Genomic DNA, 51,694 nt, shown 5'->3' with positions numbered 1-51,694 from the left:
CTCTTACTATAACTCAATTCGCATTCAAACAAAACTAAACAACCAGTCACCGGTTGAATTCCGACGACTGGCTGCTTAAACTTGTAAGGTGTTTTGATCCCTGTCCTACAAACGGGGGTCAGTCCCACGAGTGGGTGAGAGGTTTTATTTATGTTGTACGTAAGGCATTGCATTATGTGTATGGGACAAAAACAAATAACGTAGGGCTTACTTGACTTTTTGTACAGCAAAAATACATCTGTTCAAAGTATCCTTTTGCACGGTACGGTAGAGTACGCTATACTTCTCTCCCTACGCTCATGCCCTCCCAAATGGCTCGTTTCGCATCCAATTCCCCAGCTTCCCTCGCTCCACCAATCAGATGAACCTTCATTTCTGCTGGCAAAGAGTCCACAAGTACGCGATTCGGTGTGCTTCCAGCTGCTATTATCACCGTATCTGCCGGAATGATTGCTTCTTGTCCTTTCTCTATAATACGAACGCCATCTGGTAAAATTTCTTTATACTCAATTTCCGTTTTCATCACTACTCCGTGTCTCTTTAACAACGCTAGAACGGCCCAGCGAGTGGTTTTGCCTAATCCCGTACCAACATGTTTGCCTCGACGCAAAAGCGTGATAGAACGCTTGTTATATTGCATGCTACCATATGATTTCGCTGACACGATCCCATACTCCGCTAAATATTGACCTGCTTCTGCTGAAAGTGTGGTGTTCGTTACCAGTAGATGTGATAAATCGCAGGCAATTCCCCCTGCCCCAATGATCACGACCTGCTGACCCACGGGTACCTTTCCTGTAAAGACATCGGCATAGCTTACGACATGCGGCAGCTCCTTCCCCGGAAGCTCAGGTGATCGTGGTATTACCCCGGTAGCAAGGACGACTTCACTTACCCCTTCAGCGACAAGCTTATCGCTGGTGGCCTCCTCCCCCAGATGTACCTTTACCCCTAGTCTACGTAGCTCATTCTCGTAGTAACGGAGTGTTTCCTTAAATTCGCTCTTCCCAGGAACCTGACTGGCAAAATTAAGCTGTCCCCCTAACCGATTATTCCTCTCCCACAATGACACGTCATGCCCACGCAATGCTAGCACACGCGCTGCCTCCAGCCCAGCCGGACCTGCTCCGATAACTGCCACCTTCTTAGTCTTTTCCGCTGGTGTAATGCTAATGTCCCATTCACGACCTGCTAATGGATTAACTAAACAAGAAGCTGTTTTTCCTTCAAAAATGTGGTCGAGACAAGCCTGATTACAGGCAATGCATGTATTAACCTCAGCAAAACGCCCGGCTCTGCTCTTGGCTACAATATACGGGTCTGCCAAAAAAGGCCGAGCCATGGAAACAAGATCACTATGTCCCTCTGCGACGATTTGATTTGCCAAACGAACATCGTTTATGCGATTACTAGCAATAACCGGAATACCCACTGCCGCTTTGATTTCCTTTGCTACCCAAACATACGAAGCACGAGGAACCATCATAGAAATGGTGGGCACTTGCGACTCGTGCCAGCCAATACCAATATTTAAGGCATCAATACCTAGCTCCTCCAGCCATACTGCAAATTGAACCGTTTCTTCTAATGTCGTACTGTTTGGCATAACATCAAGTCCAGACATTCGAAAAATGACAGGATACTCTGGACCAACCGCTTTCTTAACCTGCCTCGCTATCTCCAATCCAAATCGCGCACGTCGTTTTAAATCTCCTCCCCATCCATCTGAACGCTGATTGGTCACAGGTGACAAAAATTGATTAACTAAGTACCCCTCTGAGCCCATGATTTCAACTGCATCAAAGCCTGCTTCCTTCGCTCGGCGAGCTGCATCTGCAAAAGCTTGAATGGTATGTAAAATTAATTCCTCATCCATTTCAATAGGGGCAGTTCGATTAATAGGTGCTTGTAATGGAGAAGGAGCTACAGGGTCGAGACCTGTCATTTCCTTGTAAGCATAACGTCCGGCATGAAAAAGCTGTAGCGCAATCCTTCCACCAGCTTCATGGACAGCACGAGTCATATTATATAGTGGTGGAATATGCTCATCTGCATAAATGTTCGTAAAGCCTGCTCCGCCACCTCCCTCTGGCAACACTGCGGCTCCTCCCGTAACAATTAAGCCTGCTTCTCCCTTTGCTCGTTCTACATAAAAAGCAGTAAGGCGCTCATATCCATGATCTAATGCTTCCAAGCCCACATGCATGGACCCCATAATCACACGGTTAGGCAACTGTAGTGTTGCAATTTGAATTGGTTGAAAAATATGTGATAGCATCCGATATCCCCACTTTCTATTTTTGAATGAATGTTCACTCATTTCTCTACGCACTTCAAAAATTCCTTTTTTTCTGACGATGATTGTTTTGCCCTGTTATAATAATGAGTAAGCATGACCTATAAAAAATTGGAGGAGATTCTACTGGATACAATTGGATTTATTGGACTAGGTACGATGGGACTGCCTATGGTACAAAATTTACTTAAAGCTGGATTTCCTGTACATGTTGTTTCGAGAAGTCGCGGCCCTATAGACAAAGCTGTTTCTCTCGGTGCCGTTGAAGCTAAAAACCCTGCCGATCTGGTGGAAAAGGTAGATATTTTACTTACCTGCTTACCTCTTCCTTCTACAATTGAAGAAGTTTATTTTGGCGAAAATGGAATTCTAAGTGCTGATCTGACAGGAACATTGGTGATTGATCACTCCACGATAAGCCCGTTATTAAATCAACGCGTGTATGACGCTATCACAGCAAAGGGAGGATCTTACATGGATGCTCCGATCAGCGGCGGTCCGATGGGAGCTACTGCCGGTACCCTAGCTATCATGTGTGGCGGATTAGAAAACGATTACGAGCGAGCTAAACCAGTATTTGAAGCACTCGGAACAAATTTGTTTTACTTAGGAAAAATCGGTAATGGTAGTATTGCTAAGCTGATGAATAACTATTTGATTGGTGTACATACGGCTGCTTTAGCAGAAACCTTCATATTGGCTACCAAAGCAGGGGTTGATACAACTCAGTTGTATGAGGTGCTGTCAGCAAGTACGGGAGATAGCAAAATGCTGCATCGAATCGTTCCATTGGTACACCAACGTGACTTTGATGCACGCTTTAGCAATCAATTGTTATACAAAGACATGAGGATTGCTGGAGAATTAGCAAAAGCCTACGAGCTGGACATGCCAATTAATAAGCTGGCTGAACAAATGTATCAGCAAGCTAGCGAAAAATATCCAATGGAGGATATGGCCGCTTTATTTAAAATTTATGAAGAAAAGACCGGAATTATGGTAAAAGAAAAGGCTCTCGATTGAGAGCCTTTTCCTTTACAGGTTAATAAACAATACGCACCAATTTTCCTACATGTGCTGCCATATTTGTAAGCACTGGCTTCCATTCATCCTGCTCATCCATTGGATTGAGCGGAAGCATAAAATGAAAATCAGCAACCCATTCCATCTGCGAGTCCTGCTCTGGCGATAGCATGCGCTTTTTGCTTGTAAAAGCGATCTCTGGCACAATGGCTTTAGCTGCTTGCCATAAAGCGTTGGTATCTCGTCCATCTACAAGATAAGTAACCTCTACTTCAATTTCGCACATTTTTGCTTCTTCTAGCGGAAATAAGTGAATAACGGCTACTGGTGTACCTTCCCTTGCTTCATCCTCCATGAACCGCATCTCAACCTCGTGGTATTCTTCTCCTTCTAAAATCGAGCGTTCTGTTTTTAGTAATACCTCTGTGGTTACACCGTAGGCTGAAAGCTCTTCGTCTACTTTTGCTACCAATATATCTAACATCGTTTTCTTCCTCCTCATGATGCACTTCATCCATCATACTGAAATCAGAGGAAGCCGTAAAGTAAAGAAACCGCTTTCATAAAGCAGTAGCCTTTTACTTTCTCATTCATGGTGTTGGATGGCAGTCCTTATTATTTAGAAATTCCGACAGCCATATCCGCCTGACATCTTTATTTGGACAGTATCCCAGCAAATAGCTATCTCCTAGCATATACTTTTCTTTTAGCCACTCCTTATGCTTACGGAAGAAGGCATTCTGAAATTCAATTGGCATTTGTTGATATTCTTCCAACGCAGAAGGGTGTTCGAGGAAATAATCTTCATCATACAGGATTTCATCATCGTTCTGACGACTAATAAAATACAAGAATAAAAGAACAAGGCCCGTATTCACCAAAAAAAGTGTCATACCTATCTCCCCTTTCCCTTACAGCCAATGTCATTCGTCCAAAACATACAGCCCTAAAAATATTCTGATTGTTTCTTTTATTTTATCATGATTTTGCTCTTTGGTAACTACCTCATATCCCTTTGAAATAATTTATTTTGGAAATGATTGATTCATTCAAAGCATCAGGGCCTGCCATCAGTAAATCAACCTTTTATAAACTTTCCCGGGACAGGAACATTTTTTATCACAGGCACCTCAGCTAAAAAAATGATTCTGGCATAGATTTGTACACCGTTATATATCCTTATCAGCAAAAAAAACCAGCTGAAGTTCTCCAGCTGGCATGCTACTATATTATTTGTTGCTACGAGTATTCTAAAACCTCTCTTTCCCACTGGCTACCCGTCTTTTAGGACACTTGGCTCTCGGGAAGTGTTGCCCTTCCAACAGAAGGTGAGCTCGCACCTGATGGTGGCGTAATATTTACCGGTGGAGGCGTCATTTCGTGATTAGAAGCTGGGGTATTTTGCTGGAAATTAGGAGCGTCAATAATATCGGCTGGCGGTGAATTACTCTCCGACTGTCCTGAGCTTCCATTATTGTTATCCAATCCATTATTTCCGGAATCATTTGCACCATTTTGTCCATTACCATTTAATAGGTCTTGTTCGTTACCTTGCTGCTCATTTCCATTTTTGGTTGTATCGGAGTCTTTCGCTTCCGATTGAACTTTGTTACTTGATTGCTTAGATTTCGTCGATTGCTGCTTCTTTTTCGATTTGGAATTATTTACATATTCTACTACCTGATTATCAAACGGAGAGTCGTTGTAATCAATTTTAGCCATCTCGTTGCTGTCTAGCCTCATAGCAGCTTGTAAGGTTTGGCGAATCTCATCTTTTTTGCTTGTTGGTAGCAATGTGTAGCTTGTACTTGAGCTCCAGAAGGCTCCACTGTCTACTACGACGAAATTATCCATGTTAAAGCTTTTAAAGTCATTGGCAATGCCTAGTATTTGTTCCTTGCTAAAATCAGTGTGGATATGATCACCAGTGGTTTCAATCACTTTAGGCAATTTAGCAAAGCCTTCGATCGACAGCATTTTATTCATAATCGCCTTAATTACTTCCTGCTGACGTTGGTTTCGATCAAAGTCATTGGAATAATACTTGGTACCGCGATTATCGTGACGGTGTCGCACATAATCAAGTGTATTCTTACCATTCAGCACCTGGCGCCCCGGATTAAGGTTAATATGGGTGTTATCAGTAGGATCGTCATATACAAGTCGACGATCTATGTTGACTTCCACTCCACCTACCGCATCCACGACCGCTTTGAATCCATTAAAATCAACCTCAACATAGTGGTTAACCGGAATGCCTAGCACCTGCTCAAGCGTTTTTTTCGTTAGGGTGATCCCATTTTCGGTAGGTGTTTCCCCTTTTGCTTTCGCCTGACGGCGTTCAGCCTCTCCGTTGGCAAATACAGCATTCACCTTATGATATCCGCGGTAGCCTGGAATTTTGACTCGGGTATCTCGGGGAATGGAGATCATTGTCACCTTTTTCGTATCAGGATCAATAACCCCAACAATCATTACATCGGTATTAGCCGAGCCTGTCTCTGGCCTCGAATCTCGTCCTAACAGTACAACAGAGATAGGTTTGTTTGAGCTATAGCTCGTATCAACAGGCAGTACATTGTTTACATCTTGATAAGGGTCTTCCGTTGCCTTCTCTATAGCTTTATCGAATGTCTGGTACACATAATAGGCATAGGCCCCACCACCCAAAATGAATAAGGCTAACAGGGTGAGAAGAATTATGCGTAGCTTTGTCTTCTTTTTCTTAGGTTTCTTCGGTTTGGAAGCGGTGCGCTTACTCGTGTTCGCAACCGTTTCTTGCATATGTAATCAGTCTCCTTATGTGACAAATAATCTTGCCACTCGCAATCTATGTTCCTTTGTTAAGACAGCCAACACCTTAGAAAGGTTACACTTACCATTACAACCCAAGCCTCTTGTCTCACAATTCCCATCATTATAAATTGAGATTTCAGGAAGTGAAATAGAGCTTTTCACCTATTTTTGCTAAAAACTACATCCTCTATCATATCACAAGCAAGTGGTATTTTGTAGAAAAATGTCTATGAAATCAGAAACCCCTTTCGCTAATAAGAAACGAAAGGGGTTCGGAAAAGTGAAGATAGCGAGATATGATTTAGAGTTAACAGATGAACTATTGCATCCCGTGAGGTGCTTGGCTAAAGCCTTTTACCGGCTTGCTCTCATTCTCATGCTTTGCATTTTGCCCCGTATGGTGCGCATCTCCGCCATGACGAATATGGTACTTATCGCTTTTGCCTTTGATTTGCTTTGCCATCTGTTCTCCTCCTTTTATCTTGCTCTCTTTATTGTGTGAGTATCCTTGCTTCTCCATTCATAGGCGCCCAATAAGCAAAACATCCCGCCTCACTCAGCTAGTAAGACGGGATGAATATGAATTACGCTTTTTGTTTAGTAGCAGCTATCACCAATTCAGTAATAGCGGGTGGATAAATCTCTGGGGCACCATAGAGACGGAGTGTACCATCCTCTACAAGCCCAGCGATTGCAAATATGCTCCAGCCCTCGCTCATCACTATTTCTTGTTCTGTTACAAATGATAGTTGTTCACCATTTTGACGCATCAAGGCATGCTCAGGTTGTTTTTTCCCAGCATAAGCTAACATTTCTTCTAGCACCACCTGCGGTTGCAGAGAGGATTGGTGTAGAGAATGATTCGCTTCCTTGGTTAACAACGTGCGCATACGATATGCCTCAGGCAGATCCTCTTTAAGCTGACTAATTACGTTCAGCATATCAGCAGTTAATAAGGTCTGGTGCTTTTTATCTAACCATTTGAAGAACGCTGTTAGAACAGAAAGCAGATTGTTCGCTAACGTTTTGGACGGCGTATCAACACGTTCCAGCACATCATGCGCTAAGAAATAAGCAACATGCTGAATACGTAATTCGTTCCAATCAAAAGTAGGACCAAAAGCATTACGAATAAATGTGCGGAACAGGTTCATCGTCTCATCGTATTTTTTCATTGTTAGCTCAGATTTTCCTGCTGTCATTTCCTCTACGAAAGAAGCTATGTCAGCCAGCACTTCTGGGCGAACCGTAAAAATGCTCTCCGGTAAACCTTCGATTAACGGACGATCCAACAGATTAGCAATATGATGCAAATGATTCGGCATGGACAGTTTGGTCTTTAGCACTTCAATATTCATAAAGCGCGCAATGCCTTGTCCCATCGCTTCCTCATGCTCTAGCTTGTCTAAGATTTGAGTAAGGGCACTTTTTAACTCTTGTTTATCAGAAGCGGCTACCAGCAATGGCGGTACATCCTGTAGCTCCATCTGAGACGTCTGCAACCACTTCTCTGTAAAGTAACTCTGAACTGCCCATTGTAATACTTTAGGCGGTAATGTAGGCGCACTTGTAATGAATAATGTACCCTTCGCCAGCTTTGTTCCTGTCGAGGTTAATCCATTAATTGCTATCTCTTCAGTTGGGGTACCTAGTTTAAGCGCATCACTTGCCTGTTCAACTCCTGGTTTATAGCCTTCAATCGTTAGTCGATTTTGTTCTAAAATCAATTCTGCTGCAATTTCATGAAGTTCCAACAAGGCACTGTCTAAAGAGCGAATCAGGAATTCATCCTTTTGCGAAGCATATACCCAAGTCTCCTGAGAAGGCTCTTGCTTTTTGGATTCAAAGGACCCGTGTGTTTTTAATAAGCGTCTGATTTCAGGAGCATGCACGCCTTCATAAACAAAGCGAACCATACTCTCTTCCTCAGGCTCCTGCTCATAGCTTACACCCTGCTCATTTAAACGCTTGTAAAGAGCTAGTGACACAGCTTCTCTACCGGAACTTTCCATATTTTTCACTATCGTTAGCAATTCATTTTTAAGCGTAGCGCTTACCATGAGACTGCCTGAGAAGATAGAATCACGATAGCCTAGCGGAATTAATCTAGCAAGCAGGAGTTGGCCTGGCTTTAGCGCAACAGATTGGGAAGAGATTAGATTGTGCTCCTGATTGGTGTACAAATCAGTAACAACAGTCATATCTTCTGTAACAGATGTAATCTCATATAGACCCAATTGAAGATGTAATAAACCTTCTTTTATATCTTGATCCATTCGTTTACCGTATTGACCGATGAAATGTTCAAGGACAGAAACACCCTCGCTTTTCACATCGAACACATACCAATTCATAAAATGGTCCATCCAGCGTGGTTGGAACAGCTCTTTTAGGGTAAGGCCCGTTTCTTGTGCAAAACGGTCTCTAGCCCTGCTTATTTCTATATCATTGACATGCTGCACCACATATTTCGTTAGACGTTCTGTCCAAGTAGCAAACTCTTTGCGGAGCTTTTGCTCGCGAGCCATGCGTACCTGAGCAATGTCCGTCACAACACCACAGCACTTTTTATATTTCTTACCGCTGCCACATGGACACAGTTCATTTCTACCGACTGACATGGGGGGTTGTTTCTCCTTTCGACCCAGCTAACCTTCAGCTAGGAATTGCCACAATCCTTCTAGTTATATCGCATTTCCCGAATTGATTGCAAGTTATTCTACCCGAATGCCTAGTAATCAATACTCATATCTGTGTATGCTTCCCATTTTTCAACAAAATGTTGTAGCTTTTTAATAAGCTTCTCAATTCTCTCACGTTCAGCAACACATTCAGATATGGCCTCTAATTGATTGGTGGAAAAAAATTGAACCACCATCTTTTCCATATGCTTTAAGCGAGCCTCATACTGCAAAATGATCTCACGGATCACATAAAATCTCTTTTCCATGCAAATGGACTCTTCTGCCTTCATTATTCTTGATCAAGTGTAGTCACAATATTTTTAATGTCGGTAACTACCTGTTCGTTTTTATGTTTTTCCTTCATCAAAATTTCAATGGCATCCATGTTACTCTCTTGGAAATGAGAAATTACCTCTTGGGACATTTCGACATTACGTTGGTCCAAAAGGGAAACTGCCTTATTTAATAGCTGTTCTACCTCTGCTAAAACGTTTTTTGTTTGGGTTGTAATCATGATTTTTTCCTCCTGTACGGCCTCTAAATTTTTTGCTTGTGGCTCGGTATGGTCAAGTGCTAGCTGATCGTTTTCGATCACAGTCTCTGCCGTAGCTACTTGTGCCTGTGCAGTTTGCATTTCATGTACAGCTTTTGCTTTATCGTCTTGGCAATTTACGTAAATGTTTTCGCCACTAACTGTAAAGCGGCCGTCCAATTCCGGTACAAACATGCTTTCTTTGATAGACAGCTTCAGCTCATTTTCCACCATGTGAAACAAAAGGCGGATAGATAGTCTGTCGATTTCCTTGCTAACCAAAAATTCATAAATGGAGTCATTAGCCAGTTTCCATTCAGCAAGATACCAGCGTTCATCTCCAACGTATTGAACAAAACGCGGGTCTTTATCCAGTATCAGCAATTTGGTGATCTGATTCCAGGAAAAATGGGTATGTTGACGCAATTCACGCATCATTTGGTCTAAATTTTTGGGAGAATGAGATTTTCTCACAAAACGATATGCCTGATCAAATAATTGATGTGGTTGGTATGTAAGCTCTAAGATCGCTTCGGTTCTGCCAACCTTTATGGGCGAATCAGTAAGCTGCATGGCTTCGGAGAGGATTTCTTCCGCGCTTTTTCCATTTGGCATAAAGTGTAATTGCTCTTCTAAGCGCGCAATGATATCAGTTCTTGGAAGTGAACGCTCCCCTGGCCGAAAAACCTTCTTGATGTAACTAGTGATGGTATATGTTGGCCTATTCATGAAACATTCTCCTTCTGCATTGCAAAGACTTTCCACAAGACGGAATAGTAACCTATATTCTACATCAAAGCAGAAAATCCTACATTTACTATTGTTTTTTTATGACTGAATGTGATTTTGTAACAGCCCAGCCATCATTGTAATCGCATACATGCTTATTCTATCTAGGTTTCAAACATTTTTTATAGCAACTTGCTTGCCTCGTAACCTTTTTCTTCCCTTAAACGTAATGGTAAATAGCCTACCCGAAAGGATTCTTCTGCTTGTGACCTTAGATAGAGATTAATTTAGTAAGGATTGGTGGTGGATTTACTACCTTTACGGTATATAATGGGGGAAGGATTTTTGTCAGAGTTTATGAACTGGAGGAAATAACCTTGGATTCTACTGTTGTACAAGCCCTCAGCTCCTTTGCTGCTTCCTATTCAGTTGTCGGCTGGATTAGCATTTTTCTAGCTAAATATGCAGAATACCTCTTTTACCTGAGCATCCCCGTTTATTGGTTTTTTGGAAATCGTAAAAACAAACGAATGATTATCCAAACAATCATTGTCTGTTGTATTTCCATGGGAATAAGCTGGGTGTTAGGACATCTCATCAATCGTGATCGACCGTTCGTTACGCTGCCATTGACACCATTGGTACCGCATGATGCGGATGCTTCTTTTCCAAGCGACCATGCGACAGCGGCACTAGCTATCGCAGCTACCTACTGGTATTATATCAAACCAAAGGGGAAACGCTTCTGGATGGTTCTTGCGGTTGGTGTATCCCTTTCCCGCGTGTTCATTGGTGTGCATTATCCAACAGACGTTTTGTCCGGTATGGTGCTTGGGATGAGTTGTGCTTATGCTATTCATAGCTTACTTCCAAGATTCCCTCGTGTAGTAGGCTTAATTGATGAGGGTATTCTTTTGTATGAAAAAATCGAGAGTGCCATCATACCGCCTAAAAAATCAGCTTCACGCAAAAGACATCACACGATTGAATAATGACCGAATAAAAAGCCCTTTTCATCACTTGAAACTTCAGCAAGTTTCCTGATAAGAAGGGCTTTTTGTTTTCCTATTTACTCTTCTGCCACAATGCTCCTAGTTTCAAGGACATTGCCACATTGCGCGCTGTCCGCTCCATATTTTGGGTTCCTTCTTGCAAAATCTCTTCCAAGGGAGCTAAATGAGGAATAATCGGGAATAAAAGATCAATTCCATGCTCGTGTACAATCTTACTCTCCTCAGTCACACAACCCGCAATGCCGATTACTGGAACATTGTAGAGCTTAGCCGTCTTGGCTACACCAATCGGAGTTTTTCCATGAATGGTCTGGAAATCTACGCGCCCTTCCCCTGTGATCACAAAGTCAGCATCCTGTACATGTTTACTTAACTCAGTTGCCTCTATTACAATTTGAATCCCGCGTTTTAATTCACATTGAAAGAAAGCTAGCACACCTGCTCCTAGACCACCTGCAGCCCCAGCTCCCTCAATTTTATCAACATCCTTATCGAGGTATTCTTTTAATTTCTTCGCATAATGGGCTAAATTTTGATCGAGCAGAGCTACTTGCTCAGTCGTCGCTCCTTTTTGCGGTCCAAATACAGCAGAAGCTCCTTTTGGTCCTGTCAAAGGATTATCGACGTCACAAGCCACCTCAAAGGTTACCTGCTGGATGCGTGGGTCCAGTGAGCTAATGTCGATTTCAACAAGCTTATGAAGCTCTCCGCCACCATCGCCAAGCTCCTCGCCATTCTGATCTAGCAGCCTTACACCGAGCGCCTGCGCTACACCAGCACCACCATCATTCGTTGCGCTTCCCCCTAGACCTAATATGATATGTGTGACACCTGAGTCCAAGGCATGGAGAATTAATTCCCCAGTACCTCGCGTAGTTGTAATAAGCGGATTTCTCTCTTCGCGCGGTACCAGATGCAGGCCTGAAGCTGCTGCCATTTCAATAACCGCCGTTTTTTTATCGCCTAATAATCCATAGAATGCTTCTACAGGCTGTCCAATTGGGCCCGTAACTTGGCAAGTAACGATCTCTCCACCCGTAGCATCCACCAGCGATTGAACCGTTCCTTCACCACCATCTGCCATCGGTATCAAAACACATTCAGCGCTAGGGAAGACTTCTTTTATTCCTTTTTCAATTGCCTCTGCTGCCTGCATAGCCGTTACACTTTCTTTAAAAGAATCCGGTGCAATCACGAATTTCATCGTTGTCTCTCCTCTCGCGTGCTGTACTAGCTATTTTCATACCATAATTTGAAAAATACCGAATAACAGAGTAGAAATGATAGCAAGTACAAAGCCAATCACTGTCTCATAAGGAATTAAGCGTAGCCGTTCTTTCATTGCCATGTTAATGCTACCACCCGTAGCGTGGAAAAAGCTTCCGTGCGGCATATGATCAAACACAGTCGCACCCGCATGTATCATTGCCGCCGCCGCTAGTGAGCTTACACCAAGTTCAACGATTGTACTACCAAATACAGAGCTTGCTACCACCGTACCAGCTGTTGTAGAGGCTGTAGCCAATGACATTAACGCACCGCTAATCGGGGCCAACAGGTACGCTGGAAGACCAGAAGCAGTCAAGGCAGAAATAATGACACCTTTTAGTTCTGAATTGGCGATAATTCCGGCAAGTGTTCCCGTTCCAATCAGCATAATAGCTACACCTGACATCTTACCTAACCCATATATGGCATACTGATTCACTTTTTTTACGCGTCCCATAGCAATTGCTCCTACAAGCCCCCCCAAAGGCAAAGCAATTAACGGATCAATATTGATATCAAATAGAGGTCGCAAAGCCAGTAAAACAATGGCTGTAAGCGGTGCTAACATTGCCGTTCCAAAGCTTGGAAGCTTACTTCTATCAATTTCACTACTTTCGTTCGCCGCTACTTTGCTTCCTTTTTGCGACAGTCTTTTGGCAATCATGTAGGTTACAGCCACTCCAATGAGAGCAGGAATAATTCCTGCTGCCATCACAGAAGTCAATGGTACGTGGAATGTGTCGGCCGCCGCGATAGTATTGGGGTTCGGCGACATGATATTACCAGCTTTTCCCCCTCCAATCATCGCAAGCAAAATACCCATCTTCGATATATCAGCTCGCTGCGCGATCGCCAACGCAATCGGAGCTACGGTAATTACTGCTACGTCAATAAAGACACCCACCGCTGTCAGAATCATCGTTGCAATGGCAAGGGCTAGCAACGCTCTTGTTTCGCCTACTTTTTTTACAATAGTCTCAGCGATTGTGGATGCTGCTCCCGATTCAATTAGTACCCCAGCCAAAACACCTGCTGCGAGGATACGTAAGACAGCCGGTATAACACCCTTGGTTCCCTCAATCATAAGGGTAACGGTATCCGGTAAATTAACTCCGCCGATGACACCACCAATCAAGGCACCAGCAATCATTCCATAAGCAGGCGGCACTTTACGCAAAATAAGAACGATGGCTACAATCAACGCCGCTAATGCCCCAAAAACGCTTACGGTTACATCCATGTGTGACTCCTCCTTCTGACTTCAGCTCTATTTGTATGCTTTCTATATCTCGTCTATATCATAGCGCTTTCATGTAAGCGGATTCATCAGCCACAAAAACAAAACTCCCGCCTGACGGACAGGGAGTTTTTGTTCATTTGCACAATAGGCTCCTTTCGATTGGTAGAATTGGAATTTGTTCCTTTTTTATGTTTGTTTATTTTTAAGCTTATAGAGCCACATAGCAAATTGTAATGATAGGAAGTCACTGATTCTTTTGGGGTCCTTTCCTGTGATGTCATAAATGCGTTGCAGTCGGTATCTAAGCGTATTACGGTGAATGACAAGCCGTTTTGCAATCCGATGCAGTTCTCCCTCTTCCTCCATATAAACGTGAAGAGTTTGCTGAAGCTCTCCACTTTTATCCTGTGTGATGAGATTTTTATACACCTTGATCAACTCTTCTGATTTCCAAGATTCCTGTACGGAGACCATCAGCGTTTCATTTAAAAAATCATCATAGTAATAAACGGTTAATTCTGGAGCCATCGCTTTACCAGCTACTAATGTATCCCGAGCAGACTCATAGCAATAGCGTAGCCCCTCTACACCTGAAAAAGCTTTTCCAACTGATATTTTAATAGGCGTAATGAGTTGATTTTTTAGCAATTGTAATATTTGCTCAACACCTTCACAAATCGCTTCCTTATCCCGATAATGGCGTGATTCCTTTACTAAAACAATCTGTTTTGAATTCTTAATGGCCATCATTTCAATGGTATCACGCAGCTCCAATAAGCCAACCATTTGACGTAAAGTCGTGTAGGCACTATCGTCAGAAATCCCGGTATCCACTAATTCAATGACAACCGCCACTCTCTTAATGGATAGATCGATTTGCAGCCGCCTTGCCTGTTCCTTCCATAAAAAACGATCCTGATGGTCTGAATGTATGATGGACAACAAAAAATCTTCCCGTAATCGTTTATCCAGCTTGGCCTGCTCTAGTAAGTAGGATTGCTCCAGAAACATCTCTGCTGTCATTTTGACAAGCTCTCCATACTTCGTCACCTCACGTGGATCACCGGTAATACCAATCACGCCCACTATTTCATTTTGGAATTGGATAACTAAATTAGTTCCAGCCTGAACACCAACCAGACGCCTTACATCTTCCGGATACACCTCAAAGCGGCCTCGTCGCTCTATAGCAATAACCGCGCCTTCATGTTTTTGATGTAATCTATTTTTATCTCCAGAGGCAATAATGTAACCTCGCTCATCCATTACATTTACGTTATAACCAATGACCTTCATCATCCGAGTAACAATATCCTGCGCGAGTTCTTGTGTGACTTGCAACACTCTGGCCACTTCCTTACCTGATCGATGTTTTTTTGCTCCATTATTATCTTATAAAAGCAGACTAGTAGCAAAAAACCACCGGCTAAGGCTCTCGCCTCTTTCGATGGTTTTTTAAACATATCTACATAATATTAAGCAAAGAAGAAATAACGTAGATACACATATATGTGAGATATGATCAACGTAATAATCGTGATCGGGAAAGCAACCTTGAAAAACATCCCAAAGCTAATTGGGTATTTCTCTTTCGAAGCCATTCCTACAACAATGACGTTAGCACTAGCTCCGATGATCGTACCGTTCCCCCCTAAGCAAGCGCCAAGGGCCAGACTCCACCATAGCGGCTCCAAATTCGTAATTCCAAGGCTTCCCATCTCTTTAATCATAGGGATCATTGTCGCTACGAATGGAATGTTATCAACAAAGGCAGATGCAATTCCACTCATCCACAGTATGATAATAGATGTTTTCAATGTATCGCCCTGTGTAAATTCGATTGCTTTTTCAGCTAGGGAAGCTATAACACCTGTGTTTACCAGACCAGATACCAATATGAACAATCCGGCAAAGAAGAAGATTGTATTCCATTCTACTTTCAGCAAAGCTTCCTCTAGATAATGCTCTCCTGTTAAAAGGAGTAATAAGAACGCGCCCACTAATGCAATCGTGGCAGATTCTAGATGAAATACACCATGCAAGCCAAAGCCAATAATCGTTAAGGCAAGCACTGTTAATGATTTTTTTAATAAAGTAGGATTCGTTAGCTCCTGTTTTTCATCTAGTAGCATCAGTTTTTGCTGTAATTCTGGAGTTGTTTGTAATCCTTTTCGATAAACGAGTAACAAATAAATAATGACAACGACTAAAATAATAGCGATGACTGGAGCCATGTGTATGAGGAAAGCCATAAAGGTCAATTCCGGTACAGCGCTCCCAATCATGATATTTGGCGGATCACCAATCAGTGTCGCGGCTCCCCCTACATTCGAGCAAATGATCTCACTAATCAGATAAGGAATCGGGTTTACATTCAACTGACGTGCAATACTAAATGTGATAGGCACCATGAGTAGAACGGTTGTTACGTTATCCAGCAAAGCTGATGCCAGAGCTGTAATTAAGCTTAATGCAATCAGGATTTTAACCGGATCGCCCTTTACCGCTTTAGCGGCTTTAATGGCTACGAAGGTGAATACACCAGTTTGTGCTGTTATGCTCACGATGATCATCATTCCGATTAATAAGCCTAATGTATTAAAATCAATATGATGAATTCCTTCCTCCTGGGTAACGATACCCGTGAGGATCATGAGCAATCCCCCTGCCATCGCAACAATTGTACGGTGCAGTTTTTCACTGATAATAAAAGCGTAGGTAATGAGAAAAATCGCAATTGCTAATAATGCTTGATTATCCACTTGATAACCTCTCTTTCTTTCCCCTGAAGTTTATTTTGTTATATTATCCAAAAGTTGGATGTAAAAAACGACAAAAAGAGCCCATCAAATGACAGGCTCCTCCATAACACATTCGTATCAAGTTATATCCTATAGAATAACGGGATTTTGATCATTTGTAAAGTAATTTATCACCAAGAATGAATAGGCCCCTTCAGCTTGATCTGACCCGTGAGCGTTACATCATAGCCCCCGATAGCCTGTAGTTCTTGTTTAAAAGCTTCACTTTGTAGCAATTTCAGGAGACTGTTTATCCAATAATGATTTTGTTCCGTAACCAGCATAACTAGATCATAGTGCTCTTGAATTAAAGGAATAAACTCCACGTCTACAATTCTTGCAGCTTTTTCAATGCCAATCCCTACATCTGCGGCTCCCCTCGCGACTGCCGTTGCGACTGCTAAATGACTATGCTCTACATGATTAAAATACCCAGATAGTCTGGCTGGATCAATCTGATGAAGACGCAGTTGCTCATCTAATAAAACCCTTGTTCCAGAACCAACCTCTCGATTGACTATTCTGACTCCTGACTTTTGTAAATCAGACCACGCCCGTAGCTGTAAGGGATTACCCTTTGCTACATATAGACCTGCTTGGCGAGCCATCATATGAACAATCAGATATGGTCGACCTGTTAATACGCGCTGTACATAAGGCAAATTGTAGGTCCCGCTGTCACCGTCAAAAAGATGTGTACTTACAATCTGCGCTTCTCCTCGATAAAGAGAGACCAAGCTATTTAAGCTTCCTTGGTAGGAACGAAGCGCTCTTATACTGCCTGTTTGCTTTTCTAGCTGAGAGGCTAACAAATCTAGTGCCATGTCCTGTCCACTAATAATAATGGATTGAATCCCACCAGACGATGGTTTATCTGCTGCGATAGGTTTTCCTACTTGTGAAAAGGAGGTGGTGTTAGCAGCTTTTTTCGATTTTGTTTTTAGCTTGTAGGATTCCAGATCGCTTGCATCTACTCGCATCTGTCTACCAACACGATAAGCAGACAGCTCTCCCTTTTTTATGAGGTCATATACTGTCAGCTTGGATACTCGCAAAATATTAGCAACCTCTTCAGTCGTATAGGAGATGTTTTGCGTCATTGATAGCCTCCTTTTCAAGTATTAAATCTTTACTAGTAAAAATATCTTATCATAACTAGGAATCCAAGCTATAATGTTCTTAATTAGTTATATCTAAATATAACTAATTATAACTACTTATATCGAAGGAGAGTCTTTCATGTTAACATCACGCAAGAAAAAACGCTTCCTGAGCAGTTTGGTCAGCTTCTCCTTATTACTTGCTACTGTAGGCTGTTCTACTCCGGCTCCATCAGCCACTCAACCTACTGGTGATTCGAAATCCCCGCAAACCAAAACAGAAATCTTTGTGTCTGCTGCAGCAAGCATGACCGATGTGCTACAAGATGTAAAAAAAGAGTATGAAACCAAGCATCCTGAAATTACATTGACTTATAACTTCGGTGGTTCAGGTAAACTTGCCAAGCAAATTGAACAGGGAGCCCCAAGCGATCTCTTCATCTCCGCTAGTTCCAAGGATATGAAGACGTTAAAGGATAAAAGCCTGATCATCGAGGATTCCCAAACTGAATTAGTTACGAATGAAATGGTATTAATTGCTCCTAAAGAAAGTACCATCTCCATTGATTCATTTGAGAAAATAACACCCGAAACAGGTAAGCAGTTTGCGATTGGTGAACCAAGCTCTGTCCCAGTCGGTCGTTACACAGAGGAAGCCTTGACAAAATTAGGTCTGTGGGAAAAAATGAAGCCGAACATGGTGTATGCAAAAGATGTTCGTCAAGTTCTAACCTACGTTGAGTCAGGTAATGCTGAGTTGGGTGTCGTATATAAAAGCGATGCACTTACATCTGATAAGATCAAAATCCTAGCAACTGCCAAGCAAGATTGGCATAGCCCTATTGTCTACCCGGCCTCCTTGGTAAAAGCTACACAGCATCAAAAGGAAGCTCAAGAATTTTTAACATTCCTAACCACTGATTTTTCGAAGGCTGCCTTTGAGAAATACGGTTTTCATCCTGTAAAATAAGCGATTTTCAAGCTTACATATGGGCAAAGCAAATTAAAGTGAGGGTACTTTTTTATGCCTGACATCTCTTATTCCCCGCTCTACCTGTCATTGAAGGTAGCGGGGATTTCGACTATTGTTGTATTTATCAGTGGATTATTTATCGCCTATTGGTTCTCGCGTCGTCAATTTTTTGGCAAAAGCATTCTCGAAGCATTGTTTCTATTGCCTCTCGTGCTTCCTCCCACTGTCGTAGGCTTTGGTCTGCTTCTACTGTTTGGTAAAAACGGGTTAATCGGAAAATTTTTATTGGAGGCTTTTCAATTTCAAATTGTATTTACTTGGGTAGGAGCGGTGATCGCTTCTGCTGTTGTCTCGTTTCCCCTGATGTATCAGGCCGCCCATGCCGCCTTTCAAAATATGAATCGGCGCTATGAGCAAGCCGCTATTATGCTTGGTGCTTCTACTTGGAGGGTCTTTTGGACTGTCACGTTTCCGTTATGCTGGCCCGGGCTTTTGGCTGGACTTGTCCTTTCCTTTGCCAGAGCGCTTGGTGAATTCGGAGCAACACTCATGCTAGCTGGTAATATTCCTGGGAAAACAGAAACACTTCCGATCGCCATCTATTTTGCCGTGGAGGGTGGACGTATGGAGATCGCGGCCTTTTGGGTCGCTATTATCGTTGCCATAGGCTTTAGTACCATACTCTGGCTTAACTGGTGGAGTAAACATACATTAAATCGTCATACGCAGTTTAAAGATTAAAAAAGTCACTTTACGTAGATGAGGTATTTCCATGCTACAGGTTCAGATCATGAAACAACGTACGCATTTCGCATTAGAAGTATCATTTACTGTTCATAACGAAATTGTTGTCCTGTTTGGCCCATCTGGTTCAGGTAAAACCAGCATTCTGGAATGTATCGCTGGATTGCTCACACCGGATGCGGCTCTAATTTCATTACATGGACAAGAACTATGCACTCCGGTAAGTAGCGTTCCTCCCCAGAAACGAAATATCGGCTATGTCTTTCAAGACTATGCCTTGTTTCCTCACATGACTGTTGAAAAAAATATTTTATACGGGATTGATTCAAAAAAACAGGCTGTAGACAAAGCCTTCCTAGAGCAAATCTGCGAAACGCTCGGGATTCGTCATCTGCGGAAAAGCTTTCCTACTAATATCTCAGGCGGAGAAAAGCAACGGGTAGCATTGGCCCGCGCTCTAGCAGTCAAACCAGATTTATTGCTTTTAGATGAGCCTCTCTCAGCCCTAGATCCTGCAACAAGAGCAGAGTGTCAGGACGAATTGCTTCGCCTGCATCAGCTCTGGAATATTCCCGTCTTATTAGTCACACATGATGAGGCAGAAGCGTACAAGCTGGGAAATAGAATCTTACGCTTACGTTCAGGAAGGATAGAAGAGGAGGTATTGCTTCAACCTCCCGTATCCGCTACTCGTCAAAAAAGCTGAGGTAGGAACCCGCCTACATCAGCTTTTTTAATAAACAGACACATTTAATTGGAGAATTGCTTAAAAGCCTCTCCACACCTTCCGTTTTAACACAGGTGCATAATGCCATTCTTCCTCTTCTGACATCTCCTGTAGGGTATTGCCTAGCGCGTTCATTTTACTGTCAATTTGATCAAGATAGTGGAAAATAACAGCAGTAGGTGTCTTACCTGACACAGCGCTTCCCCATCCCATTTCCAAATCGCCATGATGACTTAAAATGCAATGCTTCAGATGCAATACTTCACTATCATCTAATGGAATAGCTAAGTCTATACATGCTTTCGTCACCATTTCTACTCCCATGACCAAATGACCAATCAACTGTCCTGGAGTGGTATATTCTGGGGCTACCGGATCAGATAACTCATACAGCTTGCCAATATCGTGCAAGATGCAGGTGGTCAGCAGCACATCACGGTCTACCTGTGGATATAGCGGCAGCAAGCGTTTACCCAAATCTAATAAAGAGACTACATGTTCTAATAAGCCTGAATAATAATGATGATGCATTCGAACGCCCGCAGGAAAAGAGCGCATCCGTTCATACACATCTTCCTTCCCGATCAGATGTGAGATAATCGCTCTCAATGTAGGGCTTTGAATATCTGATATATGACTCTCCAGCCGTCCCCATAATTCATCTACAGCATATTTGGAGGTAGGGACTAGCGATTCCATTACAACCTCGTCCGCAGGAGTAGCGTGACGTACACGTTGAATGACTAATTGCTTTTTACCGCGATACATTTGTACCTGTGCATCAATTTTAATAATCGATTTTACTTGAAGATTTTCTTTAAGCTCATCGGTAACATCCCAAATCTTTGCAGGCAAGCTACCAGATCTGTCACCAATCTCTAGATTCATATATTCGCTCTGGTTACTAGCAACGCCAATCTCTCTACTTTTAACGAGACAAAAGGCGATTACGCGTTCTCCCTCCACATAATCAGCCAAAAATTTCATACCTAATTCCCCTTTGTTTTGTGGAATAGTAGGGCATCAATCCTCTTCAGGATATGAGTCCCTACTAATTCATCCGCTTTCGAAATAACATCCGTAATCACCTGTAGCAGGTTTTCTTTCCCGTTCCAATGCTCCTGGACGATGACCTGCTCCGTGTTGCTAAGAATCTTGTGTAAGGCATATACCGCTAGCACTATATCATCTAAATAACCAATAGGGCCTATCAAAGCCTCAGGAATTAAGTCTACAGGCGAAATAAAGTAAGCAACGGCAAGCGCTGCTATAGCCTTCGCTCCCGTAGCCACTCGCTTGTCCACCAGCAATCTGGCCAAAAGCACAAATAGATCAGGAGCAAGTAAAAGATATGGAGTAGAACCCTCCGGCATACCTTTGCTACGAATGAACTTCTCCACTTTTTCTCTTAGCTTATCATAAAATCGCTGATGATTTTTTGGTATCAGTATAATTTGCTCCTCATTCATTTGGTTTTCCTCCTGCTCTTTTTTTCCGAACGCGTTGATACACATATGCCCCAAGAACCACTGCGATAAAGATAAGGAGAATCCAAATGGTCACTTTTTTAATAGCCAATTGAAAGACTCTCTCCCAGCTCTCACCTAAGATGAAGCCCAAGCTAACAAACAAAGCAGTCCAAAAAGCCCCTCCTGCATAGGCTAAAATAGCAAAAGTACGAAAACGCAGCTCTGTGATACCCGCAAAATAAGCGGTATATTGACGAATCCCTGGCAAAAAATAGCCAATGGGAATGGCCCACTTCCCAAAACGTTGAAACCATTCTTCCGTTTTTTTATACATTCGATACCCTTTTTCGAAACGCTTCAAGTATTTTTCTATAAAAGGATGCCCCAATTTAAATCCAATCCAATAAGCTGCTGTCATCGCACTTATGGAGCCTAGATAGCAGACTAAAAAGGTTGGTAGGAAATGCAGATCTCCCCTAGATACCAAAAACCCCGAAAACACCAAAAGCGTCTCCTCAGGAACAGGCAAGCCAATCAAGCCAAAAAAGAATAGTCCATAGAGAGCAAAGTATCCATATTGTGAGATATATCCGCCAAAATGATTAATAAATTCATTCATTCAGGTCTTCCCTTTCCTTTCTCTATATATCGTGCCAAATCTTAGCAAGTAAGTTCAAGTTATCTTTTCTACCCAATATGACGTCCTTGACCACTATTGGTTGCATACTAATGCTCAGCCTGCCTTGTTCTTATTGGGCTCTCATAAAAAAGAAAGGAACCACGCTCCTTGATGCGCTGGTTCCTTTTCTGAGTTTATTCCGCTTGTTGGTCGCGAGCAAATGCATTACGTTCACGGAGAACTACCATAATTTCGCTAACCGTATGTTTGTCATAAATCATCGCCATGACATGTTCAACGTCTTCTTTTTCTAAACCGGTCGCGATTAGACTTTCTTTTAAAAGTACGTCGTTATTGCGACGGAAATAGGATTGCAACGTTCGCAATACACGCCCTTCAAAATGCGTCTTTAACAATAGTTCAGTCGTTGACATTACCTTCCACCTCATCCTACAGTATAGAAACTATTATCTCCCAAACTGCCCAAGGAATCAACCTTCTGTCCATAACCTTATGTATTGCCAGCTTTAAAGGATATATATACTTCTCTTTAAACCCAAAAGAGGCCACATAATTTCTTGTGCCTCTTTTGCATGTCATTATTTGGTTGTATCCGATGGACATGTTGTCAGCATCTCTTCTAACACCTGAACATCATTTTCTAAACCACGAATATCTTCCTCTAGCATTTTAAGCAAATGCTTTTTATCCCGAAGCATTTTTCGTGTTTGATCTAGGCGCTCTTGCATATCAAAAACACCGATATACACTATCGTTTCCCTCCCTATGTAAGATCCAACGAACCACCTTACATCATATGCAACGACAGCATATTGTTTCCATTTTCTTTGCCATCAGGACTGATATTTTTCTAATTCCGCACGCAGCCGTTTTATTTCTTGACGCATTGCGGCTTTTTCCAATCGTTCCATTTCCTGATCTAAACCTTTATCATAGTTTGCTTTTTCATAGAAAGGTTCTTGGTGAAATCCTGATGCAAATTCAGGCTGTGGACGCTGATAGCGTGCCTGCTCCCACATGGGCTCCTTGGGCATGATGAAAGCGAGCAAGAAGTACAGCAATAGTGGTACCCCTGTAAAAAAGGTGACAACAGCGGTTACCAAACGAAGCAATGTCGCATCAATTCCTAGATAAGCAGCGAAACCGCCACAAACCCCAAAGATTTTTTTATCAGATTGGGACCGATAGATACGATTCATAATAGGCGCATCCCCTCTCAATATATATACCTGTTCTTGATAATACTAGGATATCGAAATCAGCTTTTGTTCAAAACTGGCTGGAGTGGGATTTTTCCTCCGTCTACAGGCGGAGACAGGCTTGCATAAAAAGAATCAGGTTGCTCACGCTATTGAGGAGGTGATCAATGTGAGTAAGAGAAAAGCGATAACCGTATTGCTTATCAGTACGTTAGGATTGTTGTCTATAGCTGGTTGTAATAGGAGCCATACAAGTCAAATTCAAGGTGTACCGACTAGCATTAAATCTAATCCGCATGTCTATTTTTTACAAAGCCATCCACAAACAGCAACAAATCAAAATAACTTTACACCGTATGGAATGCCGGTTAATTCAGGAAGTGGCACAGATTATGATCTGATTGTCAGACCTGAATCCGTGTCCGATTACGGAGGTCTGTTTGGGACAAAACAATTCATTTTGACGAATAATTCAAATTCACCCTATCAAAAATAACAGCAGGCTTTAGAAAAAACGGTGCGTAAGGGTGTTTTAATAAGCCATATATGGGTACAAATAAATTAGTATTTTTTGTTCAAACAAAAAACGCTAAGGACTCCCTCAGCGCTACACTTGTTTTGGCGTATTATTCTTCCTCTTTAGGTATGAAAGTAAATATCTCACCTGTTTCAAAGGAACGGATCAATTTTTCTAACCACTTATAATAAGACAGCGCATGCTGCATTTTAAGCATGTCACCCTTAATTAAATTGTAGGCTTGAGGATTATCTCCGTACTTATCTAACAGAACTTGTAGTTCTCTGAGGGACTTGTGCAAATGATGCACATTGCTTTCCATTGATTTGCGCCAACGTATCGAAAAGTAATCACCCAGATTTTGATGCCAATCTGGTTCCGTTTCATAAAGATCTTTACGAGAACCTTTGCTCCAAACTTTGTTGACCATTTTCAGATCAATCAGGGTGCGCATTCCAGTGCTCATACTGGTTTTGCTCATCCCCATTTGCTTGCCCATTTCGTCAAGAGTAACTGGCCCTTGCGAAAAGTACATCATGCCATACAAATGACCAACAGATTGGGTCACTCCAAATAAATCCATGTTTTTACCAACCGTTTCAATCATACGATGGCGCGTTTTTTGAACGGCAACCTGAAGCTCTTCAGGAAGTCCTTCAAATTCATCCATTGTTGCTTACCTCCTAGGACAGGTCAAACTTCATCTTTCATTATATCGATTTTATTGTAGGAGGCAACCATACCCTAGTAAAGGACTGGGTATAGGTGAAATTTTACGAAAAATGGAGTATACTGTACATAAAGTGCGTAAAGTTTTTTCTGTACGTACTTGATCAAGTTATTTCCTGTTTGCTCTTGTTCATACATTTTTCATACACTTACCGGAGCGTTTCGTTACAAAATTGAACGTTTTCTCTGGGAGCAAAAGAAAGAAATTACCAGAAGAAGGGAGTGTCTTCATGCCAATTATTGAAGTCAAAAATTTAACAAAAGTATTTGGCCGTGATCCAAAAAAAGCCATCCCCCTGCTCAAAGAGGGCTGGACAAAAGAAAAAATCTTCAAAGAGACAAAAATGACGGTTGGGGTAAATCAAGCTTCTTTTTCGATAGAGGCCGGAGAAATATTCGTTATAATGGGGCTGTCGGGTAGCGGTAAATCCACATTAGTGCGACTATTGAATCGTCTAATTGAGCCGACAGATGGCCATGTGTTTATTAATGGAAAGGACATCGTATCCTTAAATCAAGAAGATCTTCGCGAAGTTCGACGTAAAAATATTACAATGGTTTTCCAAAAATTTGCTCTCTTTCCACATCGTACAGTTTTAGAAAATGTAGAGTATGGTTTAGAAGTATCGGGAATACCTAAAGCAAAAAGACAAGAACAAGCAATGAAATCGCTTGAATTGGTTGGTTTAAAAGGCTGGGAAAACTCCTTACCTGATCAGCTTAGCGGCGGTATGCAGCAACGTGTCGGTCTTGCTCGCGGTTTAGCCAATGATCCTGATGTTTTGTTGATGGACGAAGCGTTTAGTGCTCTTGATCCTTTGATACGCAAAGAGATGCAAGATGAGCTCTTAGAATTACAAACAAAAATGAAAAAAACCATTATTTTTATCACGCATGATTTGGATGAAGCATTACGGATTGGTGACCGTATTGCCTTAATGAAGGATGGAAATGTCGTCCAGGTTGGAACACCGGAAGAAATTTTGACCAACCCGGCTAATAAATATGTAGAACGCTTTGTAGAGGACGTTGACCTGTCCAAGGTACTTACAGCTACTCAAGTTATGAAACGCCCTGAAACGATTACCTTGGAACGCGGACCGCGTGTTGCTTTGCAATTTATGCAAGAACGCGGGGTATCGACTTTATATGTAGTAGACACTCACAAACGTTTACTTGGGGCCATTACTGCTGATGATGCCGTTCAGGCAGTTAAAGAGGGGAAAAAGCTGGCAGATATTCTAATAAAGGAAGAGGTTCCTACTGTCTCCCCCGATACAGTGCTCAATGAACTATTTGATATCGTAAGCTCTACCCGAGTCCCTGTAGCAGTAGTAGATGGGGGAAATCGCTTGCAGGGAATTATCATCCGCGGAGCCGTACTAGCCGCACTCTCCGGCAACACAGAAGGCGGTGAAACAGTATAATGAATATGTTTAAAATTCCTTTAGGTTCATGGATTGAATCATTAGAAGCGTGGTTTGATGCTTCCTTTGGTCCTTTATTTGCAGTAATTAGTGCTATTATCGGCGGGTTGGTTAGCGGTTTTGAGTGGCTATTTATGAATATTCCTGCTCTGCTCTTTATCGTGTTGTTCTCCCTGATCATTTATTTTGTAGCACGCTGGAGAATGGCTCTCTTTTCTTTATTGGGCTTACTCCTCATATACAACCTTGGCTATTGGCCACAAACAATGATGACGTTAGCCCAGGTCCTAACGGCGGCCATGATTTCCATTCTTCTTGGGGTGCCGATTGGGATTTGGTGCGCAAAGAAAAATACGGCTCAAAGCATTGTCACACCCATTTTAGATTTCATGCAGACCATGCCAGCATTCGTATATCTGCTGCCAGCGGTTACGTTCTTCTCACTCGGCGTAGTACCTGGTGTTATTGCTTCTGTTATCTTTGCGATTCCTCCAACTATTCGACTAACAAATTTAGGGATTCGACAAGTACCTGAGGATTTAGTAGAGGCAGCAGATGCATTTGGTTCCACACCGATGCAGAAATTAATCAAGCTGCAATTGCCATTAGCCATCCCTTCCATTATGGCTGGGATTAATCAGACGATTATGCTATCGCTGTCGATGGTTGTTATTTCATCCATGATTGGGGCACAAGGCTTAGGTTCAGATGTTTACCGTGCCGTTACGCAAACAAAAACCGGCGTAGGCTTTGAAGCCGGGATTGCTGTTGTTATTCTAGCGATTATTTTGGATCGATTTACCCAAACGCTCATTAAAGGACAAGAGAAGAAATCTGCAAAGCCTGCGATAAAATATCGTAGACCTTTCATTTTAGCCTCAATCGCCATTTTAATTATTTCTAGTATCGTAAATGGTGTTGCTGGTAATGGTGGCACTGCCAAAAACATTACCCTTTCCTATGTAGCATGGGATTCTGAAATTGCTAGTACGCATGTAGTAAAACAAGTGTTAGAACAAAAGTTAGGTTATCAGGTTAATATGTTACAGGTCGAAGCAGGTCCAATGTGGACAGGCGTTGCGACCAAGAGCGCTGATGCCCTTGTTGCTGCTTGGCTACCGAAAACGCATGCTAGCTTCTACGCTAAAAACAAAGATCAAGTAGAAGACCTAGGGGCAAATTTAGAAGGTACACGACTTGGTTTGGTTGTTCCAGAATATATGAATATCACGTCTATTGATGACTTAAGACGTTCTGATATAAAAGATGCTACGAAAGCAACAATTATTGGGATTGAGCCCGGAGCTGGTCTGATGTCAGCAGCTACTAAAATGCTACAGGATTATCATCTAACAGACTGGACTTTGATGGAGGCTTCATCCGCGGCAATGGCTACTGAGCTACAAAAAGCGTACAGCCAGCAAAAGCCAATTGTTGTTACAGGCTGGACACCACATTGGATGTTCGCCAAAATGAAATTAAAGTATCTTGACGATCCTCAAAAATCATTTGGAGAAGACGAACAAATCCACACGATCGTCCGCTTAGGATTGCAAGAGGACTTACCGGATGCTTATCAATTCCTGCGCCAGTTTAAATGGACTCCAGAAGATATGGCGCAAGTAATGGTTCGTATTCAGGAAGGCGTCGAGCCCGATGATGCTGCCAAGGAATGGGTTGACGCTCACCCAGAAATAGTAGAAAAATGGCTAGCAGGCATTGAACTCAAATAATACAAAAGGCATCCTCACTTCAGAGGGTGCCTTTTTCCTATTTATCAATATTTTTTAGGATCGTATACAGGTCGAGGATGATCAAACAATTCGCCTAACGTGGCGTACGTATGTCCAGCTAAACGGCTGACAGGAGCAAATTTTTCAGCATCAATTTTTCCGTTAAAGTACATAGAATCATCTATATGCACATGTACAACCTCGCCAATGATTAAATCGGAAGCGGCAGGCTCACCTAATGTAACAATCTGATGTAGCTTGCATTCAAAATGAATGCGAGATAACGCTAACCTTGGTACTTTGATTGCTTGAGAAGGAGTCAGATCAAGTCCTAGCGCCTCTACCTCGCTTTGATCCGCTGGAAAGTCGGCTGAGGTTTCATTTACCAACGCAACATTATGCACATCTACTGTGTTCACGACAAATTCCTTTGTTTCCGAGATATTCCGAGCTGTATCCTTCATCACCTGCCCTGGTTTTCGCGAAACCGCTATGGAAATCATCATCGGGTCAATGCAAGCAACATTAAAATAACTAAATGGGGCTGCATTTACCACACCTGCTGGATTATGCGATGTAACCCAGGCAATCGGACGCGGAATGATGCCACCTATCAGTAATTTATATTTTTCCTGTCTCTCTAACTCGCTTATTCGTAGCTCCACACGCCATGCCTCCTTTTTCCCCTATTTCTTTACAGGTAGCCAGCTATACATATAAGCTGTATCTTCTAGTGCGAGCGCCTGCCTTGTTGCCTTTAACGGACGGAAAGTATCTAGCATGACCGCTAATTCCTTCGTCTCTTTTTTACCAATGCTTGCCTCGATCTTACCTGGATGCGGTCCATGTGGAATACCCATAGGGTGCAGAGTTATGGAGCCTTCTACCACACCTTTGCGACTCATAAAGTTGCCATCCACATAATACAGAACTTCATCGCTCTCTACGTTACTGTGGTAATACGGTGCTGGAATAGCCTCCGGATGATAGTCATATAAACGGGGGACAAAGGAACAAATCACAAAATTCTGACCAGCGAATGTCTGATGAACTGGAGGTGGCTGATGCACGCGGCCCGTTATCGGTTCAAAATCATGAATACTCAGCGCATAGGGGAATAAATAGCCATCCCATCCAACCACATCAAACGGATGAAAATCAAATGTATAGCTATATAATGTGTGATTTTGTTTGACTCGAACTTCAAAGCTCCCTTCCTCCACATGTGTTTCCAATCGTTCCGGCACTCGTATATCCCGCTCGCAAAATGGCGAATGTTCCAACAATTGACCGTGCTCGTTTCGATAACGCTTAGGCGGAACAATTTCATTTTGAGACTCAATCACAAGAAAACGCGTATCCTCCGTTGAGGGTACAATTCGATAAGTCGTACCAATCGGGATAACTAAATAATCGCCCGGTCGATACGTAATGGTTCCAAAGATGGTTTGAAGCTCTCCCTCGCCCTTATGAACGAAGACGACCTCGTCTCCTTCCGAGTTACGATAATAATAATCCATTTCCTCAGTTGGCGAACAAACAGCCATTACCACATCATCATTTCCCAATAAGTAACGACGGCCTAATATAGGGTCTCCCCCTTGTGGTGCATTGAAGCTCAGAAAGTGCTGGTGACGTAACTCCTCGCGTTCCACATATTGCATATCAATTGTAGCTATTTTCTTTACTTCCGTCACTTGTGTTGGAGGGTTGTGATGATACAAAATGGATTGAATCCCAGAAAAACCTTTTGTGCCCATCAGTTGCTCACGGTACAGCTCACCATTTGGCTTAAAAAATGTGGTATGGCGTTTTTGCGGCACCTCGCCCATTTTTACGTAAAATGGCATGAAACATTCCTCCCTTATGCTCCTATAATAGTATTTCGCAGAGTACCTAGATGATCGATCTCCAATTCAACAACATCTCCTGGCTGTAGCCAATTGTATTGTTCTCCACCACCTAATTCTAATAAGCATCCGCTGCCTACTGTACCGGAGCCAATAACATCTCCAGGGTACAAAAAACAGGCTTCGGAAGCACGCGCAATCATTTGAGCAAATGTATAATAGATATCTACAAAATTTCCGCGCGAGTATTGCTTGCCATTTATCCTTGCTGTCATTTGCAAATCATAACGATTTCCATTTGAGGAGGGAATCATACGACCGCCTAACTCATCAGCAGTAACCAACCAGGGGCCTGTAGAGGTTGCAAAATCCTTAGCCTTAGCAGGTCCAAGTCCCACTTTCACTTCCTCACGTTGAATGTCACGCGCACTCCAGTCATTTAGAATCATAAAGCCGGCAATATACTCATCTGCCCTTTCTATGGGGATATCTATCCCTTTTTTACTAATGACACAGGCAATCTCTAATTCGTAGTCAAGAGACTTTGTTTGCTTAGGCTTAGTGATATTGGCTTCTGTTCCGATAAATGCGGCTGGATTTGAAAAATAAAAAACAGGTAACTGATACCACTCTGGAACCATTTCAAGGCCTCTACGCTTTCGACACGTCTTTACATGCTGCTCAAATGCATAAAAGTCTCGAAAGCTGGGGGGGCGAGGAATAGGAGCACCTAACTGTATCTCTTCCAAAGGAATCATCTCTTTATGCTCGGTTAGCTGTTGTTCAAGTAAACATGGGTACCATTTGTCCCATTCATTTAATAAGCCCTGCATGGTTGATGGAGCCCCCTCCACTGTATCAGCTATGTCCATAACTTTCTTCCCCACATACAAGCCAGCCCGCCATTCGACCTGATTTTCTACCGTTGTGATCTCTTTTTTTCGTTGATAGCTAACTAGCTTCACGACTTCACCTCCCATTTTTTTCATAAACAAAAAAACCAGTTGCACATAAAGCCACACAAAAAAACCAAAAGGAATACTCCTTTCAAGTCACTTATTGTATGGCAGTATGAACAACTGGCTTATGTTTACTTGACCGAGAAAAATCTTTTTAAGATTATCCCCCATAAACACCCAGTGTCACTCTGCTATCTTTTTAACTACTAAGATAACTTAGACCTGCTGTTTACCTTCCAAATATCGATCCAATGCAGAGCGGAGAGCTTGAAGCACTGTTCCCTGTGTCGGTACCAAAGCACGCTTCCGAATGGTTGCCTGCAGCTTTTCCCATTCTGCTGGCAGGGATGCACCGATCACCAAGCCCCGAATAAATTCTTCATTTAACCCCATTAAAAAAGTAAATGATGCATCAACCACAAGGTCTGTTCGACTATCCATCACTAAAGAACAGGCAAACATCTTTTGGCTATCTGTCAAAGGTGTTCCCTTAGGCAGTTGGGCAAATCCTGTGGCTAAAATGTAAGCATCGTCTGTATAACGAGGCAGGGGCACATTTGTCATGATCCCTTCCCCTCCTTCTTCCATAATAAAGCAAACGAATCATTTTGACTAGAACTATTCTGAACATTCTACGATTTTCTGCATATCTTCTGGAAGTGGCTCTGTTAGACATATTTCCTCACCAGTACGCGGATGTTGAAAGCGTAGCTCAAAGGCATGTAACGCTTGTCTGCCAATAAGCTCACGCCTTCCCCCATATAGATCATCTCCAAGCAATGGATAACCTAAATAACTCATATGGACACGTATCTGATGGGTTCGTCCTGTTTCTAATTGTAGCTGAATATAACTTAGATCATCTGTGCTTTTCAACACCTGATAATGTGTCACCGCCTGCTGTCCATCAGGGCGAACCTCACGCTCTATAATGGATTCCTCTTTGCGGCCAATAGGTGCGTCGATTACTCCACTTTGCGGGGTTACACGTCCATGAACGAGGGCTTGGTAACGTCTTTTTAGGCTTCGATTTTTTTGCATACGTGAGAATCGATCATGGGCCCACTGATTTTTAGCAATAATAATTAGCCCAGTCGTATCCTTATCCAATCGGCTCACTGGACGAAATTTACGACGCTCTCCCTTTTGCTGCCAGTAATGGATGACACCATTTGCCAAGGTTCCTGTCACATGCATGCCAGTTGGATGGACTACTATTCCAGGAGGCTTTGCTAGTACCAAAACATCCTCGTCCTCATATCGGATCTGTAAATCCATTGCCTCAGGCTCAAGGTTTTCAGATTCTTCCTCATCCATCCAGATTGTAATAATATCTCCTGCTTCTACAATTCGTGTTACAAAAGCAAGTTCTCCATTTATCTGTATCTCACCGCTGAATTTAGCCCGGATCAACAGCTTGCGAGATATCTCATAGTCTTTTTGTAGGACCTCTCGTAAACTGCGCCCTGCTTGTTGCTCGCTTGCATGAAAACGTAATAACAGCTCTTTCATATTTGTATCCTCGCTCTGAGAAATGATTACCGTTAGTATAGCACAAAAGCCCTTCTCACTCTGCGTCCTCTAAAGAGAAACAAAGTGAGAAAGGCTTCATCCGAAGAATTTTTTATTTTAGGCTAACGCAGAGATTTTGGATTAAAAGCGTCCTTCAAGCCTTCTCCTACGAAGTTAATCGCTAAAATTGTCAATGTAATACAAGCACCTGCTGGCAGCCAAATCCACCATTGTTGTTCAATGACTTCCGGAGAGACTGCATCTGACATGATATTCCCCCAAGACGGTACGTTAGAAGGAACACCAAAGCCTAAAAAGCTAAGTCCTGTCTCTACTACGATCATGGAAGCCAACAAATAAACCCCCTGTACAATGATAGTGGAGATCACATTAGGTAAAATATGCTTGATAATAACCTGTGCAGGCGTACATCCAATTGAGATAGCGCTATGCACATATTCATTCTCTTTTTCCGCTAAAATCTTACCCCGTACCATCCTCGCAGTAGAGCCCCAGCTAAGTACACTGACTACTGTAATAAGTGTTAGTACACCCGAGGCCGTAAAGACTGAGTTCAATACAATAACAAAAATGAGAAACGGAAATGTAATAATAAAATCCGTAAAACGCATCAATAAATTATCTACCAATCCGCCAAAATAACCAGCCACAGACCCTATCAGAGTACCGAAGATAACGACAAATAACGTAATGGAAAGACCAATTGTCAGCGAAATTTGTCCGCCATATAAAAGTCGTGTATAAACATCACGTCCCCCCTTATCTGTCCCTAACCAATGCTCAGAACTAGGGGCTTGGTTTATATTGCGGATATCAATTTTAATGGGATCATAATGAGTTAAAAAATCTGCTGAAAAACAGATCAGAAAGATCACTGCTAAGAAAATAATACTAGCGATTGCTAGCTTATTTTTTGCAAATTTGCGCATTCCGATCGCCCATGGTGAAGTTCCCTGACGCTTCCCTTGATGAGCAGAAGCTTCTAGACTGTTGGGTGTAATAACGGGTTCCATATCTCTTTCCTCCCTATTTCAATCGTATCCGTGGATCAACAACACTGTATAACCAATCCGCAATCAGATTACCTAATAGCGCCATAAAGGTTAACAGCATCGTGATCGACATAACGACAGAATAATCTCGGTTGTTAATGGAGTTGATAAAGAGTTGTCCCAGTCCAGGATAGGTAAAGATGGTCTCGACTATTACCGCTCCCCCTAGCAGGTTACCGATATCAAGTCCTAGAAATGTTACCATCGGGATAAGAGAATTACGCAAAATATGCTTGTTATAAATAGCAGATTCACCCGTACCCTTTGCCATAGCCGTACGTACATAATCCTTACTGCTGCCTTCAATAATGTCGTTGCGCAAAAATTGAGTGTAGGCGGCTGTATTAAATAGACCAAGCACAGCAGCGGGCAGAATCGTATGCCCTACTTTACTCAAATAGTAAGATAAGCTTCCCTGCTCGACATCCACACCGATAGAACCGCTCGCAGGCACCCACCCCAATAAAATAGCAAACACATAGATGCATACAATAGCTGCAAAGAACGATGGAATGGCATATCCAATATAATTTAGCGTCACAATGATATTATCGATCCACGTAAATCGACGCCGGGCTGCAATCATCCCCATCACCAAAGCACCCAGATAAGTAAACACCAAAGACATGCTCATTAAGAAAATAGTATTCGGTAACCGCTCGCCAATCAGTTGAGTAACTGGCATTTTATGATTAAACGAGTCACCTAAATCTCCCCATAAAAAACCACTAACCCAACGGCCATATTGAACGGGAATGGGATCGTTAAATCCTAGCGATTCTCGCATTTTGGCTATATACTCGGGATTGGCATTATTAGGGTCAATCTTCCCCGAAAGGGCGTCCCCTGGCATTAATTTTGCCAGGGTGAACACCGCAATGGAGATCAGAATCAGAATTGGAATCATGGTTAAAAATCTCCGCAGCGCAAACGCAACCATTCGTACACTCCCCTTGTTCTACAGCTGTTTTAGTTGGTAACCCACCATTTATGAGTATCTATTTGATTCGTAAAGGAGTTGGTGCGAACACCTTGTAGACGTTTGTTGACTGCAGTGATATCCTTTCGAGCGTGCATGATAATCATCGGTACTTCTTCGTTAACCAATTTTTGCCACTTATAATAAACCTCTTTGCGATAATTTTCATCAAAAGCTTTCTCACTGATTCCTTCTTCAATCAATTTATCTGATTCTGGATTTACCCATCGAGGAAAATTCCAGAGATCATCTGTTTTCCATAAGCCTGTTGGATCAGGATCATTTGCTAACGACCAAGCTCCAGCGAACACCTCAACACTTGGCTCATCTTTTTCGACTGTTCGATAAAATAGGTTAAATTCTTTTAATGCTCCACCATTTAGTTTTGCATCCAAGCCTACCTCTTTCCAGAATTGCATGACTGCTTGTGCCCGAGGCTCAGCAGTCTCATCACGTGTCATCGCATCATAGTTAATTGTGAATTTCTTACCTTGAGGATCTTCACGGAATCCATCCCCATTACTATCTTTATATCCAGCCTCATCAAGCAATTGCTTTGCTTTCTCAGGATTATATTCGTACGCATTAATTTGATCAGCCGGAACCTTTGCCCAGCTTACAGGTGGCATTGGTGAGTTAAGCGGTTCAGCCTTGCCATTTTCAAACGCCTCAGCCAACGCCTTACGGTCTAGTGCATAGGCCATTGCTTGACGTAACCGCTTATCAGCAAATTTCGGATTATCCATTACATTTTTCCTTTGCTTTTCATCCCAGTGACCTAGCTTAAATCCAATATAGCTATACGCAAGCTCATCCTGTTCCTTCAATATCAAATTATCATTTTTTTCTATCTCTTTAACCTGGGAACGCGGAATTGCCATAATGTCAACTTCGCCTTTTTTCAACAAGCTATTTGCTAATTTTCCATCAATAATTTTATATATAATCCCATCCAAATGAGGTTTGCCTTGCCAGTAATCATCAAAGCGTTCTAATTCAACAAACTCACCTGGTTGAATTTTTTTCACTTTAAAGGGTCCAAGTCCGATCGGCTGCTGACGAACTTTTGGAGAATTTGGGAGGTCTTTTACAGAAATGCCTGCATAATATTTTTTGGGCATTGGATTCGACCAAATATTATCTAAGAAATTCACCATCGGCTTTTTCAGTTTGATTTCAATATTATACGGGTCAATAATTTTTACACCGGAAATGGTTTTTGCAGTTCCTTTATTGTATTCATCCATTCCTTCAATCATTTTTACATTAGAATAGCGTGAGCCTTTATAATCCTTATGCCCGATTACCTCAAAGGCATATAACCAGTCCTCTACCGTTAACTCATCACCATTGTGCCATTTTACCCCCTTTTTAAAGGTAAACGTATAGGTTAAATGGTCGGGACTTTCTTTCCAAGAAGCGATTTTCGCATAGGTTTTTAAATCATCTCCTGTATCCAGCAAGGAGTCTGTCATAAAGCGCAGGATGCGATCGTCGTCATCTCCTTCATAAAAGCCACGATCCAATAAGCCTTGAAACGGACTTTCATAAGCATAGACAATTTTTCCACCATCCTTAGGCTGCTGTTCAGTGGCAGTTGCTTGTGTTGGCTCAGTTGATTTGGTTTGTGTTGTATTAGCCGGCTTAGAACAGCCTACTACGCCCATCGATAAAGCTAAAAGAGCTGATAGGACCATCATATTTTTCTTTTTCATGTAATAAATCCCCCTTACTATATTTTGATTAGAGTTAGTTGACTAATATAAATGGCAAGCAACCTGATGTCCTTCACTCACCTCCTTTAAGCTTGGTTTTATCTCTTTACACTCCTGCTTCACGTATGGACAGCGAAGATGAAACGCACAGCCACTAGGCGGCTTCTCTGGTGAAGGAACATCCCCTTGTAAAATAATTCGCTCGCGATTGAATCTAGCTCGTGGATCTGGTACAGGAATGGTAGATAGTAGCGCTTGTGTGTACGGATGCAATGGCTCTTTATACAGGCTATGCTTATCGGTTATTTCAACCAACCGCCCGAGATACATAACCCCTATCCGATCACTAATATGCTTAACAACGCTTAAGTTATGAGCGATAAACAAATAGGATAATTTAAATTCCTCCTGCAAATCCTGTAAAAGATTCAAGACCTGCGATTGGACTGATACATCCAAAGCCGAAACAGGCTCGTCTGCCAATATTAATTTAGGCTTTAGTGCTAATGCTCTTGCAATGCCAACCCGTTGACGTTGACCACCAGAGAATTCGTGAGGGTATTTATAATAAGCCTCTTCTGGTAACCCAACACGTATAAGCAGTTCCATTACTTCAGCTTTTATATCTTTTTCCGGTCGATTGATGTAATTTCGGATTGGTTCAGCTACCAGATGTCCTACCATCATCTTAGGATTTAGGGAAGCATAGGGGTCTTGAAAAACCATCTGCATATGCTGACGAGTATCCCATAGCGGTTTGCCTTTCATGCTTGTAATATCCTTATTATCAAAGTGAATGCTCCCTGCTGTCGGATCGGTTAACCGCAAAATGGTTCGTCCTGCTGTCGATTTTCCACAGCCAGATTCCCCTACCAGTCCCAGTGTTTCTCCATCTCTTAGGACAAAGGAAATATCGTCGACTGCCTTCACTTCTCCAATTTTTCGTTTAAATAACCCGCCTGTGATGGGATAATATTTTTTTAGGTTCTTAACTTCTAACAACGTCTTGCTTTTTGTATCAGCAGTGGTTTGGTTCATAGCGACGCCTCCGCAATTTCGTTAGGTTGGCTTTGGGGGTAAAGTAGGCAACGGACTTTATGTGAATCACCAATATCGCCTAGCTCTGGCGAGACCGCGGTACACTCTGGCATGACCATTGGACATCGGGAAGCGAATCTGCACCCTGTCCTTGGCATGTTGACCAGCGACGGCACTATCCCCTTTATGGAATACAGTCGGTCTTTGTCTTCATCGAGCTTTGGAATAGATTCTAACAAGAGCTGTAGGTATGGATGCTTCGGCTCATAGAAAATTTGGTCCACACTGCCTTGCTCCACAATTTTACCGGCATACATGACCATTACTTCATCTGCCATTTCAGCTACTACTCCTAGGTCATGTGTAATCAGCATGACAGACATCCCGCTCTTCGATTGAATGTCGCGTAATAGTTCTAAAATCTGTGCTTGAATCGTAACGTCCAAGGCAGTTGTAGGCTCATCGGCAATCAGTAGCTTTGGCTGACATGCAATCGCCATGGCGATCATGACCCGTTGCCTCATTCCTCCCGAAAGCTGATGAGGATATTGGTCCACCAGTTTTTCCGGTCGCGGGATTCCAACATGTGAAAGCAATTCAACAGAACGAGTTCTCGCTTCACTTTTCGAAATTTTCAGATGATTGAACAAAACCTCTTCTATTTGGAAACCGATCGTAAACACGGGATTTAAGGCTGTCATAGGCTCCTGAAAGATCATACCCAGCTCTTTTCCACGTATCTTATTCAATTCATCCGCTGTGAGTCCCACCAAATTTTTATTTTGGAAAAGAATGCTTCCATTAGCCACTCTTCCTGTTTCCTTTGGTAGTAATCCCATAATAGATAACGACATGACGCTCTTTCCACACCCTGATTCTCCAACGATACAAATCACTTTGCCAGGATCAACCGAAAAGGAAACACCATCCACCGCATTATAAAATTGTTTGTTAATGCGGAATCCAGCTTCTAGGTTAGAGACTTCCAGCAAAGGTTCTGTCTGCTTTTTCTCCATACGTCACCTGCTTTGCATGAGTAGTTGAACGAATTATGAGATAAATTTAAATTTTATAAAAACAATTTTATCCATATTATGGGGTAGCACATCTATAAAAGTCAATAATTTTACCAATTGTTATCAATTATTCATGCAAAAAAACCATTTAAAATCTTTATTCTTAAATGCTAAATTTTTTTACTGTACTTAACTTTTTCAACCATAAAAAAGCCCTCTCTAATTCGAGAGGACTTTTCATTTCCTTTATGAATAAAGAAACCGCAAATGCTCTTTCCTTATTTTGCTGCTTTTACCGCTTCAATTGCTGCTTCGTAATTAGGATGCTGGCCTACTGCTGGCAAATATTCTACGTAAACAACTTTATCATTAGAATCTACTACGAATACTGCACGGGACAATAAACGAAGTTCCTTAATAACTACGCCATAAGCCAAACCGAAGGAAAGATCACGATGATCTGATACCGTTTGAACTTTATCAATGCCAGCCGCTCCGCACCAACGTGCTTGCGCAAATGGCAAATCAACAGAAACGGTCAAAATTGTTACATTGTCTAGCTTAGCTGCCTCTTCATTAAAACGGCGAGTTTGTTGATCGCAAACACCTGTATCTAAGGATGGCACTACAGAAATCAGACGAATCGTGCCTTTGGAATCAGCCAGTGTAACTGGGCTTAGGTTGTTTGCAAGCACGGAAAACTCAGGAGCTGTATCTCCCACTTTAATTTCTGGGCCTAGTAGTGTAACTGGTTGATCTTTAAAAGTAACGACACCTTGACGTTCAATTGCAGACATAGGTAACCCTCCTCTAACTTTGTAACTATGTAGTACAATTATCATACATGTTTTTTTTAAACTTTTCACTATCAAAAAGTTTAAAAATGTAATTCTTAATGTAAATAGCGTTTAGGTTTATATTTTCTAGGTTCAATTTTTACAATTTCTTTAACCTCATGTTCAAATAGCCCGTCACTTTTCAGATTTAACTCATGACATCGCAGGATAGCGTGATAGAGGGCAAAAGTAAAGCTTATACCCTTTAGTACATAGATGCTAATCATCTTATCAGGATCAAGTGTATTAACAATCTCTATCTGATAATCGTGCTTCTCCGATCCGATAGCCGCCATATATCCCATATCCTTTAACACTCCGCCAACATCAAAAATACCATTATCATCATAATCAAATGTCCCTGAACCCATCACCATTAAATCGAGTAGTTGGACAACGCTCATCCGCTCTATATGTAGGGGTCTAGGCAGTGAAATCACAGAACCGTTCTCGTTAACCACGTATACTTTATCTCGATAGCCAAAAATAAATTCACTCGGATCAGTATCTTGAGCAAATAACCACTGTTTTCGTGGAATAAGTAATCTCCAAATCTCCACTGGCTCTCTTCTTAGCAGGTCCATATGATTCCCTCCTCTCCCCATTTTGGACAAAAAAAAGAAGCGGTAAACCGTTTCATGCAGAATACACCGTCCATATCAGGATTAGATCAATTTAATTTTATCATCCGTCTTACAGCATCTAACATAGGCAGGAATTTATTTACTCTTTAAAAATTCCCCTGATTACTGCCTTTTTTCACGTCTATCAGAATTTTCTCTGTACATCGCAGATTTCATCCTAGATAAAACAACAAAAAAAGCGCATTCCCCATTTTCGAGAGGAATTGCGCCGTTACAAACCACATTGTACATGCCAGTTCTCTTCTTTATTTCCTTACTAAATATGTGGTGCAATCAGTGATATCAAGTAGGCAAATGGAAATAGTAAAACTTGTGCAATTACCGTACCGACTAACCGTCCAGCACCGAGGTGAAAAACCGTAACCTTTAGATCCCTATAAGGTCGTGCATCACTAACTACATCATCAAGCAGCTTTGAACAAATCGGATCAACAAAAATAACCAATAAAATGGTTCCTACTCCATTAATGACCGTAGCCATTTGGTTTGCTACCGTGCGATGATCAGGTACAAGAACCCCTGCATACAGCGATGATAGGATAGCAATGGAATAAAAAGAAAAAATAACGGCATTCATCCAAAAGAAATTAACACCGATGCGGGTTTCTTTTATAATCTGCCAATTATTTCGAAACGATGGAATCCAAAATTGAGAGGGCATTTTCCAAAATAGACGCAGAATGCCTTCACTACGAAAAATTTTAGGAACACTGCCATGCTTATCCAATTTACGTGTACCAATGGCCAGCACACGTGCAACGGTAGGCAACAGAAACATCCCCAGCACAATGCCCATACTCATTCCGAACAGAACAATACGAAAATTTAGTAACAAATCGTTGATTAATTCCTCGTAGTTCATGAGTGGAATTTTATCCTTAAAGCGTGTAACAGCTTCAAGCATAGAGGCCAACAGAATGGACTGGCTCATAACAGCAAACCGGGCGAATAACACCAATATGTTGAAAAGCGAAGTAGAAGCGCCAATTTTCCCTGTGCGCGCACCAGAAAGCCTCGCAGCATAAGAGACCGTTTCTACACAGCTAATCAACATGGTAACCACCACCACGATCATTAGTTTCATATTGTGTATTCTCCTATTCACATTACCATAACTGTGCAATCTATGATTCTTTTGTTCAACGCTAACCTATTTTATAATGTTTCGTAGGAGAAGAAAAGTAGGTTTCCTCTCTAATTTAGTTATTCCGATCATACTTACCAAATCAAACAATTAACTTCTTTATCGTTTTGTTCAAAACTCCCTTTTTTGGGTATAGTTGTAGATAAAGTCACGAATTTGTCTCATTAGCTGAAAAGGCAAGAAAAAATGGTACGAAAAATAATGTAAATACAGGTGTTTTTCTGTATCATGGAAAGAAAGCACATGATAGAGATGTTTACCTACCACTTATATTACGATAGGGGAGAAAAATCATGGAGCAGAGAAAAATTAAAAGACTACTAGTAGCCAACCGCGGAGAAATTGCAATTCGTATTTTCCGTGCCGCTACTGAGTTATCAATCCGTACTGTTGCCATTTACTCTGAGCAAGACAATATTTCACTTCATCGATTCAAAGCCGATGAATCTTACTTAATTGGTGAGGGAAAAGGCCCGATTGAAGCTTATCTGGATATCGAGGGAATCATCGAGATTGCGAAAAGACACAATATCGATGCTATCCATCCTGGGTATGGCTTCTTATCGGAAAATGAAGAGTTTGCACGTCGTTGTAAGGAAGAAGGAATTATTTTTATTGGTCCCTCTTCCGATCTAATCAAGAGATTTGGCGATAAAGTAGAAGCCCGGAAACTGGCAATTGAGGCTGGTATCCCCGTCATTCCAGGTACAGAAGAGTCCATCGAATCGTTGGATGAAGCCTTGGAGTTTTCGCGCCAAGCAGGTTTCCCTATCATTATCAAAGGGGTATCTGGCGGCGGCGGTCGAGGCATGCGAATTGTTCGAGGACCGGAAGAATTGCAGGAAGGCTTGGAAAGAGCCCGTTCAGAAGCCAACTCTTCTTTTGGTAACGCAGAGGTTTATCTGGAACGATATCTTGAGAATCCAAAACATATTGAAGTACAAATCATAGGAGATCAGTATGGTAACCTAGTCCACTTATTTGAGCGCGATTGTTCTATTCAGCGCAGACATCAAAAAGTCGTTGAAGTAGCACCAAGTACAACACTCTCTGATGAGCTACGTGAAGAAATCTGTCAGTCGGCTCTAACCTTAATGAAAACCGCTGGTTATTCGAACGCTGGAACCGTTGAGTTCTTACTTACACCGGATAATAAGTTCTATTTTATTGAGGTAAACCCACGAATTCAGGTAGAACATACGATTACGGAGCTAATTACTGGCATCGATATCGTACAAACCCAAATTCGAGTAGCAGAGGGCTTGCATTTAAGCGATCCGCAAATCGGTATTACTTCCCAAAATGACATTAAGATGAGCGGCTATGCCATCCAATGTCGCGTTACAACCGAAGATCCAGAAAACGGCTTTATTCCTGATGCTGGAAAATTACTGGCTTGGCGTTCTGGTGAAGGATTCGGCGTGCGCTTAGATGGAAATAACGGATACCCTGGGGCTGTCATTACACCATACTACGACTCCCTGCTGGTTAAAATTTGCACCTATGCAAATACATTTGAGCAAGCCTCGCGCAAAATGCTCCGTAGCTTACGAGAGTTTCGGATTCGCGGTGTTAAAACCAATCTACCATTCTTGAAAAACGTGGTAACACATCCTGATTTCTTATCCGGTAATTACAATACATCCTTTATTGATACGAAGCCGGAATTATTCAAATTCCCGGGTGTGCAGGACCGTGGTACACGATTGCTTAATTACATTGGAAATATCTCAGTTAATGGCTACCCTGGGCTATCTAAGGAGGAGAAGCCGCTATTTCATTCTCCTCGCGTGCCAAAAACACCGTTTGATCAGCCTTATCCAGCCGGTACAAAACAAATTTTGGAGCTGGAAGGCGTTGAAGGCTTAACCAAATGGATTCAGGCCCAAAATAAAGTGTTACTGACAGATACTACCTTCCGTGATGCCCATCAGTCCTTATTTGCTACAAGAGTGCGTACCTATGATATGCTTGCGATTGCCGAAGCAACGGGTAAAATGGGCGGAGATTTATTCTCCTTGGAAATGTGGGGCGGTGCAACATTCGATACCAGCATGCGCTTCTTGAGTGAATCACCTTGGGAACGCTTACGTTTATTGCGCGAAAAAATTCCCAATATCCTATTCCAAATGCTGTTGCGCGGAGCAAATGCGGTAGGCTACACCAATTATCCAGACAATGCGGTTAAGGCATTTATTAAAGCATCTGCTGAGAATGGTATTGATGTATTCCGTATTTTCGACAGCCTGAACTGGCTGCCTGGCATGGAGCTAGCCATTGATTCTGTACGCGAATCAGGCAAGGTCGCTGAAGCAGCCATTTGCTATACAGGCGATATTCTTGATCCAAATCGCACCAAATACTCTTTATCCTATTACGTAGAGCTTGCCAAGCAGCTTGAAAAGGCAGGAGCTAACATCCTTGCGATCAAGGACATGGCCGGACTCTTAAAACCATATGCTGCTTACCAGCTTGTCCATGCTTTAAAGCAGGAGATCGGGATTCCTATCCATCTGCATACACATGACAGCTCTGGTAATGGTGGTGCTACGCTGGTTAAAGCTATTGAAGCAGGGGTAGATATTGTAGATGCTTCTGTAAGCTCAATGTCTGGTCTTACCTCTCAACCAAGCCTCAATGCCCTTGTCGCTCTACTTGAAGGAACTGAACGGGATACAAAGCTTGATCTAGACGGCTTCAATAAGCTATCCGACTATTGGGAAGATGTCCGTCCGATGTACCAGGGATTTGCCAGTGATATGAAATCCACTAGTGCTGAGGTTTATCAACACGAAATGCCAGGTGGCCAGTATTCTAATTTGGAACAGCAAGCAAAGGCTGTTGGCTTAGAAGGTCGCTGGGACGAAGTGAAGAAAATGTACAGCACTGTCAATAAAATGTTTGGCGATATTGTAAAAGTAACACCGTCTTCCAAAGTAGTTGGTGATATGGCTTTGTTCATGGTCCAAAATGACTTGGATGAAGAAAATATTTATGAAAAAGGAGATCGAATTGATTTCCCAGACAGTGTCATTCAATTCTTCCAAGGCTATCTAGGGCAGCCTCCTAGCGGTTTCCCAGAAAAGCTGCAACAAATTATTTTAAAAGGACGAAAAGCATTTACATGCAGACCTGGTGAATTGCTTTCCTCTATTGATTTTGACAAAGTAAAGCAAGAGGTAGAAGAAAAAGTGGAGCGTAAGGTGGATGATCTGGAAGTCTTATCATACATCATGTATCCACAAGTGTTCCTACAATATGAACAAACCTCCAAGTTATATGGTGATTTGTCTAATTTGGAAACATCCACCTTCTTCTATGGCTTGCGTTTAGGTGAAGAAACCTCTGTTACGATTGAACAAGGAAAAACCCTAATCATTAAGCTAAACAATATTGGAGAAGTGCTACCTGATGGAACACGTAAAGTAAACTTTGATTTGAATGGTCAAAATCGAATTATTACAGTACGTGATCTATCGGCACAAGTATCAGCCTCTGTACGCTTAAAGGCTGATCGTAAAAATCCAGGTCATATTGGAGCTTCTATGCCAGGTAAAATCCTGAAAGTATTAGTAAAACCAGGCGATTCCATCTCCCGTGGACATAATTTAATTGTAAGTGAAGCAATGAAAATGGAGACTACCCTTCAAGCTCCTGCTGACGGAACAATTAAAGCTATTCACGTCAATGAAGGAGACAGTATTGAAGTAGGAGATCTGTTAGTTGAATTAGAACAATAATCATACAGTGAAAAAAGAGCTGTTGAGGAGATACTTCCCCAACGGCTCTTTTTTATCAGTGATACTATCCACATGTTATTGCTTATCAAGCAAATCCCCTAGGTCCTCATGCACTTGATGTGTATATGTTCCAGTATGTGAACAGCTTTCTTCGCCTTGATTTTTCTTACTATTACACATTCCTGAGAACTTATCCACAATTTGCGGAAGCGAATCTAGGATACGATCGTATAAATGGGTCGAATTCTCCAGTGGGATAGAACGAACACCTTGTTTACCCACAACCAGAAAAGCAACTGGAGTAATAGACACACCTCCACCACTACCTCCACCAAACGGATGGCTGTGATCAGGATGATGGTCTCCAGCAATCTTGAATTCACTACCCCCAGAAGCAAAACCAAAGCCTACTTTAGAAATGGGTAAGATAACGCTGCCGTCCGGTGTTTCAACCGGATCACCAATAATGGTATTGACGTCCACCATATGCTTTAAATTTTCCATGGTGGTCTTCATTAAGCCCTGTATGGGGTGATCTGCCATTTCCTCGCACTCCCTTTCTTCATTTTAATTACGATACGAACTAACGCAACAATAACGTGTCCTACCCGAAAGAAAAGAACACAAGAAAGTTCGGTTCGGATGATAGTAGCATTCCACATAGGCTCTACGCTAATACGAGGCATTTCCTGCAAAGAAATGTAATAAGAGAGCATTGATGCCAGCATATTTTTAATTCCTAAAATGACACCGGTCAGAGTTCCGGTAGCTGCTGCATCTCCTACCCCGATTGTGGTTTGCCATTGTAATTTTTCACAATACACATGACGAAGAGCTTGGCAGAGGATTGGGTAAAAATCCTGAACACGTTCAACCAATTCATGAACCCGATGCAACCATCGATCGACATCCTCTGTATCAATACTTTTTTTCCTTTCCGTATTGGATACAACATCGCCCTTCTTCTTTATTTTAGCCTCTACTTCAGGCTGGTTATTTTTATTGAAGGTGAGATTAATCATGGGTAGCTCATAATTGATTTTAATCAATTTCCAAACTCGGATATGTATGGTTAAAACATCATGTTCCTGTTTTCGATGATAATGAAGAAAAATTTTTATTGGGGTAATCATTATTATGATCAATAGAAAAAAAAGTACAGCTAGTAATCCTAAAAACCAATTCATGAAAAAAGCCCCCCTTCGCTTTTTGTAGTATGAGCGATTTGGGAGGCAAATATGACCAGTTAATTCAAGATATACACCTTAGCTTGCTTAATTCCATGAGCGCTCGCCTTTTGAGGAGAAGTCATGAACAAATCAATATGATTCTTTTTTACTTTCGATCCTATGTCAGCCGCTACCGCATATCCGTAGCCCTCGATAAATAAGTGGGTTCCAAGCGGAATGACAGAAGGATCAACAGCCACAATCCCCTCGCGTAGGTCCCAACCAAGGTAACCCTTCGTGGGTCCATTCGTGAAGTCATAGGCCGTAGTTTTTACCTGTAGAACACGTTTATAAGGAAACTCCACAGGAGCTGTATTTTTTAATGAAGCCTCTTGTTTATCAGGTAAAAATACGGAGTAAAATACCTGACTAGCGGCTTCTGCCCGAGTTACCTTCCTTTCAGGCTCCAGCTTTCCATTTAAGGCTTTTTGAGTTTTTTCGTTTTGCAGGGCATATGCATATTCTCTTTGACTCCATATAGGAACATCTTGACTGTCCGGATAGCTTTTTAATGTCTGATAGGTTGTTGACCATTTTACATTATTTACTTCTCCGCTTTTACCGCTTGCTCTATTTAGAATAGCAATCAGTTCCTGTCTTTCTACTAAGTCATTGGGATTAAGCACTCTTCTCCCGTTCTCTACGGTTCCCTGAATGATACCTAGACGAAAAGCTGTTTCTGCATAGGGAGCCACCCAATTTTGTATAGATACGTCACCAAAGCTACTTTTTCCAGCAGTAGTCGGCTCAATTTGTTTACTCTTCAAAAGCAGGACAATCAATTCGGCCATGGTAATCTCTTCATTTGGACGGAAAAGTCCATCTGCGGCAGAAATAACCTTGTTATCATATAAAGAAGTAATCTCCTTCTCAGCCGAGTGACCAGCAATGTCCTTTAGCGAGTTTTGTTCTGAATCTTCAGACCCATTCTTATTAGACTCATCATTTTCTTCTGATCTATCTGTATTCGTTTCCTCTTCGTTTGTAGAAGTCGCTTCTTGCTGGGATTCATTTTTTTCTGCTGCCTGTATAACTCCTACTTGCATTCCGAACAAACATGTCATACACGCAATTAACATTTTCCGTAACATTCATCAACCTCCAAAAGTAAGTGTGGCAATCCATGTTGATAAGCCTCATTCTCCATTCTATTAAATACCTAAGCTTTTTCAAGGCACAAAAGTTTCCATTCCCCTGATCAACAGTCCCATGACATTTTCTATAAAAAAAGACGCCCATGAAGGCGCCTTCTTCATCCAGCTATTTAATTATTAACGTCCAGCTAATTGTTGCTCAGCAAAGCTTACAAGACGTTTTGTGATCTCTCCACCGACAGAACCGTTTTGACGAGAAGTTGTGTCTGGGCCAAGTTGAACACCAAATTCAGAAGCGATTTCGTATTTCAATTGGTCAAGAGCTAGGTTTGCTTGAGGTACCAGAAGGTTGTTGCTAGATCCGTTGTTGTTTGGCATATCTAGTCACTCCAATCTAAATTTTTGGCTACCAACGTTTCGTTAGCAGCATTCAAAATGCAAAGACTCCCCTTATATTTTCAATGCTACTAACCATACCTGTAGGAATAAATAATCTTTTTTCCAAATGACTGTTACATCGTTTCATCAGCTTTGTAAGTTTACTATGTGTGAATTTCGTTAGCTGTATTCCTGCCAATTTTTAACCAAAAGCTTGGTAATTGCTTAGTTGATTGCTCCTTTTTCTTTTATGAAAATTTTAGTATTACTAAAAAATATTGTTATATCCTTTTAGTTGAACAGATGCTTTCGTTATTCCATTTCGCCATTTCTACGAGGTAGAATGGTACAAAATCGTTCATTTCAAACTAGCAGTTTTCCCCAACCTGCTATGTTTTCTAACATAAATATTTAGCTATCCTGTAGGAATTAGAAAAAGTAAATTATGGCTATACAATGATTGGCAAGCTTCTATGGGTTAAAATCGGTCGAGTAATTCTTCCTTTGCCATATATACACGTGTTAGTGGCTCCATTGAAGTAGGTGCCTTTCTTCCACTTGGATGCATCACTATTTTTAATAAAGTGAGGTACCAGCGTTTAAATCGAAAATACCAAATGTCTGGAACAGGAGATATAGAAAATCCGAGTTGTCCACTGCCTTTAAATAACAATGTTGTACCCACAATACCTTTAATCTCTCGCTCCTTTGGATGAGACTTCACCACATTCGCTAATTGAGGCAAAGACCTTTTGACTTCACGAACTAACGCTAATCCAATTTGTACATCACTGTGTATTCCTTTGCTACGTTTAGCTAACAAATAATTATGGATATGCAACCGGATAACCAGGTCTCCCTTTTGAATGACATAGCCGTTTTTCGTTTCCAGCTTTTCTCCACTGTATGGAAGGATCGTATAGCGAAAGATATTCTGTTCTCGTTGAATATAATGTAGTCTTCTGCAGCAGTGATAAATCTTATCCCATATTCCCCATAGGGTGAGCATAGCTACATTCAATGAACTTGCCTCCTTTTCACTTTTCTCCAGTATTTTTTTTGCAAAATCTCTGTTAGTATCACCATTTCCCTCAAAAAGTATCGAAGGTGTTTTCCTATTAGGTTGGGTAAAGATTAACTTGTCCATCGTGATACTACCATCTTTATGTTCGATTTCCTGGTATAAATGACTACAAGCAATGATCTGGGGCTATTTTTCTATTTTTAGTAGTTCAGGTATTTCAAACCTTCATTTATGCTTACAAGATCAAAATTTCCCTGTGGCTTCCATGAAAAATGAATGTTACACAGCATACACTACTCTTTGTGCACAAAAAAAAACAGACTAGGATAACAAACACTCCTAGCCTGTCCTTCTATATTCGATTACTACGCCATTTTCCAAGCAATAACACGACTATGACAATAATACCAGCAATAGCCTGATTAGGAATAGCAAGATAAGAGGCTATTCTCTCGTGGACAAAAGGGTCATCCAAAAACATATGAGCAGCTGTATAAGCCAGAATACCTGTCCCAACATATAAAAGGATGGGATAACGATCCAGCAGATTAGCAATTAGATTGCTTCCAAACATCAATAAGGGAATGCTCAGAGCAAGACCGATCACCACTAAGATAACATCGCCACCGGCAGCACCACCTACAGCTAATACATTATCTAAGCTCATAATAAAATCAGCCAAAATAATCGTTTTGATTGCCTGTCCACTGCTTTTGCTAACTTGTACCTCGTTAGTGTCCTCATCTCCTCCTAACAATTTAAGCGAGATGTAGAGTAGCATAATTCCCCCCACTGCTTTTACCAGAGGAATAGCCAGCATCCAAGTAGCTACAACCGTAAGTAATACACGCAAGATGATAGCACCTAACGTACCATACAGAATTGCTTTCTTTCGATCAATCGGCGCAAGCCCACGACAGGCCATCCCGATAACAACAGCATTGTCTCCACTTAGAACCACATCGATAATAAAAATATGAAATAAAGCGACTAGAGTATTTGTTTCCATGGTTTCTCCCCATCTAGTGTGAGCAGCAGTAGCAGTGTCAATTTCATTCGAGGTTATCTCCATCACATGATGTCACGCAGATCAATGTCGAATCTGACTCGCACTTTTCTTTTTTACTATTATTACTATCATTACGTTATTTGCCCATTCTTTATTCTCCTTCCATTTCTCTCACATGCCAACGTTATACCACCTGACTTCATTTTACGCAAGTCTCTCACTTTTGTCGGAATTTGACTTACGATTTTATGACGAATTGGGTATTTTTTGCTTGAAAATAATTGTATTCTTGATTAGGATGAAGGAGGGTGAAGGTGTAATGGTCGATGTTACATTGCTCACATATGAGCAAATTTCTAAATTTTTAGTAACGCTAGTACCTACAATTACGGATAAATGGTTAGATGAGTTAGAGGATCTCTTTCATCCCCATCGGGTAACATTGCCTAGAAAATTGGCTGAGAAACCTTGCTACCTAATCTCACTTTTACTTATGCGTGATGCTTATGAAGAAGACATTCGGGAATCCTCTTATGAAATAGGCAACTGGTTTTGGTCTGAAAAGCTTCCTTTGTCCTTAGCCTTAAAAACATTTCAAATACTCTATCATGTATATATGGGTGAAATCCAAGCAAATATGCGACTCCATTTCATCTCTTCTCAAGAGCTCTCCTTCATGGAAAAAAGATTAAAGATATTGATTGATGAAGCCTTATACCAAGCTGTGCAAAACTATGAGGATTTGGTACAAAATGAATTAAATGAAAAGGAAGAAACCATTTCTTATTTACATAATGATAAATTAGAAATGCTTGATAAGATTGCAGCTAATATGGCTCACGAGTTAAGAAACCCACTTTGTGCTATAGAAGGCTTTCTTAAATTAATTTTAGAAAGCACAGATGGAAACCATGTTTTGGAGAATTATGTACGGGTCGTCTTACATGAATTTGACAGCTTTCATCGGCAAATTACAGGCTTTCTAAGCTTTTGCAAGAAACCTATATTAGATGAAACATATAAAAAGGTTTCATTGACTGATTTACTTCATGAGGTGGAAATACTGTTAACACCCCGTTTGCATGCTGAGAATGTTACATTACTTATGCGTATAGAGCCTTGTGATTTATACTGCTACAAGGAAGGTTTGTCTCAGGTACTTATTCACTTATTAAACAATGCTATTGATGCCGTTAGTTCAAACGCGTACAAGCATGTACAGGTATCTACATACAGATATACAGATAGTCTTACTATCATGGTCGAAAACAATGGAGACGAAATACCTCAGGACCTTGTAGAGAAGCTTTTCCAACCCTTCTTTTCCACTAAAGACGATAACACTGGTATCGGATTATCGATCTGCAAAAACATTATTGAAAAACATAATGGCAGTATTTATTGTGAATCGAATCGCACATCTACACGTTTTTTTATTCGCTTACCTATGTAAATTCAATAATAAAGTAGTCTTTTACCATTACTCCAGATAAAATAGATGACCTCAAATCAATGCAAAAATGAATAATCTGGTTTATTTTATGCTTGATTATTCTATAAAAGCACATCATCTCAGCTTCTTTCTTTTACAGCTGGAATGATGTGCTTTTTATTTCAATGATCTAATATCTCATATCCAAAAACTCGTTAGTAATTAATATTTTTCACTAAATAAATTCGTTGATAATAACTATGATCATCTGCCATTAGTTAGGTTAATTGCCCACTATATAAGAAAAGAGTGCCCTTAAAAGGGCACTCTTTTCTTATGGTCATCTCTTATTTCAATGGAGCGGGTGATGGGAATCGAACCCACGCGACCAGCTTGGAAGGCTGGAGTTCTACCATTGAACTACACCCGCACATTATATTGGTGCCGAGGACCGGACTTGAACCGGTACGGGATTACTCCCGACAGATTTTAAGTCTGTTGCGTCTGCCTATTCCGCCACCCCGGCAAAATAAAAATGTCGGGAAGACAGGATTCGAACCTGCGACACCTTGGTCCCAAACCAAGTACTCTACCAAGCTGAGCTACTTCCCGATATATGAAATAAATATGGCGTGCCCTGAGAGATTCGAACTCCCGACCTTTTGATTCGTAGTCAAACGCTCTATCCAGCTGAGCTAAGGGCACATATATGGAGCGGACGACGGGTCTCGAACCCGCGACCTTCGCCTTGGCAAGGCGACGCTCTACCAATTGAGCTACGTCCGCATAAAAAAATGGTGAGCCATGAAGGACTCGAACCTTCGACCCTCTGATTAAAAGTCAGATGCTCTACCAACTGAGCTAATGGCTCATACATGGTGGGGAGAGACGGATTCGAACCGCCGAACCCTGAGGGAGCAGATTTACAGTCTGCCGTGTTTAGCCACTTCACTATCTCCCCATGTATAAGTGGTGCCGGCGATAGGACTTGAACCCACAACCCCCTGATTACAAGTCAGGTGCTCTACCAATTGAGCTACACCGGCAAATATGCTTTTTCATACTACCATCTTTTTAAAAGATGGCGGAGCTGACGGGACTCGAACCCGCGACCTCCGGTGTGACAGACCGGCGTGAACTCCAACTTCACCACAGCTCCATATTTTGGTTGCGGGGACAGGATTTGAACCTGCGACCTTCGGGTTATGAGCCCGACGAGCTACCGAGCTGCTCCACCCCGCGACAATATAAAAGTAAAATGGTGGAGGATGACGGGATCGAACCGCCGACCCTCTGCTTGTAAGGCAGATGCTCTCCCAGCTGAGCTAATCCTCCAGATAAATGGTGACCCGTAGGGGATTCGAACCCCTGTATGACAGCG

Annotated in this window: 49 protein-coding genes and 11 tRNA genes; 10 read left to right on the top strand and 50 right to left on the bottom strand. The window is 41.8% G+C overall.

The window, feature by feature from the left end:
• Positions 1–277: 277 nt before the first annotated feature.
• Positions 278–2,278, bottom strand: coding sequence for an oxidoreductase (locus O0550_RS22230; RefSeq protein ID WP_258427236.1), 2,001 nt, complete (start codon positions 2,276–2,278; stop codon positions 278–280).
• A gap of 114 nt (positions 2,279–2,392) precedes the next feature.
• Here O0550_RS22230 and O0550_RS22225 point away from each other — a divergent pair, with 114 nt between their 5' ends.
• Complete coding sequence (locus O0550_RS22225; RefSeq protein WP_022586449.1) at positions 2,393–3,319, top strand: NAD(P)-dependent oxidoreductase; 927 nt, start codon at positions 2,393–2,395, stop codon at positions 3,317–3,319.
• Between the two features lie 19 nt (positions 3,320–3,338).
• Here the strand turns inward: O0550_RS22225 and O0550_RS22220 are convergent, their stop codons facing one another.
• From O0550_RS22220 to O0550_RS22190, 7 genes are all read right to left on the bottom strand, one after another.
• A complete protein-coding gene (locus O0550_RS22220; RefSeq protein ID WP_003340091.1) occupies positions 3,339–3,803 on the bottom strand; it encodes a hypothetical protein in 465 nt (154 codons plus the stop codon).
• A 106-nt stretch (positions 3,804–3,909) separates the two neighbouring features.
• A complete protein-coding gene (locus O0550_RS22215) occupies positions 3,910–4,212 on the bottom strand; it encodes a hypothetical protein (RefSeq protein ID WP_003338723.1) in 303 nt (100 codons plus the stop codon).
• A gap of 391 nt (positions 4,213–4,603) precedes the next feature.
• Positions 4,604–6,103 carry an LCP family protein gene (locus O0550_RS22210; RefSeq protein ID WP_181749221.1) on the bottom strand — a complete coding sequence of 500 codons (1,500 nt, stop codon included), beginning with the start codon at positions 6,101–6,103 and terminating at the stop codon, positions 4,604–4,606.
• 331 nt (positions 6,104–6,434) lie between these two features.
• A complete protein-coding gene (locus tag O0550_RS22205) occupies positions 6,435–6,578 on the bottom strand; it encodes a hypothetical protein (protein ID WP_003340095.1) in 144 nt (47 codons plus the stop codon).
• A gap of 121 nt (positions 6,579–6,699) precedes the next feature.
• Complete coding sequence (locus tag O0550_RS22200; RefSeq protein ID WP_258427235.1) at positions 6,700–8,736, bottom strand: SEC-C metal-binding domain-containing protein; 2,037 nt, start codon at positions 8,734–8,736, stop codon at positions 6,700–6,702.
• A 110-nt stretch (positions 8,737–8,846) separates the two neighbouring features.
• A complete protein-coding gene (locus O0550_RS22195; RefSeq protein WP_003340098.1) occupies positions 8,847–9,065 on the bottom strand; it encodes a hypothetical protein in 219 nt (72 codons plus the stop codon).
• Positions 9,066–9,088: 23 nt separating this feature from the next.
• Complete coding sequence (locus O0550_RS22190; RefSeq protein ID WP_258427234.1) at positions 9,089–10,060, bottom strand: hypothetical protein; 972 nt, start codon at positions 10,058–10,060, stop codon at positions 9,089–9,091.
• 377 nt (positions 10,061–10,437) lie between these two features.
• On the opposite strand from O0550_RS22190, the gene O0550_RS22185 reads away from it, so the two are divergent.
• The gene (locus O0550_RS22185) at positions 10,438–11,052 is read left to right on the top strand and encodes an undecaprenyl-diphosphatase (RefSeq protein ID WP_003340102.1); all 615 of its coding nucleotides are present in this window, start codon (positions 10,438–10,440) and stop codon (positions 11,050–11,052) included.
• 73 nt (positions 11,053–11,125) lie between these two features.
• Here the strand turns inward: O0550_RS22185 and O0550_RS22180 are convergent, their stop codons facing one another.
• From O0550_RS22180 to O0550_RS22160, 5 genes are all read right to left on the bottom strand, one after another.
• Positions 11,126–12,277, bottom strand: coding sequence for a glycerate kinase (locus O0550_RS22180; RefSeq protein ID WP_258427233.1), 1,152 nt, complete (start codon positions 12,275–12,277; stop codon positions 11,126–11,128).
• A 36-nt stretch (positions 12,278–12,313) separates the two neighbouring features.
• Positions 12,314–13,582 (bottom strand): GntP family permease, encoded by a 1,269-nt coding sequence (locus O0550_RS22175; protein ID WP_068793635.1) that lies wholly within the window; start codon positions 13,580–13,582, stop codon positions 12,314–12,316.
• Positions 13,583–13,768: 186 nt separating this feature from the next.
• Positions 13,769–14,926 carry a sugar diacid recognition domain-containing protein gene (locus O0550_RS22170; protein WP_258427232.1) on the bottom strand — a complete coding sequence of 386 codons (1,158 nt, stop codon included), beginning with the start codon at positions 14,924–14,926 and terminating at the stop codon, positions 13,769–13,771.
• Positions 14,927–15,057: 131 nt separating this feature from the next.
• Positions 15,058–16,344 (bottom strand): ArsB/NhaD family transporter, encoded by a 1,287-nt coding sequence (locus O0550_RS22165; RefSeq protein ID WP_181749226.1) that lies wholly within the window; start codon positions 16,342–16,344, stop codon positions 15,058–15,060.
• Between the two features lie 170 nt (positions 16,345–16,514).
• On the bottom strand, positions 16,515–17,483 hold the full coding sequence (locus tag O0550_RS22160; RefSeq protein WP_003340109.1) for a substrate-binding domain-containing protein: 969 nt from the start codon (positions 17,481–17,483) through the stop codon (positions 16,515–16,517).
• Between the two features lie 139 nt (positions 17,484–17,622).
• On the opposite strand from O0550_RS22160, the gene modA reads away from it, so the two are divergent.
• From modA to O0550_RS22145, 3 genes are read left to right on the top strand one after another with little or no spacing between them, the layout of a single operon-like run.
• Positions 17,623–18,453 (top strand): molybdate ABC transporter substrate-binding protein, encoded by an 831-nt coding sequence (gene modA / locus O0550_RS22155; protein WP_003338711.1) that lies wholly within the window; start codon positions 17,623–17,625, stop codon positions 18,451–18,453.
• A gap of 54 nt (positions 18,454–18,507) precedes the next feature.
• The gene (gene modB / locus O0550_RS22150; RefSeq protein WP_003338709.1) at positions 18,508–19,197 is read left to right on the top strand and encodes a molybdate ABC transporter permease subunit; all 690 of its coding nucleotides are present in this window, start codon (positions 18,508–18,510) and stop codon (positions 19,195–19,197) included.
• Positions 19,198–19,228: 31 nt separating this feature from the next.
• Complete coding sequence (locus O0550_RS22145) at positions 19,229–19,906, top strand: ATP-binding cassette domain-containing protein (RefSeq protein WP_258427231.1); 678 nt, start codon at positions 19,229–19,231, stop codon at positions 19,904–19,906.
• A 60-nt stretch (positions 19,907–19,966) separates the two neighbouring features.
• Here the strand turns inward: O0550_RS22145 and O0550_RS22140 are convergent, their stop codons facing one another.
• From O0550_RS22140 to O0550_RS22115, 6 genes are all read right to left on the bottom strand, one after another.
• On the bottom strand, positions 19,967–20,914 hold the full coding sequence (locus tag O0550_RS22140; RefSeq protein ID WP_258427230.1) for a 3'-5' exoribonuclease YhaM family protein: 948 nt from the start codon (positions 20,912–20,914) through the stop codon (positions 19,967–19,969).
• A gap of 2 nt (positions 20,915–20,916) precedes the next feature.
• Positions 20,917–21,396, bottom strand: coding sequence for a YkvA family protein (locus tag O0550_RS22135; protein WP_096888115.1), 480 nt, complete (start codon positions 21,394–21,396; stop codon positions 20,917–20,919).
• Complete coding sequence (locus O0550_RS22130; RefSeq protein WP_003340121.1) at positions 21,389–22,015, bottom strand: DedA family protein; 627 nt, start codon at positions 22,013–22,015, stop codon at positions 21,389–21,391. Before O0550_RS22130 ends, O0550_RS22135 begins: the two co-directional genes overlap by 8 nt.
• A gap of 194 nt (positions 22,016–22,209) precedes the next feature.
• Positions 22,210–22,449, bottom strand: a complete 240-nt coding sequence (locus O0550_RS22125; RefSeq protein WP_003340122.1) for a hypothetical protein — start codon at positions 22,447–22,449, stop codon at positions 22,210–22,212.
• A gap of 165 nt (positions 22,450–22,614) precedes the next feature.
• Positions 22,615–22,785 carry a hypothetical protein gene (locus O0550_RS22120; protein ID WP_003338703.1) on the bottom strand — a complete coding sequence of 57 codons (171 nt, stop codon included), beginning with the start codon at positions 22,783–22,785 and terminating at the stop codon, positions 22,615–22,617.
• An 84-nt stretch (positions 22,786–22,869) separates the two neighbouring features.
• Complete coding sequence (locus O0550_RS22115) at positions 22,870–23,235, bottom strand: PspC domain-containing protein (protein ID WP_003338702.1); 366 nt, start codon at positions 23,233–23,235, stop codon at positions 22,870–22,872.
• 169 nt (positions 23,236–23,404) lie between these two features.
• Here O0550_RS22115 and O0550_RS22110 point away from each other — a divergent pair, with 169 nt between their 5' ends.
• The gene (locus tag O0550_RS22110; RefSeq protein ID WP_242401314.1) at positions 23,405–23,731 is read left to right on the top strand and encodes a hypothetical protein; all 327 of its coding nucleotides are present in this window, start codon (positions 23,405–23,407) and stop codon (positions 23,729–23,731) included.
• Between the two features lie 130 nt (positions 23,732–23,861).
• Here the strand turns inward: O0550_RS22110 and O0550_RS22105 are convergent, their stop codons facing one another.
• Positions 23,862–24,422 (bottom strand): GbsR/MarR family transcriptional regulator, encoded by a 561-nt coding sequence (locus O0550_RS22105; RefSeq protein WP_003338700.1) that lies wholly within the window; start codon positions 24,420–24,422, stop codon positions 23,862–23,864.
• 289 nt (positions 24,423–24,711) lie between these two features.
• Between O0550_RS22105 and O0550_RS22100 the strand changes: the two genes are divergently transcribed.
• On the top strand, positions 24,712–25,908 hold the full coding sequence (locus O0550_RS22100; RefSeq protein WP_003340128.1) for a quaternary amine ABC transporter ATP-binding protein: 1,197 nt from the start codon (positions 24,712–24,714) through the stop codon (positions 25,906–25,908).
• On the top strand, positions 25,908–27,641 hold the full coding sequence (locus O0550_RS24440) for an ABC transporter permease/substrate binding protein (RefSeq protein ID WP_276565092.1): 1,734 nt from the start codon (positions 25,908–25,910) through the stop codon (positions 27,639–27,641). Before O0550_RS22100 ends, O0550_RS24440 begins: the two co-directional genes overlap by 1 nt.
• Positions 27,642–27,685: 44 nt before the next feature.
• Here the strand turns inward: O0550_RS24440 and O0550_RS22085 are convergent, their stop codons facing one another.
• From O0550_RS22085 to O0550_RS22025, 13 genes are all read right to left on the bottom strand, one after another.
• On the bottom strand, positions 27,686–28,306 hold the full coding sequence (locus O0550_RS22085) for a flavin reductase family protein (protein ID WP_003338697.1): 621 nt from the start codon (positions 28,304–28,306) through the stop codon (positions 27,686–27,688).
• A 21-nt stretch (positions 28,307–28,327) separates the two neighbouring features.
• Entirely contained in the window at positions 28,328–29,491 is a 1,164-nt protein-coding gene (locus O0550_RS22080; RefSeq protein WP_258427229.1) for a homogentisate 1,2-dioxygenase, read from the bottom strand.
• Between the two features lie 14 nt (positions 29,492–29,505).
• Positions 29,506–30,456 carry a fumarylacetoacetate hydrolase family protein gene (locus O0550_RS22075; protein WP_035318221.1) on the bottom strand — a complete coding sequence of 317 codons (951 nt, stop codon included), beginning with the start codon at positions 30,454–30,456 and terminating at the stop codon, positions 29,506–29,508.
• A gap of 210 nt (positions 30,457–30,666) precedes the next feature.
• Positions 30,667–31,014 carry a DUF3870 domain-containing protein gene (locus tag O0550_RS22070; RefSeq protein WP_163245699.1) on the bottom strand — a complete coding sequence of 116 codons (348 nt, stop codon included), beginning with the start codon at positions 31,012–31,014 and terminating at the stop codon, positions 30,667–30,669.
• Between the two features lie 54 nt (positions 31,015–31,068).
• Positions 31,069–31,962, bottom strand: a complete 894-nt coding sequence (locus O0550_RS22065) for an RluA family pseudouridine synthase (protein ID WP_258427228.1) — start codon at positions 31,960–31,962, stop codon at positions 31,069–31,071.
• A gap of 122 nt (positions 31,963–32,084) precedes the next feature.
• Positions 32,085–32,996 carry an oligopeptide ABC transporter permease gene (opp4C, locus tag O0550_RS22060; RefSeq protein ID WP_003340141.1) on the bottom strand — a complete coding sequence of 304 codons (912 nt, stop codon included), beginning with the start codon at positions 32,994–32,996 and terminating at the stop codon, positions 32,085–32,087.
• 13 nt (positions 32,997–33,009) lie between these two features.
• On the bottom strand, positions 33,010–33,975 hold the full coding sequence (opp4B, locus tag O0550_RS22055) for an oligopeptide ABC transporter permease (RefSeq protein WP_003338690.1): 966 nt from the start codon (positions 33,973–33,975) through the stop codon (positions 33,010–33,012).
• A gap of 29 nt (positions 33,976–34,004) precedes the next feature.
• On the bottom strand, positions 34,005–35,729 hold the full coding sequence (gene opp4A / locus O0550_RS22050; protein WP_068793643.1) for an oligopeptide ABC transporter substrate-binding protein: 1,725 nt from the start codon (positions 35,727–35,729) through the stop codon (positions 34,005–34,007).
• Positions 35,730–35,771: 42 nt separating this feature from the next.
• A complete protein-coding gene (locus O0550_RS22045) occupies positions 35,772–36,767 on the bottom strand; it encodes an ABC transporter ATP-binding protein (RefSeq protein WP_181749236.1) in 996 nt (331 codons plus the stop codon).
• Positions 36,764–37,783 carry an ABC transporter ATP-binding protein gene (locus tag O0550_RS22040; RefSeq protein WP_003340145.1) on the bottom strand — a complete coding sequence of 340 codons (1,020 nt, stop codon included), beginning with the start codon at positions 37,781–37,783 and terminating at the stop codon, positions 36,764–36,766. The genes O0550_RS22045 and O0550_RS22040 overlap by 4 nt, the downstream gene beginning before the upstream one ends.
• A gap of 278 nt (positions 37,784–38,061) precedes the next feature.
• On the bottom strand, positions 38,062–38,580 hold the full coding sequence (tpx, locus tag O0550_RS22035; RefSeq protein ID WP_003338685.1) for a thiol peroxidase: 519 nt from the start codon (positions 38,578–38,580) through the stop codon (positions 38,062–38,064).
• A 95-nt stretch (positions 38,581–38,675) separates the two neighbouring features.
• Entirely contained in the window at positions 38,676–39,203 is a 528-nt protein-coding gene (locus O0550_RS22030; protein ID WP_003338684.1) for a hypothetical protein, read from the bottom strand.
• A gap of 316 nt (positions 39,204–39,519) precedes the next feature.
• A complete protein-coding gene (locus O0550_RS22025) occupies positions 39,520–40,347 on the bottom strand; it encodes a lipid II flippase family protein (protein ID WP_022586471.1) in 828 nt (275 codons plus the stop codon).
• A 353-nt stretch (positions 40,348–40,700) separates the two neighbouring features.
• Between O0550_RS22025 and pyc the strand changes: the two genes are divergently transcribed.
• Positions 40,701–44,147: a pyruvate carboxylase gene (gene pyc / locus O0550_RS22020; RefSeq protein WP_003340154.1), complete on the top strand. Its 3,447-nt coding sequence runs from the start codon at positions 40,701–40,703 to the stop codon at positions 44,145–44,147.
• Between the two features lie 75 nt (positions 44,148–44,222).
• Here pyc and ytfJ read toward each other — a convergent pair whose 3' ends face one another.
• The 6 genes from ytfJ to O0550_RS21985 all read right to left on the bottom strand — a co-directional run bounded on the left by ytfJ (position 44,223) and on the right by O0550_RS21985 (position 48,944).
• Positions 44,223–44,690, bottom strand: coding sequence for a GerW family sporulation protein (ytfJ, locus tag O0550_RS22015; RefSeq protein ID WP_003338680.1), 468 nt, complete (start codon positions 44,688–44,690; stop codon positions 44,223–44,225).
• Positions 44,663–45,334: a DUF2953 domain-containing protein gene (locus O0550_RS22010; RefSeq protein ID WP_096888125.1), complete on the bottom strand. Its 672-nt coding sequence runs from the start codon at positions 45,332–45,334 to the stop codon at positions 44,663–44,665. Before O0550_RS22010 ends, ytfJ begins: the two co-directional genes overlap by 28 nt.
• A 59-nt stretch (positions 45,335–45,393) precedes the next feature.
• Entirely contained in the window at positions 45,394–46,467 is a 1,074-nt protein-coding gene (locus tag O0550_RS24435) for a 3D domain-containing protein (RefSeq protein WP_276565091.1), read from the bottom strand.
• Between the two features lie 180 nt (positions 46,468–46,647).
• Positions 46,648–46,848, bottom strand: a complete 201-nt coding sequence (locus O0550_RS21995) for an alpha/beta-type small acid-soluble spore protein (protein WP_003338677.1) — start codon at positions 46,846–46,848, stop codon at positions 46,648–46,650.
• A gap of 478 nt (positions 46,849–47,326) precedes the next feature.
• Positions 47,327–47,869 carry a YkoP family protein gene (locus tag O0550_RS21990; protein ID WP_035318268.1) on the bottom strand — a complete coding sequence of 181 codons (543 nt, stop codon included), beginning with the start codon at positions 47,867–47,869 and terminating at the stop codon, positions 47,327–47,329.
• 355 nt (positions 47,870–48,224) lie between these two features.
• Positions 48,225–48,944: a TerC family protein gene (locus O0550_RS21985; protein WP_003340164.1), complete on the bottom strand. Its 720-nt coding sequence runs from the start codon at positions 48,942–48,944 to the stop codon at positions 48,225–48,227.
• 256 nt (positions 48,945–49,200) lie between these two features.
• Between O0550_RS21985 and O0550_RS21980 the strand changes: the two genes are divergently transcribed.
• A complete protein-coding gene (locus tag O0550_RS21980; protein ID WP_035318224.1) occupies positions 49,201–50,334 on the top strand; it encodes a sensor histidine kinase in 1,134 nt (377 codons plus the stop codon).
• Between the two features lie 335 nt (positions 50,335–50,669).
• On the opposite strand, the gene O0550_RS21975 is transcribed toward O0550_RS21980, so the two are convergent.
• From O0550_RS21975 to O0550_RS21925, 11 genes are all read right to left on the bottom strand, one after another.
• A tRNA-Gly gene (locus tag O0550_RS21975) sits at positions 50,670–50,743 on the bottom strand.
• 9 nt (positions 50,744–50,752) lie between these two features.
• A tRNA-Leu gene (locus O0550_RS21970) sits at positions 50,753–50,839 on the bottom strand.
• 12 nt (positions 50,840–50,851) lie between these two features.
• Positions 50,852–50,925, bottom strand: a tRNA-Pro gene (locus tag O0550_RS21965).
• Positions 50,926–50,941: 16 nt separating this feature from the next.
• Positions 50,942–51,018, bottom strand: a tRNA-Arg gene (locus O0550_RS21960).
• A gap of 5 nt (positions 51,019–51,023) precedes the next feature.
• A tRNA-Gly gene (locus O0550_RS21955) sits at positions 51,024–51,099 on the bottom strand.
• 9 nt (positions 51,100–51,108) lie between these two features.
• Positions 51,109–51,184, bottom strand: a tRNA-Lys gene (locus O0550_RS21950).
• A 5-nt stretch (positions 51,185–51,189) separates the two neighbouring features.
• A tRNA-Tyr gene (locus tag O0550_RS21945) sits at positions 51,190–51,274 on the bottom strand.
• A 9-nt stretch (positions 51,275–51,283) separates the two neighbouring features.
• Positions 51,284–51,359, bottom strand: a tRNA-Thr gene (locus tag O0550_RS21940).
• A gap of 36 nt (positions 51,360–51,395) precedes the next feature.
• A tRNA-Asp gene (locus O0550_RS21935) sits at positions 51,396–51,472 on the bottom strand.
• 6 nt (positions 51,473–51,478) lie between these two features.
• Positions 51,479–51,555: transfer RNA gene (locus O0550_RS21930), tRNA-Met, on the bottom strand.
• Between the two features lie 17 nt (positions 51,556–51,572).
• A tRNA-Val gene (locus tag O0550_RS21925) sits at positions 51,573–51,648 on the bottom strand.
• Between the last annotated feature and the right edge of the window lie 46 nt (positions 51,649–51,694).

This window comes from Brevibacillus halotolerans, assembly GCF_026891775.1.
Taxonomy (GTDB): Bacteria; Bacillota; Bacilli; order Brevibacillales; family Brevibacillaceae; genus Brevibacillus_B; species Brevibacillus_B halotolerans.
The sequence above is the reverse complement of the archived record's forward strand: the minus strand, read 5'-3'. Positions and strand labels throughout refer to the sequence as shown.

Coding starts and splice junctions, on each gene's coding strand:
- O0550_RS22190 (WP_258427234.1), bottom strand. CDS start 10,060: ATGAATAGGCCAACATATACCATCACTAGTTACATCAAGAAGGTTTTT.
- O0550_RS22205 (WP_003340095.1), bottom strand. CDS start 6,578: ATGGCAAAGCAAATCAAAGGCAAAAGCGATAAGTACCATATTCGTCAT.
- O0550_RS24435 (WP_276565091.1), bottom strand. CDS start 46,467: ATGTTACGGAAAATGTTAATTGCGTGTATGACATGTTTGTTCGGAATG.
- O0550_RS24440 (WP_276565092.1), top strand. CDS start 25,908: ATGAATATGTTTAAAATTCCTTTAGGTTCATGGATTGAATCATTAGAA.
- O0550_RS22040 (WP_003340145.1), bottom strand. CDS start 37,783: ATGGAGAAAAAGCAGACAGAACCTTTGCTGGAAGTCTCTAACCTAGAA.
- pyc (WP_003340154.1), top strand. CDS start 40,701: ATGGAGCAGAGAAAAATTAAAAGACTACTAGTAGCCAACCGCGGAGAA.
- O0550_RS22210 (WP_181749221.1), bottom strand. CDS start 6,103: ATGCAAGAAACGGTTGCGAACACGAGTAAGCGCACCGCTTCCAAACCG.
- O0550_RS21985 (WP_003340164.1), bottom strand. CDS start 48,944: ATGGAGATAACCTCGAATGAAATTGACACTGCTACTGCTGCTCACACT.
- O0550_RS22195 (WP_003340098.1), bottom strand. CDS start 9,065: ATGGAAAAGAGATTTTATGTGATCCGTGAGATCATTTTGCAGTATGAG.
- O0550_RS22220 (WP_003340091.1), bottom strand. CDS start 3,803: ATGTTAGATATATTGGTAGCAAAAGTAGACGAAGAGCTTTCAGCCTAC.
- opp4C (WP_003340141.1), bottom strand. CDS start 32,996: ATGGAACCCGTTATTACACCCAACAGTCTAGAAGCTTCTGCTCATCAA.
- O0550_RS22135 (WP_096888115.1), bottom strand. CDS start 21,396: ATGAATGAGGAGCAAATTATACTGATACCAAAAAATCATCAGCGATTT.
- O0550_RS22230 (WP_258427236.1), bottom strand. CDS start 2,278: ATGCTATCACATATTTTTCAACCAATTCAAATTGCAACACTACAGTTG.
- O0550_RS22175 (WP_068793635.1), bottom strand. CDS start 13,582: ATGGATGTAACCGTAAGCGTTTTTGGGGCATTAGCGGCGTTGATTGTA.
- O0550_RS22065 (WP_258427228.1), bottom strand. CDS start 31,962: ATGAAAGAGCTGTTATTACGTTTTCATGCAAGCGAGCAACAAGCAGGG.
- O0550_RS22140 (WP_258427230.1), bottom strand. CDS start 20,914: ATGAAATTTTTGGCTGATTATGTGGAGGGAGAACGCGTAATCGCCTTT.
- O0550_RS21995 (WP_003338677.1), bottom strand. CDS start 46,848: ATGCCAAACAACAACGGATCTAGCAACAACCTTCTGGTACCTCAAGCA.
- O0550_RS22080 (WP_258427229.1), bottom strand. CDS start 29,491: ATGCCATTTTACGTAAAAATGGGCGAGGTGCCGCAAAAACGCCATACC.
- tpx (WP_003338685.1), bottom strand. CDS start 38,580: ATGTCTGCAATTGAACGTCAAGGTGTCGTTACTTTTAAAGATCAACCA.
- O0550_RS22125 (WP_003340122.1), bottom strand. CDS start 22,449: ATGTCAACGACTGAACTATTGTTAAAGACGCATTTTGAAGGGCGTGTA.
- O0550_RS22070 (WP_163245699.1), bottom strand. CDS start 31,014: ATGACAAATGTGCCCCTGCCTCGTTATACAGACGATGCTTACATTTTA.
- O0550_RS22045 (WP_181749236.1), bottom strand. CDS start 36,767: ATGAACCAAACCACTGCTGATACAAAAAGCAAGACGTTGTTAGAAGTT.
- modB (WP_003338709.1), top strand. CDS start 18,508: ATGCCTGACATCTCTTATTCCCCGCTCTACCTGTCATTGAAGGTAGCG.
- O0550_RS22025 (WP_022586471.1), bottom strand. CDS start 40,347: ATGAAACTAATGATCGTGGTGGTGGTTACCATGTTGATTAGCTGTGTA.
- O0550_RS22130 (WP_003340121.1), bottom strand. CDS start 22,015: ATGAATGAATTTATTAATCATTTTGGCGGATATATCTCACAATATGGA.
- ytfJ (WP_003338680.1), bottom strand. CDS start 44,690: ATGGCAGATCACCCCATACAGGGCTTAATGAAGACCACCATGGAAAAT.
- O0550_RS22115 (WP_003338702.1), bottom strand. CDS start 23,235: ATGAATCGTATCTATCGGTCCCAATCTGATAAAAAAATCTTTGGGGTT.
- O0550_RS22100 (WP_003340128.1), top strand. CDS start 24,712: ATGCCAATTATTGAAGTCAAAAATTTAACAAAAGTATTTGGCCGTGAT.
- O0550_RS22180 (WP_258427233.1), bottom strand. CDS start 12,277: ATGAAATTCGTGATTGCACCGGATTCTTTTAAAGAAAGTGTAACGGCT.
- modA (WP_003338711.1), top strand. CDS start 17,623: ATGTTAACATCACGCAAGAAAAAACGCTTCCTGAGCAGTTTGGTCAGC.
- O0550_RS22225 (WP_022586449.1), top strand. CDS start 2,393: ATGACCTATAAAAAATTGGAGGAGATTCTACTGGATACAATTGGATTT.
- O0550_RS22105 (WP_003338700.1), bottom strand. CDS start 24,422: ATGGATGAATTTGAAGGACTTCCTGAAGAGCTTCAGGTTGCCGTTCAA.
- opp4A (WP_068793643.1), bottom strand. CDS start 35,729: ATGAAAAAGAAAAATATGATGGTCCTATCAGCTCTTTTAGCTTTATCG.
- O0550_RS22030 (WP_003338684.1), bottom strand. CDS start 39,203: ATGGACCTGCTAAGAAGAGAGCCAGTGGAGATTTGGAGATTACTTATT.
- O0550_RS22160 (WP_003340109.1), bottom strand. CDS start 17,483: ATGACGCAAAACATCTCCTATACGACTGAAGAGGTTGCTAATATTTTG.
- O0550_RS22200 (WP_258427235.1), bottom strand. CDS start 8,736: ATGTCAGTCGGTAGAAATGAACTGTGTCCATGTGGCAGCGGTAAGAAA.
- O0550_RS21980 (WP_035318224.1), top strand. CDS start 49,201: ATGGTCGATGTTACATTGCTCACATATGAGCAAATTTCTAAATTTTTA.
- O0550_RS22010 (WP_096888125.1), bottom strand. CDS start 45,334: ATGAATTGGTTTTTAGGATTACTAGCTGTACTTTTTTTTCTATTGATC.
- O0550_RS22145 (WP_258427231.1), top strand. CDS start 19,229: ATGCTACAGGTTCAGATCATGAAACAACGTACGCATTTCGCATTAGAA.
- opp4B (WP_003338690.1), bottom strand. CDS start 33,975: ATGGTTGCGTTTGCGCTGCGGAGATTTTTAACCATGATTCCAATTCTG.
- O0550_RS22215 (WP_003338723.1), bottom strand. CDS start 4,212: ATGACACTTTTTTTGGTGAATACGGGCCTTGTTCTTTTATTCTTGTAT.